Source organism: Promicromonospora sp. NPDC023987 (assembly GCF_040639055.1).
Lineage (GTDB): Bacteria > Actinomycetota > Actinomycetes > Actinomycetales > Cellulomonadaceae > Promicromonospora.
The window spans coordinates 1-56816 of record NZ_JBEZZF010000010.1 but is presented as its reverse complement, the minus strand read 5'-3'; the positions used below and the strand labels follow the sequence as shown (position 1 = coordinate 56816).

Here is a 56816-nt window from a genome sequence, read left to right as displayed (position 1 = left end):
TGCGCCGAGCCGGCGGCCAGACGCGGCACGCGGACCCACACGGTGGAGGTGCCGCCCGGCTGCCAGGTCTCCACCTCGAACGGCAGGGGCGCGCCGTCGGCGGCGAAGAACGACAGCTCGTCCCGCTCGGCGTCGGGCGCTGCCGGGATGCGGAGCTGCACCGGCGTACCGGTGAAGTCGGACCGGGTGTCGTTGCGGACGGTGACCGCCTGGCGGGCGGTCGCGTCCGGGTCGGCCCAGGCGACCGTCTTGCCGTCGGTCGAGACCAGGCCACCCAGCTCGCGCAGGCGACGCTCGGCGGCCTCCAGCCGCGGCATCCCCGTGAGGGCACCGCGCTGCGCCTCGGTGAGCCCGTCCACGACGGCACGCACGGCGGCCACCGCGTCGGCGTCGTCGAGCGTCACGTCGTCGACGGCGGGCAGCTCGTCGATCCGCGCGCCGACCGGGGACAGCTCCCTGTCGATGCCGAAGCCCTCGAACAGGCGCGGCACGCCGCGGTCCCGGATGTCGTAGACGTTCACCGTGAGGCGGTCGGCCGTGACGTCGACTGCCGTGAAATTCTCCGTCGCCTGCTCCCCCGTACGGTCGAACAGCCGCAGGTAGGGCTCGAGGTCGACGCCCTGCGGGTCGGTGGCCTGCGTGTAGTGCTTCGCGCCGGCGGTGTTCGGCAGGAAGAAGATGGTGCCCTCGGGGTCCACGGCGTACTCGATGCGCTTGCCGTTGCGGACCTCGGTGATCTTCGTCGTCTCGACGGGACGCGCCCCGGCGACCCCGTCGGGGTCGGCGGCCAGGACCTTCGACCGGCTCATCACGTGGTCGTGCCCCTGGAACACCAGGTCGATGTTCAGCTCGTCGATCACCGGCACGAGGGTGCGGCGCATGGCCATCACGTCCTCGTCGTCCAGGTGGGTCGCCGTCGTGTACGTGCCCTTGTGCATCGTCAGGATCAGCCACTTGGCGCCGGCGGCGCGGGCGGCCTCGGCGTCGGCCCTGAGCCAGTCGAGCTGCTCCTGGGAGATGCCCTCGGAACCGCCCTCGTTGGTGTTGAGCACCATGAAGTGCGCCTGGTTGTACGTGTACGAGTAGTACACGCCGTCGGACCGGTCCTGCTCCTGCGGGCCCTCCAGCGTGAAGTGGTCGGCGAACGCGTTCGTGTGCCGGTCGTGGTTGCCGGACGCCGGCGCGAGCGTCGTATTCAGGAGGCTCGGGCGGGCGGAGTCGAGCAGGTCCTTCCAGTCCTGCTCCCTGCTGCCGTCCTCGACCAGGTCGCCGTTGTGCATGACGAACTCGGCGTCCGGCACGTGCTCGAGCGCCTTGGCGATCGTCTGCGCGGAGAGCTCTGCCTCAGCCAGGTTCTGCGACTGCGTGTCGGTCAGGTCGACGAACGTGAAGTCCTCGTCGCCGCCCTCGGCCGTGGCGCCGTCAGCGCTGACAAAGGTGCCGGTCGCGCTCCACACCTGCTCGGCCGCGTCCCCGACGCGGTAGTAGTAGGTGGTGCCGGGCCGCAGGTCGCGGGCGATCGCGCGGTAGAACGTCTCGCCGTCCTCGCTGTCCTCGCGCTCCGCCTCGACCTCGACGGTGGCGGAGCCCTCGGGGAACTCGCGGTCGGTGCTCAGCACCACGACGGCACTGCCCGTCTCCAGCGTCGAGTACCAGGTGAACGCGCGCTGGGTGCCCGGGTCGCCGTAGAACGTGGTGGTGATCCGGTTGGGCGCCTCGGCGGCCGAGACGTACTTGGGCACGGGGTGGCCGAGCTCGGCGTCGAACCGCCACTTCTCGACGAAGTCCCAGCCGCGCGCCGTGTAGGTGGCCTGCTGCGCGAGCGCCTCCGGCGTCGTGTCGGTGCCGTGCTGGTTCTTCGTGCCGGGGCCGTCGACGGCCTGGCCGCCGATGGTGATCTCGGTGTTCGCGAGGTTGTCCTGCGCTGTCCAGCCGTCGTAGCCGGTGTAGCCGACGACGCGGCCCGCGAACCCGTCGGCCTTGCCCGAGTAGTCGATCGAGCCGCCCAGCGCGACGTTGCCGGTGAACGAGCTGCCGGAGCTCGGGTTGCCGGGGTAGGCGACGACGTGCGCGGCGTCGATGCCCCGGGTGCCGGCCGCCCCGCCGTCGGCGGCGACCGTGAGGTCCACCTCGACGAGGTTGTTGCGCACGGTCACGGCGTTGTTCGAGTAGGCGACGAGGCCGGCGGGCATCTTGTGGGCGCTCATGGCGCCCTGGACCCAGTTGTCGCTGACGCTGCCGCCGCGCAGCTCGGCGACCAGGCCGGCCACCTTCTCGGCGCTGGTGGCGGTCAGGTCGGCGTCGACGACGGCGTTGCCGGTGAGCGTCGCGTCGGTGGCGACGACGGCGAGACCGGCGACGAACCCGCTGCGGGTGCCACCGTCGGCCGTGACGCCCGCCAGGGTGAGGCCGCGGATCGTGCCGCCGGCGAGCTGCCGGACCAGGCCGAGCCGGTCGGCCTCGCTGCCCGCGCTCTCCTGCGGGCCGTAGACCAGGCTGCTGATCGTGTGCCCCGCGCCGTCCAGGACGCCCTCGAACCGGTTGATGCCACCGAACGGCTCGCGCCCGGCGAAGTCCAGGTCGGCGGTCAGCACGAAGTGCTTGGCGCCGGTGTAGCGCGGGTTGCCGTCGTTGAGCTGGGCGGTGAGCAGCTCCAGGTCCTCGGCCGAGCCGATCTCGTAGGGCTGCTCGGCGGTGCCGTTGCCGAACAGCGCCGCCGTGTACTGCGGCACGGGGTGACCCAGCGCGTCGTCCCAGCGCCAGGCGTTGGTGAGATCCCAGCCCAGCTCGTCGTAGGTCGCCCGCTGCGCGAGCTCCTCCGCCGTGGCGTCCGTGCCGTGCTGGTTCTTGGTGCCCGGTCCGGTGACCGGGTCCCCGCCGATGGTGATGGCGTCGTTGGCCAGGTTGTCCTCGGCCGTCCAGCCGCCGTACTCGGTGTACCCGATGACCCGGCCGACGAACCCGTCGACCTTGCCCGAGTAGTCGATCGAGCCGGACAGCGCGACGTTGCCGGCGAAGGTGCTGCCGTTGGGCGAGCCCGGGTAGCCGGCGATCAGCCCGGCGTTGTTGCCCCGTGTGCCGTTCGCCCCGCCCGGGACCACCATGGTCAGGTCGGCCGCCACCAGGTTGTTGCGCACCTGCGCGTCCTGGTTGACGTAGGCGGCGATACCGCCGGGCATCTCGCCCGCACTCAGGGAGCCGGCCACCCAGCTGTCCGCGATGGTCCCGCCGTGCAGCTGGGCGGTGATGCCACCCACCTTCTCGGCGCTGTTCGCGACGAGCTCTGCGTCGGTCACCGCGAGACCGGTAAGGGTGGCGTTGGTGGCCACGACGGCAACCGCACCGATCCAGCCGCTGGTGCTCGCCCCCGCGTCGGCCCGGACGCCGTCGAGCGTGAGGTTCCGGACCGTGCCGCCGTCCAGCTTGCGGATCAGGCCGAGCCGGTCGGCCTCGCCGCCCGCCGAGGCGTCCCGCACGAGCTCGATGTCGCTGATCGTGTGCCCGGCGCCCTCGAGCGTGCCGGTGAAGGAGTTGATGCCGCCGAACGGGCTCCCGCCGAAGTCGATGTCGGCGGTCAGCCGGTAGGCCGACCCGCCGTACGCCCCCGGGTCGCCGTTGATCGCGCCGGCGACCGTCCGCAGGTCGTCGGCCGAGTCGATCTGGTACGGGTCACGGGGTGCTCCATCCCCCTCGATCCCGGGCAGAGGGTCGGCCGCCTGGGCGGCCGGGAGGCCCGATCCGAGGGCGAGGGCGACGCCGAGCGCCGCGGCGACAGGCGCCAGCAGACGTGGACGTACTGGGACATGTCGAGGCATGTCGCGAGTTCACCTGTCGGCGCTGAATGCACCCCGGCGGGCAAGTGAAGCCACGATGAACAGTCGATCACCTTCCGTCCGCCCCCGCGCGGAACACGCGGGCGTACGTCGTGGTCGCCTCGTCGACCACCGACCGGTCGATCGACGCGACGGCGGTGGTATCGACCAGCAGCGGCTCGCAGTCCGGTCCGCGGCCCGCGATCTCGCCGGTGAGCACCCACGGGTAGCGCTCCGGCGACAGCAGGTGCGCGTACTGCCAGAGCTGCCGCGCGAGCCAGTGCTCGACCTCCCGGTTCCACCACGGCTCCGGCGTCAGCGGGTTCACGCTGAGCCCTGGCAGCAGGCATCCGCTCTCGTGGTCCCGGCTCACGGTGGCGGCGTCGGCCACGGGGCCCGCGCTGAACCGCACGTAGAGCGGCGAGAACGCCTCGACGAGCTGCGCCACCTCGGCGATCGACCGCAGGTGGGGCACGCCGGGCAGCATCCCGGGCTCGGCCATGGCACTGCCTCCTCTCCCAGCTCGTGCGTCAGGCGCCGCCGGCGACGCGGAAGCGCAGCCCGAGGTGGTCCACCGTCGCCGGCACGGGGTCACGGGCCAGGTAGCGCCCGCGGGCGACCCGCAGGTCCCGCGCGACCAGCCGCGTGAGCAGGTGGGACGCCACCAGCAGCACGAGGTTCCGCCCGGGGCAGGCGACGGGCCCGCCGCTGAAGGGGATCAGGCCCCAGTCCGCGCTGTTGCGGCCGTCCAGCCACGCGTCGGGCACGAACGCGTCAGCGTGCCCGAGCCGGGCGGGGTCGCGATGGAAGAAGGAACTCACGACGGCGAACCCCGTATGGGCCGGGAGCGTCCGACCGCCCCAGTCGGTCGGACCGGTCGAGTCGCGCAGCACGGCGAACGTCGTCGGCCACAGGCGCAGGGACTCCAGGACGCACGCCCGCGCGTAGGGCAGGAGCGCAGGGGACGCTGAGGAGCCTGCCGCGGGCCCGGCGGCCGGACCGGCCGGCTCCGCCTCGACGAGCAGCCGCTCCCGCACCGGGGGCCGGGCCGCAGCCATCGCGAGCGCCCGGAGGGTCGCGGCGCCGGCGGCGTCGAACGCGAAGAGCCAGTGGGGCACCTGCCCCACCGCGGTGGCGGGCCCGCACCTGTGGGCGGCGGCGGCGAGGCAGCCCTGCTCGGGGGTCTGGACGTAGGACGCGATGCGGCCCTCCAGCTCCTCACGGAGCCGGGTCCGGCGCGGGCGCAGCCACGCCCAGTTCGCGTCGCGGCGCAGGGCGTCTAGCACCGCGATGAGCTCTCGGTCCCCGCGGGCCTTCGAGCCCAGCACGACCTCCAGCACGATGCCCCACCATGCGTCGGTGAACCCCTGGGCGTCGAACCGTCCGGTCGACGCCAGCAGCTGGGTCAGCTGTGCCGCTCCCCGGTGCACCGCGTCGACGACGGCGGCCCCGTCGTCGTGCACCGGCTGGTCGGTCTGGAGCACGGCCTCGTTGAACGGCCGGCGGTGCCAGCGCTCAGCGGTCGAGGAGATGAGCACGCCCTCGGGCTGGAAGTGCGCGAGGGCGGCGTGCTTCTCCTTGGTGGCGGGCGTGAACGGCTCGGGCGAGCCTTCGAGGAGGCGGCGTACGTCCTCGGGCTCGGTGACGACGACGAGGTGTCGCGACCCGATCCGCACGACGAGCGGTGCGCCTCCGTGCCGCTCCCGCAGGTCCGTCAGCACGGCGCGTGCCGTGCGGTCGGTCTGGTGCCGCTCGGCCCAGGCCGTTGCTCGCGGGCGGCGCACTATCGCGCCCTGGGCGACCAGCGGGGCGAGGACCCGGCCCAGCACGCGGGCGCTCTCGCCGGCGGTCAGGTCGACGGGTGTGGGGCTCATGGCGTCTCCTCACCGGGACTCGGTGCGCGGCCTGCCCGGAGGTCGTCTCACGTCAGGTGGCACGTGCCGGGCTCGTTCGTCGAGCGTCGACGAACGAGCCCGGTCGGCGGCCGCTCAGCGGTTCGGCTCCGCCTCGGAGATGTCCGCGAGCGCGGACGCCGGGTCCCGCGTGACGGCGAGGTCACCGATCGCGACGATGCCGACGACGACGTCGCCGTCCATCACGGGAACGCGCCGGACCGCGGCGTCGCGCATCACCTCGACAGCGGTCTGCACGGGGTCGCCGGGGCCCACGGTGACGAGCTGCTCGCTCGCGACCTGGCCTACGGTCGCGTCGACGCCGAGGCCCTCGGCGAGGCCGCGGATCACGAGGTCCCGGTCGGTGACGATCCCGACGATCTTCGACTCGGACTGGACGACCAGCGCACCCACGTCCTCACTGGCCATCGCCCGGGCGGCGGCCTGGACGGAATCGGATACGTCGACGGCGGTCGGCGCTGGGGTCATGACATCGGCGACGGTTTGCACCATGTCGCTCTCCTCCCTCGGTAGGTCCGACGGCGGGCTGCTTCACCGACACGTCAACCATGCCTCGGTGATCTTCCGCTCGCATGCGTGGGCGTCAGCTCTTGGGGGGCGGCACCGGCTGTGCCGCGAGCGCCGACGCGACGGAGTACAGGTTGTGGGCCATGAGGCGGCCGGTGCTGTGCGACCACTCGTGCCCGTGCTCGGTCTGGGGGTAGTCGGCGCCGGGGCCGGGGCCCTGGTTCCAGTAGGTCCACGCCTGGCCGGGGATCGTGTATCCGATGTCGCCGAGCGCACCGTCGATCTCGGAGATCACGTGGTGCGCACCGTCCTCGTTGCCGGTCACGACCACGCCGGCCACCCGGTTGTAGGCAACCGGGGTGCCGTCCTGGGTCGTCTCGGAGATCATCGCGTCCATGCGTTCGAGCATGCGCTGGGCGATGGAGGAGGGCCGTCCGATCCAGGTCGGGGTGACGACCACGAGGATCTGGGCGTTCAGCAGCTGCTCGTGCACGCCGGGCCAGGCGTCGCCGTCGCCCAGGTCGGTGACGACTCCTGGCGGGACGTCGAGATCGGCGAGCCGGACGTGGTCGACGGTCACGCCACGCTCCCGGAGGGCGTCGGCGACCACCGACGCGAGCGCCTCGGTGTTGGACGGTTCGGGGGACGGCTTGAGCGTGCAGCTGAGGAAAAGGGCCTTCACGGGACACCTCGACAGAGTTGATCGGCAGCCGCTTCTCGACCTTCTCCAACGTAACGCGGCAGCGGTTCGCTTGCCGCCCGACGTCTCGCGTCCTCAGACCTCGCAGGGCGCCTCAGACCCGAAGGGCGCCGGCGCCGCGGGCGAGCTTGACGATGAGAGCGCCCGCCACGAAGTAGTCGTACTCGGACGACTGTCGGGCGGTGCGCACGACCTTACGGAGGCCTTTGATCGACTCGTCGAGCCGGTCGACCGCTTCGGCGGCTTTCTGGGCCCTGTCGGGCTCGTTGGCCGTGTCGCGGGTCACCGCTGTGCGCAGGGCCGCGGCGAAGGCCTGCAGGGTGCCGGCGAACTCAGGTCTCAGCTGCTGCCCGAGCGCTACGTCGTCGCGGCCTTCCCGTTCCCACTCGACGAGCAGGCGCACTATCTCGTCGACCACGTCGGCCGAGGTGCCCAGCGCGCCGGCGCGGCGGGTCTGGGAGTCCACCCAGTGCCGGTTGCCGTTGTACCGCACGCGCACGTTGGCGCGTGAGGCCTCGCGGGTCTGGGCGACGGCGGCCCGCGCGCGCTCGACCGTCGGGACGAGCTGTTGGCGGCGGTCCTCCCACTCTTCGGGTGCCAGTGGACCCTCGTTCTCCAGCCAGCTCGCGAGCGACTCGACCTGGTCGGCGAGCCCGTCGCGCAGGCGGCCGAGCGCGAGCTCCGACGGGGTGAGCGGCAGGGGCGGGAGCAGCACGTTGACACCGATCCCGATCGCGGCCCCCACGACGATCAGCCCGGCGTAGGAGCCGATGTAGTCCGCCCCGTCCCCGCTCCCGAGGATGAGCACGAAGATGGCGGACATGACTGCCCAGTTACCCATCTCGCCGAAGATGCGCCAGCTCACGCACAGGAGCGCGATGCCCACCACCACGGCGAGCTCCAGCGGACCCGGCAGGGGCAGCAGGGCCACGGCACGGGCGATGATCGCGCCGACCAGCACGGCGGCGACCGACTGGAGGGAGTCCCGGACCGAGCGCACCACGGTGCTGGTCGTGGCGAGCACGGCCCCCAGCGGCGCGTAGTACGGGTACTCGGCGAACGGCTCGGGCGCGACGAGCCCCACGAACCAGGCGAGGCTCGCCGCGAACGCGCCCTTGACGGCGAGCGCCCACCGCGGGTGGCTGAGCCAGGCGCGGTGGGCGGCCGCGACGGCGCCGCGCGGCCGGGGCACCGTCAGCGACTGCCGGAACTCGACCACGTCCACGCCTCGCACGACTCAGTCGTTCGGTTGCGCCTCGGAGATGTCCGCCAGGGCCGACATCGGGTCCCGCTCGGCGGCGAGGTCGCCGATCGAGACGATCCCGACCGGTACGTCGTCGTCCATCACGGGGATCCGCCGGACGGCGGCGGCGCGCATCAGCTCGACAGCTACCTCGACCGGGACGCCGGGCCCGACGGAGACCAGCTCCTCGCTCGCCACCTCGCCGACCATCGCCTCGAGCCCGAGCCCCTCGGCCAGGCCGCGGACGACGAGGTCGCGGTCGGTGACGATGCCGACAGTCGTGGCCCCGGCCTGCACGACCAGCGCGCCCACGTCCTGTGCGGCCATCGTCCGGGCGGCGGTCTCGAGCGTCTCGGACATGCCGATGGTGGTCGGCTCGGGGGTCATGACATCTGCGACGGTCTGCTGCGCCATGTCGCGCTCCTTCCCTCGGTGCGACGTCCCTGGCTAGGGGCCGACGGCGGACTGTCTCGCCGGCGTTCCCACCGTGCCGCGCCGGGAGGCCGCTCGCATCCTGTCGGTTCAGGACGTCGTTCCAGGGATCGCAGGTCCCCCGATCCACAGTCCTCTCCCACTCCCGGCAGGAGCCCGGCAGGGTGGACGACGTCGGACCACGCACCGTGGCCGCCGTCGAGCTCAGAAGGGGCTGACCATGCCGTTCGCCAATCTCAAGGTGCCCGCGGACACCCTCACCGCGGAATCGAAGAAGAAGCTGCAGGACGCCGTCACCGACGCCTTCGCGGACGTGTACGGCGAGCGGGCACGCCAGTCCACGCTCGTCATCCTCGAAGAGGTCGCCGACGGCGGTTGGAGCCTTGGCGGCGCGATCCTGAACGCGGAGGTGCTCGGTAGGAGCTGATCGGCGGGGCCGGTCGCCGCTCGGGCGGCCTCAGCGCCGGCCTGCCGCACGCTGCGCGTACCGCTCCAGCCGCGCCTGCGCCTGCGGGTACGGAGTGGCCGTCGGTGTCGCCTCGCCGTCCCGGACGGCGGTCGCGACGGCGACGGCCGCGTCGATCGCAGCACGGTAGGGCAGGGACCCGGTGCTGACCCGCCGGACGCCGAGCTCCCCCAGCCGTTCCAGCGAGAGGCCGGGGACCGCGAGGACGTTGAGCGGTAGCGGCAGTGCGCTCGCGAGCCGGTCGAGCACGGCCGGCTCGGTGGCGCCGGGAACGAAGATGCCGTCGGCGCCGGCGTCGACGTAGGCGCGGGCCCGGTCGAGGGTGGCCTCGACGGTGGCGTCCTGGTTCAGCCAGTAGTTCTCGACGCGTGCGTTGACGAACAGGTCTGGCGCCGCCGCCTTGATCGCGGTCACCTTGGCGGCGTGGGCCGCCGGGTCGATGAGCTCCCCGTACGTCGAGTCCTCGACGTTCACGCCCGCGAGGCCGACGTCGGCCAGGGCCGCGACGAAGCCAGCGACCTCGGCCGGGTCGTCGCTGTAGCCGTCCTCGAGGTCTGCGGTGACGTAGGCGGGCAGCGCGCTCAGGCGGCGGACCAGCTCCTCGGTCGCCTGGCGGCTCGTCCGGCCGGCGTCGGGCGTGCCGACGGCGGCGCTGACGCCGAAGCTCGTGGTGCCGACCGCGGGGAACCCGGCCTCGGCGAACGCCAGGGCGGAGGCGACGTCCCAGGCGTTGGGGAGGAGGAGCGGGTGGGGGCCGGTGTGGAGGTCGGCGAAGGTCATGGGGAACAGGGTGCCAGGACCTTGCCGACGCGGGCGCCTGACGGAGCCGATCTCCGTCACCCTCGGATGCCGGGGTCCGCTCTCCCGAGGTTGTGGAGCAGCTCCTCCCGGCTCTGCCATCCGGAACGGACCCAGGCGGGCTGCCCGGGCGCGTTACGCCAGGACTCGCTCAGCGGGCTGTGGTCCGCGGTGTCGAAACCGAGCTGGTCGTACAGCCGCGTGACGAGGTCGACGGCCTCCGGGTGGTCGCTCGACACCGCCAGCGCCACCCGCTCGGGATGGCCTGCTGGTCGGGCGGCGCCGCGCAGCCGCTCGTGCTGGATGTGGGTGAACGCCTTGGCGACCTTGGACCGTGGGAGCTGCTCCTGGCGCAGCTGGTGCACCGTCTTCTTGCCGGAGTCGACCACCGGGATATGGCCGTCACGCCAGACCATGTAGTTGTTGGTGTCCAGCACCACCTTGCCCGCGAGCTCGTCCACGGGGAGCTCGTGGGCGACCTTGAGAGGGAATGACACGATCGCGAAGTCGCCCGCCGCGGCGGCTTCCGCCGCATGCGCGGCACGTGCCGCCGGGCCGAGGTCGTCGATGAGCCCCCGCAGCGTCTCCGGTCCCCGCGAGTTGGCGATCACGATCCGATAGCCACGCGCGATCGCCGCGCGTGCGATCTCGCCGCCCATGTCGCCGGCCCCGATCAGCCCGATCGTTTCCATGACTTGCTCCTGACGATGCCCGACGAGGCGTGGTCCGCCTCGCTGCTCTCGTCACGAACACTATGAGCGCGGGTTCAGGCCGACCAGAGCCGTCTCGGTCCTGGGGTGTGGCAGGACCCCCTCATGAACTCGGCTCCAAACGCTCCCGAAAGTCACCTCCGTAGCCAGCAGACCAGCCCGTTCGCACATGGGCCCACGTTGCTCTGGTCCGTGCAGGTCTTACGGTGGCCAGGAGACGACAACCTTGGAGGCGGAGACATGACCGACGACCTCGAACCCGGCAAGCAGCCCGGCGCGTCCCCTGAACTGGAGTCCCGGTACCGCGCCTACCTCGCCGCGCTCAACGAGCGCCGGCTCGACGACCTCGTGGAGCACGTGCACGACGAGCTGACCTACAACGGCGAGCCGATGACGCGCCGGCAGTACCAGGAGCTGATCGCCGCCGACCTCGCCGCGGCTCCAGACCTCGTCTACGACGCGCAGATCGTGGTCGCGGCGAATGACGCGGCCGGCGGTCAGGTGGCGTGCCGCCTGACCTTCGACTGCACGCCGCGGGGCGAGCTCCTCGGATTCCGGCCGGACGGCGCGCGGCTGCGGTTCGCCGAGCACGTCTTCTACCGCTACCAGGACGGCCGCATCGCCGCCGTCCGGTCGATGATCGACCGTGCGGCCATCGCGGAGCAGCTCTCCGGCCGGGACGTGAGCGCCCTGCTCGAACCAGGGTGAGACATCTGTGGTGCCGGTCCGCCAGGCAACTGGAGCAATCAGTCGGTCGCCCCTCTCACTTTCCCGAAGTGGACGCCCCCGTCCGTTAGCGTCACCACGAAAGCGCAGACAGCGAGCAGCACAGGAGACGAACGATGCGAGCAGTGACGATCGAGCGATTCGGCGACCCGAGCGGCATGACGGTGACCGACGTCCCGGTGCCGACCCCGGGGCCCGGGCAGGTGGTGATCGAGACCGAGGCGATCGGGGTGGGTGGCGTCGACGCCGTCATCCGTCGCGGGACCCTCGCCGGGTACGGCTTCACCACGGGCCTGATCCCCGGCAGCGAGGTCGCGGGGACGGTGACAGCGGTCGCCGCCGACGTCGACAGGTCGTGGCTGGGCCGACGGGTGTGGGCGTTCACGGGCACCGGCGGTGGCTACGCCGAGCAGGCGCTCGCGCAGGTGTCCGACGTCGACGCCCTACCCGACGAGCTCTCGTCGATCGACGCGGTGACCCTCGGGAGCTCTGGGCCCGTCGCGCACTTCGCGCTCGCCCACGCGCACTTCGCGGCAGGCGAGTCGGTGCTCGTCCGCGGGGCGGCGGGCAGCATCGGCATCCCGGCCGTCGAGCTGGCGGCCCGCGGTGGCGCGAGCGCCGTCGCGGTGACGACGTCGTCGCCCGAGCGCAGCGCGCGGCTCCGTGAGCTCGGGGCGACCCACGTGCTCGACCGCTCCGGCGACGGCGGACCGGACGCGCCGGGGTCCTACGACGTGATCATCGACATCGTCGGCGGACCGGACACCCCGGAGTTCATCGACCGGCTCGCACCGAACGGGCGCCTGGTCGTCGTCGGCGCGATCGCCGGCATGCCGCCCGCGGACTTCGGCAAGCGGCTCATCAGCGCGTTCCAGCAGTCCCGTTCGGTCGCGACGTTCAGCCTCGACACCATCCCCACATCGGACCGCGACGCGGCCAGGGCCGACCAGTTCGCCGCAGCGACACGGGGTGAGCTGCACGCCGTCGTGCACGACGTCCTGCCACTGGACCAGGCCGCCGACGCGCACCGGCAGATGGATGCCGGCACGGTGTTCGGGCGGGTGGTCCTCGTGGCCTGACGGTTGATCGCGTGCCAACCCCCGCACGCGTTCAACAACTCGATCACGGTGATCGCTTACGCCCTGGTTCCGGGCATCGTGTGAGCAGGACTGTGCCCCCACGAGATGTCGGCACGGCCGCTCCGGCGACGAGCTCGTCGTCGCGATCTGGGCCGGTAGGTGATGGTGGTGTTGCGGGGCCTGGTGTGGCACCCGATCGAGTACCGGCTACGTGGGATGCGGCCGTTGCCGGGTGGGCCCATACCGACCGCTGGGGTCCACCCCGGTGGGGTCTCGCGGATCGGTTCGGGTGGTGCGGGTGCTACGGAGACATAGGTGTGCCCGGTAGGGGTGATCGTCTCCACACCGTGCCGGCCGTCGACCTCAGTGGTCTTCTGCCGCCAACCGGGTGCCTGCTTCGCGTGATTGCACCGCGCACACAGGCCCTGACCATTGGCCAGGCTGGTCTCGCCCCCCTCGACGTGCGGCACGACGTGGTCGAGGTGCCGCACGGGCGCATCACACCACGACGACGCACAGATGCCCTGCTCCCGGGCACGCAGCAGCACGGCCAGGCCCTGCGGGTGGAACCGTGACACCGACGTCGTCGCCAGCAAACGCCCGTGCGGGTCGACATAGATCGCACGCAGCCAGGCGGCGTCCGCGTCGATCCCGTGCGCCACGAGATTGCGCGCCACCGGGGCCGGGACCGTGCCCGCACCCCCTGGCATGCCCTCCGGCACCACGGCAGGCTCGTCACCACCGGCGAGCAGCGTCTGGTCCGAGACCAACAGATTGATCGTCACCGGCACGTCATCGGCCGTGCCGGGTTCGCGGCCGGTGACCCGCTCGATCAGGGTGTCGGCCATGATCTGCCCCGCACCGCGCTCATCCCCCGTGGCCTTGGCCGCCTTGGCGTGCGCGGTGAGCTGGGCGTAGGCCTGCACCCCCTGCGCCATCGGGACCAGCGCGGTCAGGTAGACCATCAGATCAGGTGCCGGACGCACCGACACGCGCCGCTCCGTGACGGCCTTCGCGTTCCGCTTCACGCACGCGTGCACGTCGAGCTGTCCGGCGAGCTCCTTGATCCGCGCGACCAGCCGCTTGGTACCCATCCCGGCCAGGACCGCCCGGCTTCTCGGGCCGCAGAGCTGCTCGTCGATCCGAGCCCGATGCTCCGCCGTCAGGTGAGATGTCTCGCGCACCAGGAGCGTCGCGCGCCACTGCGACAGGACACCCGTGCGCAGGGCGTCGAAGGTGTGCGGCATCTGCGTGACCCACGCCCGAGCCGTACCCAGGAACGCCCCGCCCGCGTGCGGGCTGACCTGCATCGCCGCACCGACCTGGTTCGGCACCCCACGGCCTCGCCGCTCGGCCCGGAGGCCCTGCCCGGCCTCCTCGGACCGGGTCGCCACGTCCAACGCCACCGCCAGCCGGCCCTGTGCCGCGGCCACGGTGTTCTTCACCGCCTCGAGCTCACCGAGCAGGTCCACCCACTCGGCCTGCGCCCGCTTCGACACGGACGACGCCGTGTCGGTGCCACCTGGCAGGACCATGCCCGCCAGCAGCTCGCGCAGCGCCCGGACGTCCGCCGCACGCACGACCGCCCCGTCGCCGATGGGCAGCACCGAACCGGGAGGCCGGTCGCCCACCCGAGGTGCACCCATCACTGAAGTCATGCCACCACCTTATGGCACACCTGTTCGCACCGCGCGTCGAACGACCCCGATCTGCCGACAGCAGAAACCAGGCCGGTCGCGACCACCCGCACGAGGGAAGACCGACCACCGGGCGTCACCTCTGAATGGCCCCCTGTGCTCGCAACGCATCCTCCGGCACCACGGCCCGCCGCGCGGCCTCCGCAACGATCACGTCGGCCGTCTCCTCCGGCGTCTGCTCTCCCGAGTCGAGCCACCAGCCAAGGTCACCCAGCTCCCGCTGCTGGTTCCGCGCCAAGGGAGCGAAGTCGTAGTCCACGCGCGTCTCTACGGCGCGGGTCGCGTTCCGGTGCCGCGCCACCTCCAGCGGCGGGCACAGCACCACCAGCATCAGGGGTCGCGCCCGCAAGCGCCGGGCGATGAAGCTCAGCTCCGCGCGTGTCTCGACCACCGAGTCGGCGACCGGCGTGAACCCGGCCTCAGCGAAGTTGTCGGCCACGGAGCACAGGTTCACCATCCGGAGCCGTAGCTGGCGTCGTCCCTCGGGTCCGGGAGCCCAGCGTCCGTCGTCGTCGAGCATGTTCGCCCGGCCGCTGACCAGCATGATCCCGAACACGTCCCCGTCGACCTGCGCTGCTCGTGGCAGCCGCTCGGCCACCAGCCGCGACACAGTGGTCTTCCCCGCCCCGGGCGTCCCGGTGATCAGCAGGCAGCCGGCCAGTGTCTCTCGATCGGTCACCTCGCCACCCTCGCACCGCGCGGCAAGCCTTTATCCGGAGGAGGCCAGCTCCAGCACCCACCGCGCCCGCTCCACCATCGCCACGTCGAGGAACGTCCCGTCCGCCAGCGCCACGGCGCCCACACCGTCGACGGCGGCGGTCCCGACCCGCTCCAGCACGTCTCGCGCCGCGGAGACCTCGTCGGCAGAAGGCAGGTAGGCAGCCCGGATCGTGTCGAGCTGCCCCGGATGGATCGCCGTCCGGCCGCTGAAGCCGAGCCTGCGCCCGGCACGGCACGACGCCGACAGCCCGTCGAGGTCCCGCACGTTGGTGTACGCCGACATGTGCGGCGACGGCAGCCGCGCCGCCCGAGCCGCGACGACGACGCGGCCGCGCGCCCAGGTGAGCCCCTCGTCGCCGTCGACCCGCAGGTCGGAGCGCAGGTCCGCCTCCCCCAGCCCCAGCGACGCGACCTGGGCCGACGCCGTCGCCAGCTCGAACGCCCGCTCCACCCCGAGCGCCGACTCGACCAGCAGGTGCAGCGCCCGCCCGGGCAGCGCGGCAGCGAGCGCCCGCACCTCGTCGACGGACTCGACCTTGGGCACCCGTGCGCCGACGCCCACGGGCAGCGCCGCGACCATCGCGACGTCGTCCGCGTGCCACGACGTGCTCGGGTGGTTGATCCGCACCTGGACCGCACGGCCGGACCCACCGGAGAGCAACCTCGCCACGTTCTCCCGCGCCTCGCTCTTGCGCGACGGCGCGACGGCGTCCTCCAGGTCGGCCAGCACCACGTCGGCCGACGACGCCAGGGCCTTGGTCACCCGGTCGGGCCGGTCGCCCGGCACGTACAGCAGGGTCAGGGGCGTGCGACCGCCCGCAGGCTCAGGAGGACCACTCATACCGCCCCCTCCTCCCGCAGCTCGGCCACCCGCTCGGGAGAGAACCCCAGCTCACCGAGCACGAGATCCGTGTCCGCGCCGTGCGACCGGCCCGTGAACTGGATGACGCCGTCGTTCTCGGAGAGCCGGAACAGCGGCCCCTGCATGAGCATCGGCCCGAGCTCGGGGTCGTCGATCTCGTGGAGGGTGCCCAGCGCCTGGAACTGCGGGTCCTCGACGATGTCGCGCGCGTCGTAGACGGGGGCCACCGCGGCCTGGGCCGCCTCGAACGCCGCGACCACCTCGTCCCGCGTCCGACGCCGGATCCAGCCACCGACCGCCTCGTCGAGCTCGTCCGCGTGCCGCGCCCGGTCGACGCCGCGCGCGAACCACGGCTCGTCGACGAGGTCGGGCCGGCCCACGAGCCGCACCACGCGTTCGGCGATCGACTGGGCCGACGTGGAGACCGCGACCCAGTGCCCGTCGCTCGTGCGGTAGGTGTTGCGGGGCGCGTTGTTGCTGGACCGGTTGCCGGTCCGGGCCTGCACCGTGCCGAGCTGGTCCCAGCGGGTGATCTGCGGCCCGAGCATCGCGAGGATCGGCTCGACGATGGCCGTGTCGACCACCTGGCCGCGGCCGGTGCGCTCGCGCGTGGTCAGCGCCGTCATGATCGCGAACGCGGTGGCGAGCGACGCGACGCCGTCGGCCAGGCCGAAGGGCGGCAGGGTGGGCGGGCCGTCGGGCTCGCCGGTCATCGCCGCGAACCCGCTCATCGCCTCGGCGAGCGTGCCGAAACCCGGGCGGGCGCGGTACGGCCCGACCTGGCCGAACCCCGAGACCCGCGCGAGCACGAGGCGCGGGTTGCGGGCCGACAGGTCGTCGTAGCCGAGGCCCCAGCGTTCGAGCGTGCCGGGCCGGAAGTTCTCGATCACCACGTCCGCCTGCTCGGCGAGCGCCAGGAACACCTCGCGCCCGCCCGGTGTCCCGAGGTTCGCGGTGATCGTGCGCTTGTTGCGCCCCAGCGTCTTCCACCAGAGGTTGACGCCGTCCTTCGCGGCCCCGTGCGTGCGCGACGGGTCGGGCTTGGCCGGGTGCTCCACCTTGATGACGTCGGCCCCGAGGTCGCCCAGGTGCATGGCCGCCATCGGCCCTGCGAACAGGGTCGAGGCGTCCACGACACGGAGGCCGGCCAGGGCACCGTCGGCGGGGTCGCGGGACACGGTCACGCGGTCGCCTCCCCGTGCGTGGCCGACGCCGGCGTGGCCGACGCCGGAGCGAGGTCCCACGCGCACCGGAACCCGACGGTGGCGCTCCGGGCGAGCCCGAGGCCCGGCAGCAGGTACTTGACCGAGTAGTCCGGCGCGTGGCGCCCGCCCTCGATGTACCAGTCCGAGTCCTCGGCGCGGTAGTCGCTGCCGCCCTTGAGCATGACGAACCGGGTGCGACCGTCGCTGTGCTCGCTCTCGGTCCAGCTCCAGACGGCGAGCCCGGGCCGGTCCACCCCGAACAGCGCCGGACGTGCCTCGCCCGCGAGCTGCCACTCGTCCTCGGTGGGCAGCCGGCCGCCGCGCCAGGCGCAGTACGCGCGGGCGTCGTCGAGGTCGACGAAGGTCACCGGGTGCTCCTCGGTACCGGCGGAGGGGTGGCCATCGGCCCAGTGCGCCAGGAACCGGTGCGGCTCCGCGGGTGCGTAGCCGGTGGCGTCGAGGAAATCGGCGAACTGTGCGTTCGTCACCTCGTTCGCCGCGACGGCGACGGGCGCCGCGAGGACGCCGTCGCGCTGCAGCGTGCGCGCGTCGTGCAGGCGCGGCGGGAGCGGCTTCCACTCGTCGACGTACGGCGCGCCCTGGTACATCCCGGTTTCCCGCGCGCGGTGGCGCACGGTCAGCACGTACGCCCCCTGCGGCACGACGACGGGGTCGCTCGTATCGGTTGCGGCCACCCCGGTGACTTGTGCGTCTGACAGGTCCGCGGGGCCGACGCGGCGGGCGAGCCGGTGCGGGAACCGCGGGTCGGGGTCGTGCGGCGCGTCCGTGAGGGTGTCGAGCAGGCCGGGCAGCCACGCGGGCTCCGCGGCGTCCGCCGCCACGTGCAAGAGGGCCGCGATCCCGCGTCCCGGCACGACGGCGTCGGCCGTGCCCGCGTCGGTGAGCGCCACCAGCCGGCCGGCCGCACGCTCCGGGGCGCCGGCGGCCAGCACCCGGCCGGTGTAGTCGGCCTCGCCGCGGTTCACGAGCGTCCAGAGCGTCACGCCGTCGAGCTCCCACCGGGAGGCGTACACCCCGGCGGCCTCCGCCTCGGCGGCGAGCGGGGCCAGCGGCGTCCACTCGCCGTCCAGCAGCAGGTCACCGGCGGCGCGCTGGACGGTCACCAGGCGGCGTACGGTCGCGGCGTCACGCCGGGACCAGCCCACCCACACCCCGAACACGACCTCCCACACCATGACGCCCACACCGTTGAGCCATGCGGACTGCAGCTCCTCGGAGTGGTCGCGGTGCCAGCGCCGCACATGGTGCTGCATGTGGCGACGCTCGTACCAGTGCGCGCGCAGCACACCGGGCACGGGCGAGTCGGCGAAGAACTGCGCCCAGGACGACGAGTGGTCCTCGATGCGTTCGACCGCCAGCTTCGACTCGCCCTCCAGGACGATTCCCGGACGCGCCTCCTCCAGCCGCGCGACCAGCTCCGGCTCGGCCTTCTTCAGGGTGTCGAGGAAGACACCGTCCGCCCCGAGCTCGCGGACCACGGCGGCCAGCTCGGTCACGTCGTCGGCGCCGCGCCGGGTGCCGACGTCCCACGGGTTGTAGTCGACGAACACGTGCAGGTCCGCCTCGTGCAGCGTGTCCACCAGGCCGGACAGGCCGGGCACGTCGCGGTAGAAGTCCCACTGGTTGCGGTCGTCCAGCCCGATCACCGGGTACGCGTGCCACAGCACGACGGCGTCCAGCCCGCCAAAGCGCTCGCCGGCGTCGGCCAGGAACCGCTCGGGCGTGAACCGCCCCTCCTCGAACGAGTAGAGCAGCTCGTCCCACAACCAGACCTGCGCCACCGTGGAGCAGCGCGCGGCCCACGCGGCCTCGGGCCGGGCGTACGCGGCGCCCGTGTAGCTGTGCCGGTCGCGGGCGTCCGCCCGCCAGGCCCGCAGCGTCTCCCGCCAGGCGGGCCGGTCGGCCGGGTCGGCAGGCCCGGAGAAGATCTTCGCCTCGTCGAGGGCCGCGCTCTGCTCGGGAGTCAGCGGCCCGACGGCGACCTCGGTCGGCCGGTCGATCGGCCGCGGGACGAGGGGGTCGAACGTGTACGTCATGGTGCCTCTCTCAGTTCTTCGGCCAGCGCGGCGACGTCGGCGGCCTCCGGCACGGCGTCCTGGGCCCCCGGCCGGGTGACGGCGAGCGCCCCGGCCGCCCCGGCGAGCCGTGCGGCGTCGGCGAGGTCGGCGTCCCGGGCGAGGGCGGCCGCGAGGACTCCGCAGTAGGTGTCGCCGGCTCCCGTGGTGTCGACGGCGGTGACCCGGGCGGCGGGCACGCGCACGGCGGGGACGCCACGTCGGGCGACGAGGCTGCCCTGGCCGCCGAGCGTGACGACCACGGCGCGCACCCGGCGGAGCAGTGCCGCCGCGAGCGCTTCCGGCGCCGTGTCCGCCGGACCGCCGCCGTCGGCGGCCCCGGCGGCGCCGGACGACGAGCCGGCCACCAGGTCGGCGGCCTCGTGCTCGTTGACGACGAGCACGTCGAGCTGTTCCCACAGCTCGTCCGGCAGCTCGCGCGAGGGCGCGGCGTTGAGGACGAACAGCGCCCCGTCGCGGCGCGCGCGGGCGGCCGCGACCACGCTCTCGAGCGGGATCTCGAGCTGCGCGAGCACGACGTCGGCGGCGATGGTCCGGTCCTTCTGCGCCGCGCCGATGTGGACGTGCGAGTTGGCTCCTGGTGCGACGACTATCGCGTTCTCGCCGTCGGGCGACACGGTGATCAGCGCCGTGCCGGTCGGGGTGTCGACGCGCTCGACGATGTCGGTCCGGACGCCCGCACCCTTCAGCGAGACGAGCAGCAGCTCGGCCGACTCGTCCCGGCCGAGCGCGCCGACGAATGTGGTGTCCGCTCCCCCGGCACGTGCCGCGCCGACGGCCTGGTTGGCGCCCTTGCCACCCGGCGAACGGCGCAGGTCGCCACCGAGGATCGTCTCGCCGCCCGAGGGGTGCCGTGGGACGTCGACGACGAGGTCGACGTTCGCCGACCCGACGACGACGACCCGGCCCGCCGCCTGGTTCCGTCCGGCACTCATGCGGTACGCCCGGACTGCCCCGCGAGGGCGACGGTGCGCGCCGCGAGGTCGGTGATGCGCTGTGAGCCGCCCGGGAGCGACGTGGCGATCCGCCCCTGCAGGGGCCGGGTCCACTGCTCGCCGATGCCGGTGACCCCGCGCAGGGCGCCGACCACCCCGCCGACGGTCGCCGCCGCCGAGTCGGTGTCCCAGCCGGCGGTGACGGCGATCGAGACGCTGGGCCCGAACTCGCCGCGCCCGGCGCTGAGCGCGAACGCGATGACCGCCGCGTTGTTCAGCACGTGCACCCAGTGCAGGTGCCCGTACTCGGCGTGCAGCCGGTCGAGACCGGCCCGGACGCCCGCCTCGCTCCCGTCGCAGTCCCCGCCGAGGGTGCGTCCGAGCCGCACGGCGGCGGCCAGCCGGCTCCCCGGCGGCACGACCGAGCCCGCGGCGTCGAGCACGTCCTCCACACCGTCGGCGACCATCGCGGCCGAGGCGAGCCCCGCCGCCCACTGTGCGCCGTAGGTGCCGTTGCGGGTGTGGCTGAGCCGGGCGTCGGTCCAAGCGAGCCGGGCCGCCTCGCGGACGTCGCCCGGTGCCGTCCAGCCGAGCAGGTCGGTGCGGATCAGCGCACCGATCCACTCGCGGAACGGGTTGTCGTGCGTCGCCGTCTCGGGCACCGGCCGCGCGTCCAGGATGTTCCGGTAGGCCGCGCGCTCGGCCGTGAAGGTGCGGCCAGCGGGCAGGTTGTCGAGCCACAGCCGCGCGACGTCGTCGGTGGTGAACCCGCGGCCGTGCCGCTCCAGGAGGGCGAGCGCGAGGATCGGGTAGTTCAGGTCGTCGTCCTCCGGCATGCCGTCGATGTTCTCCTCGAGCGACGTCGGCGCCGACCGGCGGTTCCAGGGCCAGCGCGCCGCGACGTCGTCGGGCAGCCCGGCAGCCGTGAAGTACCGCCGCAAGGGCCACCGGCCGGTCGACCGGAGGATCTCCTCGATGCCCTCCCGGGGGATCTTCTCCACGGGCTTGCCGAGCACGCACCCCGCCGCGCGTCCGGTCCAGGCGCCCTGCACGCGAGCGGCGTACGCGGCGTCGGGCCCGCCGGAGCCGAACGGCCGCCTGGGCAGCACCGGAGCGGGCGGCAGCAGGGCCTCGATCTCGTCCCACTCGTCCGGTTCCTCCGGGGCCGACGGCGCCGGCCGGGCGTCCAGCTCCTCCAGCAGCGACCGCGCCAGGGCGCGGAGCTCTGGCGACGCGGGGACCGGCCCGGCGCCGCTCACCGCCGGCGTCGGGTCGCCGCCTGCCGCGACCCAGCGGTCGCGGACATCGGCCACGTCCTTGCCCTCGGCCGCCGCCTGCACGAGCTCGTGCGCCAGCAGGTCCTCCGGCTGGGCCCAGGTCAGCCTCATGCGGGGTCACCCGCCACCGCGGCACCAGCCACGTCCGGGGCGACGGCGTCGAGCGCCGCCAGGCGGCCCAGGGCCCGCTCCCGGTCGGCGCGCAGGATGTCGGCAGCGGCGGAGGCCATGAGCCGGCCGGTCTCCCGGACGTCCATCTTGCTGGCGGCCTCGATCTCGTCGAGCCACTCCACGGGCACGACGCCGCTCCCGCCGAGCCCCGCGGCGACGGCGCCCGCCATGACCGCGATCGAGTCGGCGTCGCGGCCGTAGTTCACGGCGGCGAGCACCGCGCCGCGGTAGTCGCCGCGGTGCGCGATGAGCAGCCCGAGGGCGACCGGCAGCTCCTCGATCGACTTGGTGCGCGAGGGACGGCGCGCGTCCATCGACATCTGCCGGTACTCGGGGCCCACCGAGTCGTAGGGCGCGACGGTCTCCCGGACGAGACGCGCCAGCTCGCGCTTCTCGTCGTCGGTCCGGGGCGCCGTGGCCCACCCGTCGAGGGCGTCCACCACCGCGCGGAGCGCTGCGGCGGTACCGTCGTGCGCGACGTCGAGCGCCGCCGCGACGACGTCGTCGAGCGTGGCACCCGGGGCGACGGAGGCCGCGACCATCGCCGCGAACACCCCCGCCGCCTCGCGCCCGTAGCTGGACTGGTGGGCACCCGTGAGGTCGATCGCCTCGGCGTAGGCGCCCCGCGGGTCACCCGCGTTCACGAGCCCGACCGGCGCGATGTACATCGCGGCCCCGCAGTTGACGACGTTGCCGACACCGGCCTCACGCGGGTCCACGTGCCCGTAGTGCAACCGCGCCACCAGCCACTTCTCCGCGAGGAACACCCGCTGGAGCAGCAGCGCCGTCGACTCGAGCTCGGGGATCCACCGGGGCTCGCCGATCATCAGCGGCACCAGGTCCTCGGCCATCGCGTACGCGTCGAGGTGCGCGCGCCGCTTGGCGTACACCTCGACGAGCGCCCTCGTCATGAGGGTGTCGTCGGTGATGTGCCCGTCGCCCTTGTGGTACGGCGCGATGGGGCGCGCGTCCTGCCAGTTCGGGTACCAGGGTCCGACGATGCCGCGCACACGGCCCCCGTGCCGCTCCTCGATCTGCTGCGGTGTCCAGCCCTCGGTGGCGCCACCGAGCGCGTCCCCCACAGCGGCACCGGTGATCACGGCCACCGTCCGATCCTCTAACCAGCTCACGGCTACGCTCCTTCGTCGTTACTCGGTACACGTCGTTCTTCGGCACGCCCTACGGCACGGCCTGGTTACTGCGTGATCTCGTCCCAGCCGTTCGTGAGCTGGTCCGCCAGCTCCGCCTCGTCGGTCTCCTGCGCGAGGTAGCGCTGGTAGGCCGGGGTGGCCACCGTGTCCTTCCACTGCGCGTAGGAGTCGACGAAGAGGTACGGCGCGGAGACGAAGTTCTGCCCCGAGGCCAGGATGGTCTCCCACCCGTTCTCGTCGCCGAGCTCCTCCGCCAGGAGCTCCTGCGCCGACGTCGTCGCCGGGATCAGCGCGTCCGCCTCGTTGAGCGCGGCGAGGTGCTCCGTCTGCGTGAAGAACTCGATGAACTCGGCCGACTCCTCGACGTGCTCGGAGTCGATGTTGACCGACAGCGTCTGCGGGTTGGCCGCCTGCTGCGGTCCTTCCGGCCCTGCCAGCGGCGGCAGCGCCATCCAGTCGAGGTCCTTCGGTGCGTCCTTGGCGATGTTCGCGGCCTGGTAGGAGCCCTGCACGGTCATCGCCGTCTGCCCGGCGTAGAAGGAGGCGATGGCCTCGGAACCGGACTGCGTCATGGTCACCGGCAGGATCGACTTGTCCTCGTACGCCATGTCGTGCACCAGCTCCGGCAGGGCCATCTCGCCGTCGTCGACCGTCAGGGTGGCGTCCTCGCCGGTGCCCTCGAAGTACGTGCCGCCGAACCCGGGGGCCAGCGACATGAACGCCGCCGTCGGGCTCGACAGGCCCCAGCCGAGGCCGTAGACCTCCTCGCCGTCCGTGGTGGCCTTGGCGATCTCGCGCAGCTCGTCCCACGTCATGGTGTCGCCGGTCGGGATCTCCACCCCAGCGTCCTCCAGGAGCGTGCGGTTCGCGAACACGATGTACGACTGCAGCTCGGTCGGGTACGCGATGAGCTGGTCGTCGACCGTCACGGAGTCGAGGATGCCCTCGGGGATGTCCGCGCGGCGCTCGTCCGACATGAGGTCGGTGAGGTCGGCGAGGTAGCCGTCGCGCGCGAAGGACACGATGCTCGCGGCCTCGTAGTGAATGATATCGGGCGCGGCTCCGCCGTTGAACTGGGTGATCAGCTTGTCGTAGACGCCGTCCCAGCCGGCCGGGACGATCTCGACCTGGACGTCCGGGTTCTCCTCGTTCCAGTCCGCGACGATCGACTCCGTCTCGGCGATGGCCGCCGGCTGGTCCGACAGGGCCTGGAACTTCAGCGTCACCGGGCCGTCGTCGCCCCCGTCCCCGCTCCCGCAGGACGCGAGCAGCGCGGTGGTGATCGTGAGGCATGCGGCGATGGACACTCCACGAGTCTTCATGGGTCTACCTTTCGTCAGAGATGGTGCTGGGCGGGCGGTCATCCCTTGACCGCCCCGGCCATGAGGCCGCCGGTGAGCTTCTTCTGCATGATCGAGAAGAAGACGATGCTGGGGATCGCGGCGAGCACCGAGCCCGCGGCGAGGGGTCCGAGCGCGACCTTGCCCTCGCCGCCGATGAACGTCGACAGCGTGATGGGCAGGGTGTAGTTCTCGGGCGACTGGAGCAGCACGAGCGCGAAGAAGAACTCGTTCCAGGAGGACACGAAGCTGAACATCGCCGTCGCGACGACGCCGGGGGCCAGCAGCGGGAAGACGATCCGGCGCAGCACGACCAGGCGGTTGCCGCCGTCCATCGCCCCAGCCTCCTCGAGGTCCACGGGGATGGCTGCCACGTAGCCCTGGAGCATCCAGAGCGCGAACGGCATCGTGTAGGTGGTGTGCACCAGGGTGAGGCCGACGAGGCTGTCCGTCAGCCCGATGGTCCGCAGGATGAGGAACAGCGGCAGGATGATGAGGATCACCGGGAACACCTGGCTCACCAGGATCCAGCCGACGCCTGCCACGCGGATCGCGCCCTTGAGCCGTGCCAGCACGTAGGAGGCGGGCAGGGCGATGAGGATGACGAGCGCCGTGGAGGCGAGCGCCACCAGGGCGCTGTTCCCGGCGGAGCTGACGAGGCCCTGGCGGGCCAGCGCCTCGGAGTAGTTCGCCCAGTGCCACTCCTGCGGCAGCAGGTTCACCACGAGCGAGTTGAGCTCGGCGGACGACTTGACCGACGCCGAGATGAGCCACAGCAGCGGGAAGCCGAGGAAGACGATGTAACCGGCCAGCGCCACGTACTGGGCGGGGCGGACCAGCTGCTGGGCAAAGACGCGCATCACTCAGCCCTCCTTTCTTTTCGTCTCGAAGCGGTCGTCGCGGAACTGCGACCGCAGGTAGACCGCCAGGAGCAGGACCACCACGACGACGAGCACGACGCCCATCGCGGCGGCGTACCCGATGTTGCGGTTCTTGAACGCCTCCAGGTAGGTGAACAGCATCGGCAGCATGGTGCGGCCCCCTGGCCCGCCCTCGGTCAGCACGTAGACCAGGGAGAAGGAGTTGAAGTTCCAGATGAAGTTCAGCGACGTGATCGAAGTGATGATCGGCCGCAGGCTCGGCAGCGTCACGGCCGTGAACCGGCGCCACGCCCCGGCGCCGTCGATCGCGGCGGCCTCGTGCAGCTCGGCCGGGATCTGCTGCAGCCCGGCCAGCAGCGTCACGGTGGTCTGCGGCATACCGACCCAGACGCCGACGACGATGACGGCGGGCAGCGCGGTGGAGAAGTCGGCGAGCCAGTTGATGTCGTCCGGCAGGCCCAGCGAGCCGAGGAACGCGTTGAGCGGTCCGGCGTTGGGCGAGTAGATCATCTTCCACATGATCGCCACGACGACGGGCGGCATCGCCCACGGGATGAGGGCGAGCACCCGGGTGAGCGACTGCAGGCGCAGACCGGAGTTGAGCAGCTGCGCCAGACCCAGTGCCGCGATCAGCTGGAGGAGCGTCACGGAGATGGCCCACGTCATGCCGATGCGGAACGAGTCCCAGAAGAACGAGTTGCCCATCAGCCGCGTGAAGTTGTCGATGCCGACGAACTGGTAGTCGGGGCGGCGGACGAGCTCGGCGTCGGTGAACGCCAGGAGCACGCCCATGAGGAGCGGCGCCACGGAAAGCACCAGGATCGGCAGCAGGGACGGCATCACCAGCGCCGCTGCCTCGCGGCGCCGGGCCCGGTCCAGGCCGGTCGGACCGCGGCGGCGTCCTGGTCGGGGCGCCGGCGGCCGGCGTGAGGCGAGGACGGTCATCGTGCGCTCTTCTCCTTCGAAGCGGGCGGGCCGGCGACGTCGGCGGCGCGCGGTGGGGCGGTGGACTCGCGCACGACGAGGTGCGGGCCGATGGCGATCTGCTGGGCGGGCTCGACGACGTCGCCGACCCGGTCCAGCACGAGCTGTGCGGCTGCGCGGCCACGGTCGGCCGACCCGAGCGAGACGCTGGTGAGGCTGGGCTGGAAGACGCGGCCGATCTCGGTGTCGTCCATCCCGGTCACGGCGAGGTCGCGGGGCACGGACAGGCCCAGCTCCCCCGCGGCCCGGATGACGCCGATGGCGAGCAGGTCGTTGGCGGCGACGACGGCGTCGAAGGGGCCGACCTCCGGGTCGCGCGCGAGGAGGCGGCGCGCGGCGGCGAGCCCTGCGGCGACGGTGAAGTCGTCGGCCCGCTCGGTCTCCGTGTGGTCGCCGGCGAACGTGGTCGCGCTGGTCGCGGCGTCGAACCCGCGCTGGCGTGCGGCGCCCGGCGTGGTGTCGAGCGGGCCGTTGACGAACCCGATCCGGCGTCGGCCGATCTCCACGAGGTGGGCGACCGCCTGGCCGAGGCCGGCCGCGGAGTCGGTGGAGACGGAGTCGATGTTCTCGAGCGAGCGGCCGATCACGACGACGGGGACCGGTGCCTGCCGGATGGCTTCCACGAGGGCGTCGTCGGTGCGCAGGGGGCTCACGATCAGCCCGTCGACGAACCCGCTGCCGAGGCTGCGGACCAGGTCCACCGTGGTGCCGACCGTGGGGCCGGTCGACATGACGACCACCCGGTAGCCGTGGGGCGCGAGCACCTCGTGGATGGCGGTGAGCATCTCGACATAGACAGGGTTGCCGATGTCGGCGACGGCGAAGGCGATCTGGAAGGTCCGCTTCATGCGCAGCGACCGGCCGATCACGTCGGGGCTGTAGCCCAGCTCGGCGGCCGCCGTACGGACGCGATCCACCATGGCCTGGCTCGCTCCCGTGCCGTGCAGCGCCCGAGAGGTCGACGCGAGCGAGACCCCGGCGCGCTCCGCCACCTGCATCAGGGTGGCGCGTGATGACGACACTGTCACTCCACTTCGTCGTGAGCTGTTGTTCCGGTGGAACTGGTTCTGTTCTGGAAACGTTTCCAGTTTCTGGATGAGCACTGACTGGAAACGTTTCCGGTGATGGTCGTCAGTGTGGCACCAGCCCGGAGCACCCGTCAAGCAGCCGACGCGCGGAGGCGCCGGCCGAGCTCGAGTGCGGCCCGATGAGTTGTCATGCCGGCGGGATGAGTTCGGTCGGACGGGATGAGATCGGTCGGTTGACTGACCGATCTCATCCCATCCGACCGAAGTCACTCACTCCGGGGTGGCTCGCCGGCCGGCTCCCCCCACCAGGGCCGCCACCGCGACCGCCAGGCACAGCCCGGCGGTCGTGAGCAGGCCCACGGGGAACCCCGCACCGGCCGCGATGAAGCCGACGACGAGCGAGCCGAGGCCCGTGCCGGTGTCGAACCCGATGTTCCAGACCGCGCTCGCGATGCTCCGGTCCCGGTCGGGCACCGCGGCGAACGCCGTGACCAGCGTCAGGTTCTGCAGGCTGCCGTAGGCCACGCCCACGACCGTCATGCCCGCCACCAGCACCGCCGGGCCGGGGCCGGCCTCGGTGAGCGACCAGGCACACAGCGCGAGGCCGGCGGCGCAGAGCACGAGGAGGGGCGGGATGAACCGGCTCGGCCCGAAGCGGTCGGCCGGCCCGCCGACGAGCCAGCGCGACAGCGCAGCCGCAGCGGTGAACCCGAGCAGGCCGAGCACCGCGACCGTCGAGCCGTGCCGGAACTGCGGGGCGAACGTGAGCAGGGCACCTCCGGGCGTGGTCACCGCGAGCAGCACCAGCGAGGGCAGCGCGAGGGCCAGGAGCATCCTGCCGCGTCCGGGCCGGGCCTCGTCACCGGTGTCGAGGCCACCCGAGGCTATGTCGTCGAGGCGTCGGCCCAGGGCTGCGGCGAAGGGCACAGCGAGCGCCGGAGCCGCACCGAGCACGAAGACCACGCGGAAGTCGATCGACTCGGCGATCCAGGCGGCACTCGGCACGAGGAACAGCTGCGGGGCGGCGACGGCGAGCCCGTAGACGCCGATCGCGCGCCCGCGCCGGGTGGCGTCGACCAGCGAGGCGACGGCGCTCGCACCGCACACGGTGAGGATCGCGAACCCCGCGCCGCGGACGGCGGACACGGCCAGGATCCCGGCGAGCTGGTCGGTGAGCATGAGCGCGAACGAGGGCAGGCCGAGCAGGAGCACCCCGGTGATGAGCGTGGCGCGCCACCCCCACCGGCGCAACGACCACGGCACCGTGGTCTGGACGGCGACGGTCGCGAGCATCAGCACGGCGTTGACCAGGCCCGCTCCACCCTCGTCCGCGCCGCCGCGCGTGGCCCAGAGAGGCGCCGTCGGGAGCAGGAGCGCGTAGCCGGCGAAGCCGAACAGCGACATCCAGAACAGCGCCCGCATCCCGGGTACGCGCAGCATGGGCAGGTCGGGGTCCGTCGGCGTCGTGCTCACGTGACCTCACCCTACGGCCGGGCCGCTCAGTCGCTGAGCCGCCGGTAGCGCTGGAGCCGGGCGAAGCCCCGGGCATCCGACCCGGCGGACGGCGCCAGCGCGTGCGCCAGCCGTTCGCGGACGTGCGCGACGTCGAGGTGCATGCCGATCGCCACGAGCTCGCCCGCGCCGTCGCCGTCGACCCGCCGGCTGGCCACGTGCACCGAGCGGCCCACGACGTTCACGACGTAGCCGCGCAGGCTGCGGCCGGTGTCGACGGCGACCCGCCCCTTCATCCGGTACGCGCCCGCCGGCGGCTGCTCGAGCAGGTCGATCAGGCGCCCGGGGCCGACCGGGCCGGTCGCGGTGACCGTGACGGCGTCGGCATGCTCGTGGTCGTGCTCGCGACCGTCGCGGAGCAGTGCGGCGAGCGGGAGCTGGTCGGGCGGGTCCTCGGCGGACGCCGCGTCGTAGACCAGGGCCGGGTCCACACGCCCGTACGAGGTGCGCACCACCTGGGCGGCGGGGTTGCGCTCGTGGACCCTGGCCTCGATGCGCTCGAGCGTCCGCTCTGCCTCGCCGGCGGGCAGGCGGTCGGTCTTGTTGACGACGACGAGCGACGTCACCGCGTACCGCGCGGGCACATCGCCCCCGTCGTCGACGGTGCCGAAGTGCTCGACGGCGTCGACGACGTCGACCACTCCCCCTGGCCGCACCCGCTCGACGCCGCTGAACCGGATCATGCGGGACAGCGTCAGGGGGTCTGCGATGCCGCTGGCCTCGACGAGGACGACGTCCAGGCCCAGCCGGGGGTGGGTGAGCTTCTCGAGGGCGTCGTCGAGCCCGCCGGCGTCGGGCAGGCAGCACAGGCAGCCGCCGGCGATGGACGCCGGCTCGTCGATCTGGCCGGTGACCAGGCCCGCGTCGACGTTGACGTCGCCGAAGTCGTTGACGATCACACCGACCCGCGCGCCCGGCTGCTGCAGCAGGTGGTTCAGCAGCGTGGTCTTGCCGGCGCCGAGATGCCCGGTGAGCGTCACCACGGGCACGCGTCCGGTCGCGTTCATCGCCACGACCGCGCCACCGCCCAGCGGAAGGCGTTCACGAGCCGGTAGGTGCCGTCCGGGCCGCGGAACGGGGCCGCTGCGGCGACCACGACCGGGGCCAGGTCGGCGATCGTCGACGAGTCCTCACCGAAGAGGATCCCGCGCACCAGGTCCGTGTCGTGCCGCGCGGTCCAGGGGACGGGCACGACGCCGCCGTCGAGCACGTCCCAGCCGGCGCCCCGCAGCAGGTCGGTGAGACCGCCCTCGACCCGCAGCGGACCGTCGTCCGGCGGCTCCTCCTCGTCGGCCGCGGCGAGCGCGCTGTTGATCACGTCCAGGTCGTTCCGCCCGCGCTCGGCCCAGCCGGCGAGGCCGATGGTCCCGCCAGGCACCAGGACGCGCGCGGCCTCGGCGAGGGCACGCTCCTGGTCCTCAGTGAGCTGCAAGGCGTTCACGGCGAGCAGCGCGTCGAAGGCGCCGTCGTCGAACGGGAGCTGCTCGAAGTCACCGAGCCGCACGTCCGAGCCGATCGCGCGCGCCCGCGCGAGCTCGGCCATCCGGGACGCCGGGTCGACGCCGGCGGGCCGGGCCCCTCGTTCCTGGAGGTGCTCGAGCAGCTCGCCGGTGCCGCAGCCGACGTCGAGCACCCGGGTGCCGGACCCGATCGCCGCGGTGGTCAGCAGCGGCTCCCACACGGGCCGCGCGAAGCCGCCCCAGTAGCGGCCCCAGTCGTCGGCGACGCTCGACCAGGGATCGTCGCGGTGCGTGCTCGGCATCGCACGACAGTAACCGAACCGCGAGGCGGGTTCAGCGCGGATCAGACGATGCGCGGTGCCTTGGCCAGGTTCGCCTCGAGCTCCTCGGCGTTCTGGCGCACGACGTAGGCCGGCCGGTCCCGCTCGACGCGCCAGGACTCGCTGAGCGGTCCGACGTCGACGGTGTCGAAGCCTGCCTCGTCGTAGAACCGGGTGACGAGGTCGACCGCCTCCGGGTGGTCGCTCGCCGTCGCGAGGGCCCTGCGGTCCTTCGTGCCCGCCGGGCTCCCGTCCGTGGTGATGGTCGGGGCGGTGATGTGGTTGAACGCCTTGACGACCTTGGAGGTGGGCAGGTGCTCCTGCAGCAGGCCGGACGTCGTCGCCTCGCCCCGGTCGAGCGCCTCGATGCGGCCGTCGCGCTCCCAGTAGTAGTTGTTCGCGTCGAGCACGATCTTCCCTGCCAGGGGCTCGACCGGGACGTCGCGGTAGGCCTTGAGCGGCACCGCGACGAGCGCGACGTCGGCCGCGGCCGCCGCCTCCTCGGCCGTCGCCGCCCGGGCCCGCGGGCCCAGCTCCGCGACGAGGTCCGCGAGCGTCTCGGGGCCACGCGAGTTCGCGATCACCACGTCGTTGCCCTGCGCGATGGCGAGGCGCGCGACCTGGCTGCCGATGTTCCCTGATCCGATGATACCGAAGGTGCTCATAGGGTCGGCAACCTCGGCACGGGCCGGTGCATTCCGACCGGCTTCGTACCATGGCGTCCATGGCGAACAGCGAGGCGGGATCCCGCGGGCGGTCGTACCGGAAGGGCCCGGAGCGGCGCGCGCAGATCCTCCTTCGTGCCATGGAGCTGTTCGCCGAGCGCGGCGTGGGCGCCTCGCTGCGCGCGATCGGCGAGGCGATCGGTGTCTCGCACGCCGCGCTGCGCTACTACTTCGCCAACCGCGACGAGCTGCTCGTCGAGGTCTACCGGGCGCACGAGTCCCAGGTTCATGAGGCGCAGGCGCGGGAGCGGTCGGCGGCGGAGGCGGTCTCCGCGGTCGCGGTGATGGAGTGGAGCGCCGAGCGCAACCGCTCGATCCCCGGGCTGGTCGAGCTGTACGCGACGCTCACCACCGACGCCCTGCAGGAGCAGCAGCACCCGGAGACGCGCGAGTTCGTGCAGGCCCGGTACCGGCGCGTGCGGGCGGATCTCGCCGAGCGGGTCCGCACCGGGCAGCGGTCCGGCGCGATAGCCGCCGACGTCGACCCGGAGGACGCCGCGGCCCTGGTCGTGGCGGCGTCGGACGGCCTGCAGCTGCAGTGGCTGCTGGCGCCCGACGCCGTCGACGTCCGCCGCTCGCTGGAGCTGCTGGAACGGCTCCTGCCCGGTGGGGGGACGCCCGGGCCAGGACAGCGCGGCTGACCCGCGGTCACGCCTGGCGGAAGGGGTCCCAGCCGTCCGGCAGGGGCGCCACCGGCCCGACGGCGGAGTCGATCTCGACGGGCTTGCCGCCGTCCGCCGCGTCCCGGACCGCGAGCAGGATGTCCAGGACGTGCGCAGCGACCGCCCCGGACGCGCGCTCGGTGCGGCCGTCGCGGATCGAGCGCACCAGGTCGACCACCCCGGCGCCGCGGCCGAGGTCGGGCCCGGTCGCGGGGAGCGTCGTCGGCTCCTCGGCTCCGTACCGCCACAGGGTGGAGTCCCCGCCGAACTCGTTGGGGTCCGGCAGGCTGATCGTGCCCTCGGTGCCGTTGATCTCCACGAACCCGTCCCGGTGCAGCGCGTGCTGGAACGAGAACGTCGACTGCGCCGAACGCCCGGGGCCGAACTCGATCAGCGCGGCGTGGTGCGTCGGGACCAGCACGTCGAACACCTCGCCGACCCGGGGACCGCTGCCGATGGTCCGGGTCGGGCGGGAGGTGGAGGCGACCGCGTGGACCCGCGTCGCGGACCCGAAGACGTGCACGAGCGTGGTCACGTAGTAGGGGCCCATGTCGAACAGCGGGCCCCCGCCGAGCGCGAACAGGAAGTCAGGGCTGGGGTGCCACGATTCCGGGCCCGGCACGTGGAACATCGTGGTCGCCGTCAGCGGCTCCCCGATGTCGCCGCGCGCGATCGCCCGGAGCGCGGTCTGGATGCCGGCGCCCAGCACCGTGTCCGGGGCGCACGCGACGCGCAGGCCGCGCGCCTCCGCGTCGGCCAGCAGGGCCGACGCCGCGGCCCGGTCGAGGGCGAGGGGCTTCTCGCTCCACACGTGCTTCCCCGCGGCCAGGACGCGGTGCCCGACGTCGGCGTGCACCGCGGGGACCGTGAGGTTCACGACGACGTCGATGTCCGCGCGGGCCAGCAGCTCGTCCACGCCGCCCGACGCCTGGACGCCGTGCGCCTGGGCCTGCGCGGCGGCGCGCGTCTGGTCGAGGTCGGCGACGAAGCGGACCTCGACGTCGGGGAACCGGGTCAGGTTCGCCAGATACTGGGTCGAGATGTTGCCCGCGCCGATGATGCCGACGCCCGCCGCGCGGCTCATCGGTCGTTCTCCGTCAGCCAGGCGAACGACTGCGCGATGCCCGCGAACACGTCACCCGCGTACGCGTCGAACTCGATCACCCGGATCGCCTGCGGGGCGGCGGCCAGGATCGCCCGCACGTCGACCTCGCCCGAGCCCGCCGGCCGCTGCGCGTCGACGTCGCCGTCGAGCGTGCCGTCCTTGACGTGGATGAGGCGCACGCGATCGCCGAGCGCGGCGAGCAGTGCCGGGGTGTCGGCGCCGCCGACGCCGGTCCAGTAGGTGTCGATCTCCAGCACCACGGCGGGGTCCAGGTGCTCGGCGAACAGCTCCAGCGCGTGCCGGCCCTCGATGCGGGTGCTCAGCTCCCATTGGTGGTTGTGGTATCCGAGCTCCAGGCCGCGCTCGGTGGCCAGCGCCGAGAGCCGGTTCAGGCGCTTCGCGAGCTCGGCCACCTGCTCCGCCGTCTGCCAGTGCTCGGCCGGTACGTACGGGTCGATGACGGTGGCCATGCCCAGCGTGACCGCCGCGTCGAAGATCGCCTCAGGGTTGTCCGAGGCGAGCACCGGCGCATGCCCGGACGGCGCCGTCAGGCCGGCCGCGGCGAACGCGCGCCCGTACTCCTCGGCGCGCTCGTGAAAGTCGTACGGCTCGACGTGCTCGAGCCCGATCTCGGCCAGGCGGGCAGCGGTGCCGTCGAGGTCTTCGGCGACGGCAGCCTGGACCGAGTAGAGCTGTACGGATGTTGCCGGCATGGGGAACCCCTTCGTTCGACCTGACGTCTCGTCGGCCGCCCCGTCGCGACCGCATCCGATCGTACTCAGAAATTCTTACAGTGGAAGGTTTTTGGTGATGTCAGTCGGGCGGAAAGTCGATCGTGTCGTTCGCCGGGACATCTGGCACCGCCCCGGTACGGGCGAACTCGGCCCAGACCTGGCGCACGACGCGACCCCGGCGATCCACATCGGCCCAGTCGGCCGACCCGAGCAGCGCCGCGCCTGCCCAGGCGTCGCGCGTACCGAGCAGGAGCGGCAGGTCGGTGAGGTGCGCGGCCCCGTAGCCGTTGTTCTCCGGCCGCCAGGTCATCCGGTACCGATGGGCACGACCGCCCGCGGCCCGGTGCCGAGCGACGAAGTGCTGGGCAGGTGTCTCGTACATGCTGCGGGTCGACGGCGTCACGATCAGCCGCCGTGCGAGCCCACCGACCACGGGCAGCCGGAACAAGCTCCCGAGTGCCGGAACGAGAGCCACGATGACCGCTGTCTCCTCCAGCGTGGAGCCGATCAGGACATCGACACGCGGAGCTGCCTCTCGCCACGCCCGGTCCATGTCGGCGGCGTCCGGCACGGGCGCGAACCCGGCCTGCACCCCGAACGGCATTCGGCTCGCCGCCCCGAACCCTCGTGCGGCTCGCTCCGCGGCCGGCTGCAGCGCGAGGATCTCGCCGACCGGGACGCCCCGCGACAGCACCCCGACCGCCTCCAGCATCGCCGCTGTCATCGCTGCCCGGTTCATGGTGACGCCCAGCGGAGCGCTCTGCAGGACGGCCCGCCGGAACAGGCCCTCGGCACCGTCGCTGATCATGAGGTGCGCGATGGCGTCCGCGCCCGAGGACTGACCGAACACGGTGACCAGATCGGGGTCGCCACCAAAGGCAGCGATGTTGTCACGAACCCAGCGCAGCGCCACGAGCTGGTCGAGCAGGCCGAGGTTCGCCTGCACGTCGGCTCCGTCGCCGAGGAAGCCGAGCATCCCGAGCCGATAGGTGACGGCAACGACCACCACCCGCTGTTCGGCCACCAGAGCGCGCGGGTCGTAGTGGACGAGGTCCCCGGCGCCGGCGACGTTGCCACCGCCATGGATCCAGACCAGCACCGGCAGGCGCTCGCCATCGCCGAGGTCGGCCGGAGCGGTGACCGACAACCGCTGACAGCTCTCCTCCGTGCCGAGATCGTCGCCGCCGATCAGCCGGTCGAACAGCTTGGGCGGCAGCTGTGGCGCGGCAGGAGCGCGCCAGAGCGCGTCGATCGGCTCTCCGGACCGCGTGACCTGGACAGGAGGGGCGAACCGTGCCGCCTCTGCGTACGGAATGCCGAGCGCCCGCACCACCTCGCCGTCGGCCCGGCCCACGACGACTCCCGCCTCGAGCCTGAACCGTCGCACCGTCGTGCCAGCATCCGGACCGCCATCACCCGCCGTCATGCGGCCAGGATAGGTGGAGGACCTCCAGGCCCTCCGGCGGTCCGTCCTGAGAATGACTTCGGGTACCGATCCGAGCGCGAATCGGTACCCGAGGTCGTTCTCGAGGCGGACTGTCGCGGAGTCCCGACTCAGTCAGCGGCGACAGCCGAGCCCGCGGGTACGGGGGCGTCGGTCAGGAGCTCCAGCAGGTGCGGGGACGGGGAGTCCTGGCGGTCCGAGGCCGTCACCACCGAGACCACCCAGTCACCGGCGCCGTCCGGCGCGACGGGCACCGCCACGAGCCGGGCGGCCTGCGGCTTGGCCGCGACGTGCCGCGGCACGAGTGCGACGCCGAGCCGGCGGTCGACCAGGTCGAGCAGCGTGTGCACGTCGTTGACGGTGAACCGTACGCGGCGGTGCACGCCGTGCGCGCCGAAGGCGTCGTCGTTCATCCGGCGGATCGCCCAGGACGGGTGGAAGTCGATGAAGCTCTCCCCGCCGAGCTCGTCCCGGTCCACGGCCAGGCGCAGGGCGAGCGGGTGCTCCGGCGGGCACAGGAGCACCACCGGCTCCTGCCCCAGGACGATGCGCGGCAGCACGCCGACGTGGTGAGTGGTGGCGACGAACGCGGCGTCGAGGACGCCGTCGCGCAACCCTGCCAGCAGCTCGTGCGAGCCGGCCTGCGTGAACGCGATCTCCACCAGCGGGTAGCGGCGGTGGAACCGTTCGAGCAGGGAGCCGACGTCGACGAAGCCGAGGCACTGCTCCGACCCGACCCGCAGCGTTCCCGCGAGCTCGCGGGAGACCTGGACCACCGCGTCGCGCGCCTCCGTCGCCGAGGCGAGCATGCTGCGGGCGAAGGGCAGCAGCGCGAGGCCGGCCTCGGTCGGCTGGACCTTGCGCGTGGTCCGGGTGAACAGCTTGGTGCCCAGCTCGACCTCGAGGTTGCGGATCGCCGCGGACAGCCCGGACTGGGAGACGCCGGTGATCTCGGCGGCCCGGGTGAACTGCCGCTCGTCCGCGAGGGCGACGAGGTACTCCATCTGACGCAGTTCCATTGATCAGTACCAGTTCTAGGAATGATTTTTCGCAGTTGTTGGACTTCTAGGTTATCGGTTCCTAGTCTCGGTTCGAACCCGTCGCGACACGAGGAGTTACTCATGCAGCACCGCACCATCGGCGGCCGGGCCGTCTCCGCGATCGGCCTCGGCGGCATGCCGATGTCCATCGAGGGACGCCCCGAGACCGAGCGCTCGATCGCCACGATCCACGCGGCCCTCGACGCCGGCGTCACCCTCATCGACACCGCGGACGCCTACCACCAGCACGCGGACGAGGTGGGCCACAACGAGGAGCTCATCGCCTCGGCCCTGCACTCCTACGGTGGTGACACCTCCGGCGTCCTCGTCGCCACCAAGGGTGGGCACCTGCGTCCGGGTGACGGCTCCTGGACCAAGGACGGGCGGCCCGAGTACCTGAAGGAGGCCGCGAAGGCGTCGGCCAAGCGGCTCGGCGTCGAGGCCATCGGCCTGTACCAGTTCCACCGGCCCGACCCGAACGTCCCCTACGGCGACTCGGTGGGTGCGATCCGGGACCTGCTCGACGAGGGCGTCATCGAGATGGCCGGCATCTCGAACGCGAGCCCCGACCAGATCCGCGAGGCCAACGACATCCTGGGCGGGCGCCTCGTCTCGGTCCAGAACCAGTTCTCGCCGCGGTTCCGCTCGTCGCTGCCCGAGCTCGAGCTGTGCGCTGAGCTGGGCATCGCGTTCCTCCCCTGGAGCCCGCTCGGTGGCATCGCCCTGGCGCGCTCGGGTGAGCTCGGCGCGGAGTACGCGGCGTTCCTCGAGGTAGCGAAGGCGCACGGGGTCTCGCCGTTCCGCGTGACGCTCGCATGGGAGCTCGCGCTCGCTCCTGTCGTCGTGCCGATCCCCGGGGCGTCGCGACCGGAGAGCGTCCACGACTCCGCGCAGGCGGCGACCCTGACGCTCACCGACGACGAGGTGGCGCGGCTCAGCGCGGCCGGCGTCTGAACCGCGGACATCCCGACGAGAACGCGAAGACCCGCGCAGGACCACCAGAAAAGGACCTCATGAAGACCTTCACCCTCCCCGGGACAGAGCTCACCGCCCCGAACGTCGTCCTGGGCCTGATGCGCATCCAGGAGAAGACGGACGAGGAGGTGCGCACCCTCGTGCGGACCGCCACCGACTCGGGCATCTCGTTCTTCGACCACGCCGACGTCTACGGCTCGGGCCCGCACGGCTGCGAGAAGCGGTTCGCCGAGGCCATGCGGCTGACGTCGTCCGAGCGCGAGCAGCTCGTGCTCCAGACCAAGGCCGGCATCGTGCGCGACGGGCCGTACTTCGACTTCTCGTACGAGCACATCGTCGAGTCCGTCGACGGCTCGCTCGCCGCGCTCGACACCGACTACATCGACATCCTGCTGCTCCACCGCCCGGACGCCCTCGTGGAGCCGGACGAGGTGGCGCGCGCGTTCGACGACCTGTCGGCGTCGGGCAAGGTGCGCTCCTTCGGCGTCTCCAACCACACGCCGGGCCAGATCGAGCTGCTGCGCCGGTCGGTGTCGCAGCCGATCGTCGCCAACCAGCTCCAGCTGTCCGTGACCCACGCCCCGCTCGTGGCCCAGGGTGTGGCCGCGAACATGCAGGCGCTGGACCAGTCGGTCAGCCGCGACTCCGGCACGCTCGACTACTGCCGCCTGAACGACATCACCGTGCAGGCGTGGTCGCCGTTCCAGGCCGGGTTCTTCAGCGGCGTGTTCCTCGGCTCGCCGGAGTACCCGGAGCTGAACGCCGTCATCGACCGGCTCGCAGCGCAGTACGACGTGCCGGCCATCGCGATCGCCACCGCCTGGATCACGCGCCACCCCGCGCGGATGCAGGTGGTGCTCGGCACCACGAACCCCGAGCGGGTGGCGGGCGCGGCCCTCGGTTCCGACGTGCCGCTGACGCGCGCCGAGTGGTACGAGATGTTCCGCGCGGCGGGCTACACCGTCCCGTAACACTGAAGTCGGCGGCGCGCGCCGTCGAGGCGGCGCCGGGGTGAGTACAGGTGCGCGTGGTGAGTGGGGGCCGGAATTTCAAACCCCGGCCCCCACGAGACATCTGCCAGGGTGTTCCACGTGAACACTCCCGAGCCGGACCCGCGCGCGGCACAAGCAGCACCCCCGCCACCTGCGCCGCTCAGCCGCACCAGCGTCCTTACCCTGGTCGCAGCCCTGCTGCTGGCGGTGTCCGGGCTGTTCGCCGTTCCCGGAGCTCTCTTCTCCGCGGCGTACTACACCAACACCTGGGCGGTGGTGGCGTTCGTCGCTCCGATGCTGACGGTGAGCATGCTCGTGCTCGCGGCCGCGGCGGTGGCTCGAGGCTCGCGCATGTTCCTGCTGCTGGTGAGCGTCGGTACCGTGCTGTATCTCGTGGGTCTGGTCTGGCTGGGCCTGCCGGCGAGCGGCGGCCTGCCCACCACCGACGGTTCCGGTCGCCTCTGGTCCGGACCGGCCCAGCTCGGCCTGGCCCTGGTCACGCTCGCCCTTGCCTGGTGGATCACCTCGCGCACGGAACGCCGGCCGTGGGCGCCGCTCGTCCTGGTTGCGCTCGCCCCAGTCCTGGGACGGATCTCTGGAACAGGCCCTTACTGGGATGTGGCGTGGCTGCCGGTCCTCTTCGTCGCCCTGGGTATACCCGCCGTGCTCACGATCCTCGCGGCGGGCCTCGTCTGCCTGCCCGACCGTGGGCCGCAGATCGCCGGGGCCGCGCTCATCGTTCTCGCCGGCCTGGCTGTGCACGGCTCCTCCCTCGTGCTGGGCCGGCAGCCACTCCCGTACCAGCTCGTCGTGATGGGGCTGGCGCTCGTGTGCGCGGTCGCTGGCATCCTCGCCCGGCCACGGCCGGTGGCGGACGGCGCCGAGCCGCATCCCGGGCCCGAGAACACCGGCCCGCTCGACGAGGCAGCACCCGACGAGGCAGCACCCGGGGCCTCGGCTGCGGCGACCGACGCGGAGGTCATCACGATGTCGGACACGGCGGTCGTCGTCGGGCCGTCGTCGCACATCGGAGCTGACGAGGAGCGCGGAGCCGGCCGGTCCCACGTGCCCGGCCGAACCAGGACGTTGACCCTCACCGCCCTGATGGTGCTGGTACTGACCGTCGCCCTGAACGTGCCGCGCATGTTCGCGCACGGCCCCGGGATTCAGCCCAGCGGCGGCGGCATGGTGTCGCTGACCGGGCTGCTGGTCGACGTGTCCTTGCCGACGGCCTTCGTGCTCGCGGCCGGCGCGGCGACTCTCGCGGTGCGCAGCGTGCTGCTCGCGGCAACCGTCCTTGCGGGGGTCCTGTGCCTTGCCCTGCTGGTGAGCCGGGCAGCAGCAGGTGACACGGTCGCCCTGAGCGAAGGACTGCCTTTCGTCGCGCTCGGCCTGTCGGTCGCGCTCGCGTGGACCGGGGTGCTACGGCCGGGGGTCGGCAGCATTGCGTGGCGCTGGCTGGCGGTGGTGCCGTTGGTGCTCGCGGCCCCAGCAATACGGCTGCTCACCAGCCCCGGCGTCACGGTGTACGCCTCGAACCCGGCGTTCGTGCCCCAGCTCGTGCTGCCGATCCTGGTATCCGGTCTCGGGCCCCTGCTGGCGGCGGCCCTCCTCAGCTACCCGCACCGCCGCACCCGGATCGCCGCGGCAGCACTGCTGGGCGCGGTCGCCATCGCCGCCGTCGTCGGTACGGTCGAGAACGCCGCCGTCGGAATGCGCCTCCTGACAGCCCTGAGCCTGCTCCAGGTAGTCGGCTACGCCGTGACCTGCGTCCTCGTCGTGCGCATGACCCTTGCACCCAGAGCGGGCAGGTAGCCGCAAGGAGCACGCCCGACGAGGACGCAGGTCACGGCGCCACGTTGTGGTTCGACGCGAACAGGTTGCCGGGGTCGTACGTCCGCTTCACCTCGCGCAGCCGGGCGAGTGTCGCCTCGGGGTAGGCGTCGCGCACGTCCTGCTCCGTGGCTGTGCCCATGAAGTTGACGTAGCCCCTGCCGCCGACGCCGAGCTCGCCCGCCGCCGACTCCACCCACTCGCGCAGGGCGGGCGCGGCGTCCGGGTTCGGCACCAGTCCCTGCACGGTGACCATCCAGGCGGCGTCCCGGTGCGCGAAGGCCGTAGCGGACGCGTCGGTGCGGGCGATCGCGCCGCCCATGGGCCGGAGGTTCACCACGGCCACTCCGTGCGTCGCGCCGGACACCGCCTCGATCGCGGCAGCGGACCACGCATCGGAGGGTGCCCAGACGCCGTCGCCGAGGAACCCGGTCCGCGCGGCGGCCGTACCCCCACCGGCCGGCCCGCCAGGACCCGCGAACATCTCGGGATACGCGATCTCGCGCACGCTGTCGTGCACCGCGCCGGGCGCTCGCAGCCGCGCGAGCGACGCCTCCGCCTCCGCCGCCGGGCCCGCGAAGCACACCAGCGCCATGACGAGCGCCTTGCCGTGCAGCTCCGCCGGGATCATCGGCATCGGCGGGGCGATCATCACGTTGACCATGGCCGAGAGCTCGGCCGGCGCCTCGGCGAGCGCCGTCAGGATCGAGGTGAGGGTGCCCGGTTCCGCGGCCCACGCGAGCATGCCGCCCGTGACCACTGGCAGCTCGCGCAGCCGCAGGTCGAGCCGCGTCACGACACCGAGGTTCCCGCCGCCGCCCCGCAGCGCCCAGTACAGGTCGGGATGCTCGTCGGGGTTGGCCTCCACCACCGTCCCGTCGGCGAGGACCACCTCGGCGCCCAGCAGGCTGTCGAGGGTGAGGCCGTCGAGCCGGCTGAGGTAGCCGATACCGCCGCCGAGCGCGAGGCCCGCGATGCCGACGCTCCCGGTGTCGCCGAATCCGGTGGCCAGGCCGTGCTCGCCAGCGGCAGTGACGTAGGCGCCGGCGAGGACGCCGCCCTGCGCGTGCCCGACGCCGGCGGCCGCGTCGATCTCGATGCCGTCCATGAGGCGCAGGTCCAGGACGAGCCCGCCGTCGGCCAGACCGTGCCGGACGTAGCTGTGCCCGCCGCTGCGGACCGCGAGGGGCAGACCCGCCTCGCGTGCGACGGCGAGCACGGCGGCCACCTCGGCGGTGTCCCGTACCCGCGCGATCGCGACCGGGGTGCGTTCAGGGCCGCCCATGAACACCGCCGCCGTCTCGGCGAACGCCGCGGCGGAGGGGGTGAGCAGACGGTCGCCGAGCGCGGCCGCGAGCGGGGCCAGGGTGTCGTCGAGCACTTCGTGGGTAGCCATCTCAAGCCTCCAGGTCGATATCGGAACCTCCGACGTCGATATCGGAACCTCCGGCGCCAACGTTAGGCATCTAAGGATTAGCCGTCAATGCATTTCGGCGGCCACCGAACTACTCTGCGACCATGCGACCAAGTGGGCAGTCCAGCACCGAACCCGGCGGCACGGACCGCGGGACGGGACCGGCCAGGTCCGGGCCGGTCCCGGTCGCGGTCTCGATGTGGCAGTCCGTGCAGCGCGTCATGCGCGCGTTCGACGCCCTGCTCGCCCAGCATGGTGGCAGCTGGCAGGTCTGGCACATCCTGCTCGCCCTGCACCAGGGCACGCCGGCCACCCAGCGCGAGCTGGCCCGCGCCGTCGGCATCCGGGAGGCCACGCTGACCCACCACCTGCGCGGCATGGAGGACCGGGGCCTGGTGGTGCGCACGCGCGAGGCCTCGAACCGCCGGGTCCAGCGCATCGAGGTCACCGCGGCGGGCGGGGCGCTCTTCGATGACCTCAGGTCCGCCGCGATCGGGTTCGACAGCACGCTGCGGGCCTCGATCGGCGACGGCCCCGACGTCGACACGTTTCTCGCGACGCTCGGCCGGCTGGCCGACTCGGTGCCCGCCGGCGGGCGCGACATCGTCCCGGAGGGCTGGCCGGGCGGCACCCCTGGCAACGCCCCGACCGGTTCGTCCGCACGGGAATAGGCGCTGCCCCGGGCAACTTTGTAAGTGTCGTGCAGCACACCCGAAGGATCCTGACATGACCGCGCAGCCCGCCGACGCCGCCGTCGACGTGCGGCTCGGCCTGCGCGGCGACCGCGGCCCGGTCCTCGGCGCGCTGATGCTCTCCACGGCGCTCGTCGCCCTCGACGTCACGATCCTCGCCACGGCGTCGACCACCGTCGCGCGAGAGCTCGGTGCGTTCGAGCAGGTCCCGTGGCTGTTCTCCGCGTACACGCTGGCCCAGGCGGTCACGGTCCCCCTGTACGGGCGGCTGGCCGACGTGTTCGGGCGCAAGCGCGTGATGATGGTGGGGATCGGACTCTTCCTGCTCGGCTCGGTGCTGTGCGCCGTCGCCTGGAGCATGCCGGCGCTCATCTGGTTCCGGGTGCTGCAGGGCCTGGGCGCCGGCGCGATCATGCCGATGTCCATGACCATCGCCAGCGACATCTACACCATCGCGGAGCGCGCCAAGATCCAGGGGTACCTCGCGAGCGTGTGGGCCGTGTCGTCCGTGCTCGGCCCGACCCTCGGCGGCGTGTTCAGCGAGTTCGTGAGCTGGCGCTGGATCTTCTGGGTCAACGTGCCGGTCGCCGCCGTCGCCGCCGTCGTGCTCTGGCGCCGGTTCCACGAGAAACGGCGCGAGGGTATGCGCGAGCCGGTCGACTACCGCGGCGCCGTCCTGCTGACCGGTGGAAGCACGCTCCTGGTGCTGGGCCTGCTCGAGGGCGGCACCGCCTGGGGCTGGTCGTCGCCGCAGTCGATCGGGATCTTCGTCGCCTCAGCGGTGCTGCTCGCGGCGTTCACCGTGTCGGCCCGCAGGAGCGCGCACCCGATCTTCGACCTGCGGCTCCTGCGCCGCCGCGTGGTCGGGGCGTCGACGGCGGCGTCGCTCATGATCGGCGTCATCACGCTGGGCCTGACCACCTACGTGCCCATCTACGCGCAGGGCGTGCTCAGCACCGGGGCGCTCGTGGCCGGGTTCGCGCTGGCCTCCCTCATGGTCGGCTGGCCGCTGGCGTCGACCCTGTCGGGCCGGGTCTACCTGTCGATCGGCTTTCGCTGGACCGGCACCATCGGGGCGGGGACCGTCCTGGCCGGTTCGCTCCTCACGCTCGGCCTGGGCACCGGCTCCCAGTTCTGGCACGTCTCCGCCGCGGTGTTCGTGATCGGGCTGGGCATGGGCATGGTCTCCGTGCCGACGCTGCTGGCCGCGCAGCACAGCGTGGGCTGGAGCGAGCGCGGGGCGGTGACCGCCACCAACATGTTCGCCCGGTCGATCGGGCAGGCCGTCGGCGTGGCCGCGCTCGGCGCCGTGGTGAACGCCGCGACCACGGTGGGCCCGAACGGCGTCCCCGAGGGTCCGGGCCTGGCCCAGGCCATGCACCTGGTGTTCTGGTCCGTCGCCGCGTGCGCCGCCCTGCTGACCGTGACCGCGCTGCTGCTCCCCCGCGACCACCCGAAGGACACGGCCGGCGCAGCGGCTTGACTTCAGGTTGACCTGAAGTCAGATCCTGAGGCAGTACCGCACGACGCCCCAGGAACCGGAGCCCCGCGATGTCCGCACCAGACCCCTCGACCAGCCCCTACGACGCCGTGGTGATCGGCGGTGGCCCGGCCGGGCTGCAGGCGGCTCTCACGCTCGGCCGCATGCACCGGCGTGTCCTCCTGCTCGACTCCGGCGAGTACCGCAACGCGCGCGCCGAGCACCTGCAGAACTTCGTGACGCGGGACGGCACACCGCCGGCCGAGTTCCGCGCCGCGGCCCGCGCCGAGCTGACCGCCTACTCGACGGTGACGGTGCGCGAGGCGGCCGCGACCGCCGTCGTGCCGGACGGCGACGGGTTCCGGGTCGAGCTCGGCGCCGAGCCGGGCGCCGACGGCCCCGAGTCGCTCGCGACCCGCACGGTGCTGCTCGCGACGGGTCTGCGGGACACCCTTCCCGCGATCCCCGGCCTCGACGGGCTGTTCGGTACCGTCGCCGCCGTCTGCCCGTACTGCCACGGGCACGAGCTGAGCGGCAAGCACGTCGCGGTGCTCGGCAACGGACCGCACGTGGCCCGGGTCGCGTTCCTGCTGGAGCGCATCGCGAGCCGCCTCACCGTCCTGGCCGACGGCGGGGACCTCGAACCGGGCATCCGCGCCCAGCTCGACGACGCGGGCGTCGCCGTCCGGCCGGAACCCGTCAAGGAGCTGAACCGCAGCGCCACCGGTGCCACCGTGTCGTTCGCCGAGGGACCCTCCGCTGAGGTGGGCGGCGTCTTCGTGGCGTCCGAGTTCGCCCAGCGTGCTCCGTTCGCGGCGCAGCTCGGTCTGCGGATGCAGGAGTCGGGCGCCGTCGAGGTCGACCCGATGGGCCGGACGAGCGTGCCAGGGGTGTTCGCGGCGGGCGACATGGCGCACACGTCAGCGACGCCGATGCCGCTGGCGTCGGTGCTGGTTGCCGCCGCATCGGGGCTCCTGGCCGCGACGACGGCCGACGGCGAGCTGCTGGCCAGGGCCCACCCGGCCCCGTAGCAGCCGCTGGCCGGCTGGCCGACCGGGTGGTCGGTAGAACGTCAGGTGATCGGTAACCCGGGTTGCCGATCACCTGACGTTTTGCCGACCACCCGTTCCGGTGGCGCGGCCCGGCGTTCCGGTGGCGCGGGCGGGCGCACGGCTAGGCGCTTGCGCTCTCGCGGAGGGTCCGGCGTTCGGCCTCGACCGTCAGGAGCTCGGCGAACGCCGTCTGGTAGGCCTCGGTGTCCGGGTCCAGCCGGCGCAGGCGGCTCTTGGCGTCGGCCACCCGACGACCCAGCACGTGGTCGGCGACGTTCCGCACCACACCCTCGACCACCGCACCGATCGCGGACTCGCGGTCCTCCGGGAGGTCCGCCACGGCGAGCTGCGTGACCAGGCTCGCCACGGCTCCGGGCGCCTGTTCGAGCACGGCCGCGACCCACAGCGCCGTGGAGATCTCACGCCCGGCCGCGACGCCCCCGGCCGCCCGGATCGCGGTGTGCACCGCCTGCCACGCGGGCACGACGAACGCCTCCTCGCCCAGGTCGTCGAACGACGCCGGTACGTGCTGCGGGTACTGGAGCACCGCGACGAGGGCAAGCCACTCGGCGCGCGCCACGGGGTCGCGCAGGTCGGGCGCCGAGACCTGCGGCACGGCACCCGACGGCGGCCCGTCCCCCTCCGGCCCGTTCCCGGTCGACGACGCCGCGGCGCCGGGCTGGCGGTCGCCGCCGGCCCGGTCGGGTGCGCGACGCAGGGACGGTGTCGACGCCGCACGGCCGACCTCCCGGCGCACCTCGTCGATCTCCGTGCCGATCCATCCCGCCACCTCGCGCATGTAGCCGTCGCGCTGGCTGCGGTCCCGGATCCCCACGATCTCCGGGGCCGCGGCCCGCACGGCGGACACCCGGCCCTCGACGGTGTTCAGGTCGAACTGCTTGATCTTGGCCTGGATGACGAAGGCGAACAGCGGCTTGCGGCCGTCGACCAGCGCCCGCACGGCCTCGGGGCCGTTCGCCATGCGCAGGTCGCACGGGTCCATGCCGCCGTCCGCGACGGCCACGTAGGTCTGCGCGAAGAACCGCTGGTCCTCGCCGTACGCACGCTCGGCGGCCTTCTGCCCGGCCGCGTCCCCGTCGAACGTGAAGATGATCTCGCCGCCCACGGTCCCGCCCGACGTCAGCTGCAGGCCACCGCCGGCGGTCGTGTCGCCGAGCAGCCGGCGCACCACCTTGGCGTGGTCGGCGCCGAAGGCCGTGCCGCACGTGGCCACCGCCGTCGTGACGCCGGACAGGTGCGCGGCCATGACGTCCGTGTACCCCTCGACCACCACCACGCGCTTGCCCTTGGCGATCTCCCGCTTGGCGAGGTCGATCCCGTACAGCACGTGCGACTTCTTGTAGAGGCTGGTCTCGGGGGTGTTGAGGTACTTGGGGCCCTGGTCGTCCTCGAACAGGCGGCGCGCGCCGAAGCCGATCACGGCCCCCGTCACGTCCCGGATGGGCCAGATGACCCGGCCGCGGAACCGGTCGTAGATGCCGCGCTGGCCCTGCGACATCAGGCCGCTGGCGACGAGCTCCGGCTGGGTGAAGCCCCGGCCCTGGAGGTGGCGCTGCAGCGCGTCCCAGCCCTTGGGCGCGAACCCGACGCCGAAGTGCTCGGCGTCGGACCGGTCGAAGCTGCGCTCGGCGAGGAACGTGCGCGCCGCGGCGGCCCCCGGGCCCATGAGCTGCTCCGCGAAGAACTCCGCGGCCACGCGGTTGGCCTCCAGCAGGCGCTGCCGCTTGCCCGGCTCCTCGCGGGGCCGGGCGTTGCCGCCCTCCTCGTAGCGCAGCTGCACGCCCGTCTTGCCCGCGAGGTACTCGATGGCCTCGGTGAAGCTCAGCCCGTCCATCTTCATGATGAACTCGATGACATCGCCGCCCTCGCCACAGCCGAAGCAGTGGTAGCGGCCGACGCTCGGCCGCACGTTGAAGCTGGGGCTGCGCTCGTCGTGGAAGGGGCACAGACCCACCAGCGCACCCACTCCGGCGGGCTTGAGGGTCACGTGCGCCGAGACGATCTCGTCGATCCGCGCGCGTTCGCGGACCTGGTCCACATCCTCACGTCTGATCAGCCCGGCCACGCCTGGAAGTCTATGCTCGCGCACCGGACCTCGGCGCCGCCGTCCACAGCCGCACGCCGTCAGGGTTCAGCGCTGCGCCGCCGCGCAGCTCCTGGCGTACTCACCAGGGGCCACGCCAACGGCCCGGACGAAGTCCCCGGTGAAGTGACCGGCGACGCCGGAGGCCGTCCAGGCGGCGAGCGACGCCAGGATGTCATCCCGCGACTGATCAACGGATGACCATGTAGCTGCTGCCAGATCAGGCCCGATCCTGGCAGCAGGTACATGGTCATCCGCAGAACTCTCCGGGAACGAACGCGTGCTTTGCCGGGCTCGTGCGGTTCGGTACGCTTTGCCCCGACCCGAGGAGGAAAGTCAGGAACATGGGAATCCGGTATCGCAAGAGGCTGTCGCTCGGCCCGCTCAAGTTCAACATCACCCAGAAGGGGTTGTCGTCCATGAGCTTCAAGATCGGTCCCTGGACCTGGAACTCCCGGACCAAGAAGCACTCGATCAACCTTCCCGGCGGCCTGAGCTGGTACAGCAACAACAAGTAGGTCCGCCGCGGCGGAGGCAGTGGCCGGGCCCTGCCTCCGCCGACCACACCGGGCTGCGGAAGCGGCAGCGGCAGCGCGGCGGGATTCCGGGGATGTCGGCCAGCGTGACTAGAGTGGACGCGTGGAGCAAGCCCTCGGGAAGAGCATCCCGCCGTCGTACAGCGCGCAGGACGTCGAGCGCTGGGTGTCCGAACCGCCCAAGTCCCAGGCCCGTACCCCGTTCGAACGCGACAGGGGCCGCGTGGTGCACTCCTCCGCGCTGCGGCGCCTCGGCGCCAAGACGCAGGTGCTCGGCGCGGGGCACGACGACTTCGTGCGCACCCGGCTGACGCACTCCCTCGAGGTGGCGCAGGTCGGCCGCGGCATGGGCCGCTCCCTGGGCTGCGACCCCGACGTCGTCGACACCGCGTGCCTCACCCACGACCTCGGCCATCCGCCCTTCGGGCACAACGGCGAGACGGCGCTCGCCGAGATCGCCGAGCCGATCGGCGGCTTCGAGGGCAACGCGCAGACCCTGCGCCTGCTGACCCGGCTCGAGCCCAAGGTGCTCGCCGACGACGACACCCCCGCCGGCCTCAACCTCACCCGCGCGAGCCTCGACGCGAGCGTCAAGTACCCGTGGGCCTACGGCGCCGGCCCCGCGCGGCCGGACGGCACGGCGAGCCGCAAGTTCGGCGTGTACGCCGACGACCTCCCCGTGTTCACGTGGCTCCGCCAGGACGCGCCCGACGGCGTGAAGTGCCTCGAGGCTCAGGTCATGGACCTCGCCGACGACATCAGCTACTCGGTGCACGACGTCGAGGACGGCGTGGTGGCCGGACGCATCGACCTGGACCTCATGGCGGACGCCGCGGAGCGGGCGCGCGTGGCCGAGTACGTGCGGGCCTGGTACGGCGACTGGTACACCGAGGACGCCATCGACGCGGCCATCGGGCGGCTGCAGGACTACCTGCGCGGCGTCGGGCACCTCGTGCGGGCGTTCGACGGGTCGCGCAGGTCCCTTGCCTCGCTCAAGGACATGACGAGCCAGCTCATCGGCCGGTTCATCGGCTCCGCGATCACCGCGACGCGGGCCGAGTTCGGCGAGGGCCCCCTCACCCGTTATGCCGCCCGGCTCGTGGTGCCGGCCGAGACGGAGCACGAGATCCTCGCGCTCAAGGGCATCGCCGTCACCTACGTCATGGCACCGCGCGGCCAGGAGCCCCGCTACCTGCGGGAGCGGGAGATCCTGGCCGAGCTGGTCGGCGTGCTCGCCGACCGCGCCCCGGACGAGCTGGAGACGCCGTTCGCCGCGGACTGGCGAGCGGCGCCCGACGACGCGGGCCGCCTGCGCGTCGTGGTCGACCAGGTCGCGTCGCTGACCGACCTGTCGGCCCAGGCGCTCCACGCCCGGCTGGTCACACCCGGGTCCTGAACCTCTCGGCCGATAGGCTCTGCGAGGCCGGACGCTGGGAACAACGTGAATCAAATTTGACGCGTCGTCGCTCATGACAGAGAATGACTCATATCTGATTCACCACAAATCCCCGAGAGGATGAATCGCATATGATTCAGCGATGGTTCCGCGTCCGCGGCCTCGCCGCTCTCGGCGCCGCCGCGAAGGGGGCCCGGGAGTCCGCCGGTCTCAGCCAGTCCGAGCTAGCCGATCTCATCAGCTCCTCGCGGCCGACGCTCTCACGACTTGAGCGTGGAGTGCCCGTCACCACCGCCGTGCTGACGAAGACGTTGGCCAGTGCCGGTTACGAGATCTATGTCATCCCGCGCGACGCACAGGTCAGTGTGGCCTTCGATGACGCCCACTGAGAACACACTTGCAGTCTGGCTGCACGGGATCCACGTCGCCGAGCTGACCCGACTCCGCAACGGCCGGCTCCGCCTCATGTGGACGCCCGAGGCGATCGCACATTGGGGCGAAGGCGCGTGTCCGTTGTCGCTCTCGTTGCCGACCACAGTGCGTCGCGTCCAGGGTGCGCACCTGGAACGCTATTTCGAGGGCCTCCTGCCGGAATCGCCACTTCGCGGACAGCTTGAACGGGAGAACGGTGTGGCCCCCGACGACGTGTTCGGCCTGCTCCGTGCGCTGGGGGCGGAGTGCGCCGGCGCAGTCCAGGTTCTTCCGTCCGGCACAGCGCCGCCGTCGGGAACGCTCCGCCTTCTCTCCGACGCAGAGGTCGGCAGCGTCGTCTCCGACCTCCCGACGTTGCCGGTCGCGGACGACCTTCCCATGACCGCTTCACTGGGCGGGATCCAGGCGAAGGTCTTGCTCACGGCGACGCCGGACGGCTGGGCATGGCCGCTCGGTGGAGCAGCGTCGACGCACATCGTGAAGCCCGAGCCGATCTCCGACGCGGTGATTCCCGACCTCGTCCGGCTCGAGGACTGGACGATGCGCCTTGCCCGCGCGGCGGGCGTATCGGCCGCGACGACCGAGATCCAAGAGTTCGACGGCCGGACAGCAATCGTCGTCGAACGTTACGACCGTGTCGACGGCGTGCGTATCCATCAGGAGGATCTGGCGCAGGGCCTGGGGCTCGCAACGCGAGACAAGTACGAACAAGAACGTAGCCCTGGCCACCTTGCGGCCCTCGCGAACCAGGCCACCGAGCACGCTGCCGACCCAGAAACATTCCTCGATGCACTGCTCGAACAGGTGACGTTCAACGTCATCGTCGGCAATGGTGACTCGCACGCGAAGAACTACTCCTACATCATCGACGCGCAGGCCCGGCTGCATCCCGCACCGATGTACGACGCGGCCGCAGTCCATCTGGTCGTTCCACGGTATGACCGCTCCGGTCTCGCGGTGAACGGCAAGACGCGGCTGCGGTACATCAAACCGGGCGACCTCGCGGCGGAGTCAGCGACGTGGGGCCGACCGATCGAGCAGTCCAGGGCGCTGGTGGACGACGTCGTGGAGCGAGTACGTCGAGCTGCGAAGGACATTGATGACGATCCGTGCAAGGTACGGGAGAAGGTGCTCGACCGGGTAGCCGATCTCGTTCGGGACTGAAGGCCGAACTCACCTGAGCCGTCCGTCGGTCGGGCTTGCCGAGAAGCGGGTCTCGGCAAGCCCGACCAGCGGGCGCCCGGCTGGTCAGCCCTTGACCGAGCCCGCCGTCAGGCCGCCCACTATGTACTTCTGCAGGAAGAGGAACAGCGCCAGCACCGGCAGCGCCGAGACGACGGCGCCCGCCGTGAACAGCCCCCAGTTCGCCTCCTGCAGCGACGACACCCAGCCGTAGAGGCCGACGGCGAGCGTCCAGCTCTCCTCCGACTGCAGCAGCACGCGCGCGATGATGAACTCGCCGAACGTGCTGATGAAGCTGAGCAGCCCCACCACGGCGAGGATCGGCGCGGTCAGGCGCAGCACGATGGTCCAGTAGATCTGCGCGTGCGAGGCGCCGTCGATCTTCGCGGCCTCGTCGATCTCGCGCGGCACCGTGTTGAAGAACCCGTACATGAGGAACGTGTTCACCCCGAGCGCGCCGCCCAGGTACACGCAGATCAGTGCCAGCTTCGAGTCGAGCCCGAGCACCGGTACGACGTTGCCGAGCGAGATGAGCAGCAGGAAGATCGCCACGAACGCGAGCATCTGCGGGAACATCTGGATGATCAGCAGGGCGGTGAGCCCCACCCGGCGTCCGCTGAACCGGAACCGGGAGAAGGCGTAGGCCGCCGCGGCGCCCATGAGCACGGTCCCGGCCCCCGTCGCGACCGCCACCACCAGGGTGTTGGCCATCCAGGTCCAGAACTCCGTGCCGCCGAGGGCCACGTAGTTGGCGCTCGACACCGACGCGAACAGGTCGTTGGAGCCGGTGAGCGTGCCGCCGTCGGCCAGCGAGGCCGACACGACGTAGACCAGCGGGAAGCCCGCGTAGACGACGGCGAGGACGCCGACCAGGTGCCGCCAGCCGAGGTCGGAGAACCAGCGGGCAGCCGACGGACGCCGGGACGGCGCGGGCCGCCGGGGCGGGGCCGCCGGGCGGGCCGCTGGGATCGTCGTGCTCATCAGGCGATCTCCTCGAGCGATCGGGTGCGCCGGAAGGCGAGGGCGGAGATGGTCGCGACCACCACGAAGATGACTATCGACAGGGCGCTGGCCAGGCCGTAGTCCTTGGACGCGGTGCCGTCGAGCCCGGAGACCGAGTAGACCATCGAGATGAGGATGTCGGTGTGTCCGAGCGGCACCGAGGCGTCGCCGAACCGCGGGCCGCCCCCGGTGAGCATGTAGATCAGCGTGAAGTTGTTGAAGTTGAAGGCGAAGCTGGAGATGAGCAGCGGGGCCGTCGCGACGAGCAGCAGCGGCAGGGTGATGGACCGCCAGGTGCGCCACCGGCCCGCGCCGTCGATCTTCGCGGCCTCCAGCACGTCACCCGGCAGGGACTGCAGCGCGCCGGTACAGATGAGGAACATGTACGGGAACCCCAGCCACAGGTTCACGCCGAGCACCGCCAGCTTGGCGAGCACCGGGTCGGTGAGCCACGGGATCTGGGCCCCGCCGAGCAGCACCTCGTTGACGAATCCGTAGGACCGGTTCAGCATGCCCGACCACAGCAGGGCCGCGAGGAACCCGGGGATCGCGTACGGCAGGATCACCAGCGTCCGGTAGATCCGCCGCCCACGGAGGCGCGCGTCGTTGAACGCGATCGCCAGGAACAGGCCGAGCAGGAACGTCGAGGCCACCGAGAGCACCGCGAACGCGAACGTCCACAGCAGGATCTTGCCGAACGGGCCCGCGTACCGGTCGTCGCCGAACGCCGTGACGAAGTTGTCCAGGCCCACGAGCACGCGCCAGCCCACCGGCAGGGTCGTGCCGTCCGCGGCCTCGAACTGGCCGTCGTCGTTCGGCGTGTAGGTGACGCCGGTCGTGGTGTCCGTCATGGTGTCGGACGGCACGTCGTACGTCAGCGTGGACGTGAAGACGTACCCCGTGCGGGCGTCCTGGGTGCGGATCGAGCCGTCGTTCGGGTCCTCCGAGACGGGCACGCGCAGGTCGGTGACCTCCTGCTGCCGCTCCAGGACCTCGGCGTACTCCAGCACCTCGTACCCGGGAAGGGCGGTGACCCGACCGGCATCCACGGCGGCGCCGTCGACGGCGGTGAGCGGCTCGTCGGCCGTACCCGCCCGCACCTCGCCGTCGGGCGAGACGACGGCGAAGCCGAGCGTCTCACCAGCCGTCACCACCGTGAGGGGGGACGACGGCGAGCCCTCCACCCGACGCTCGTTCTGCACCAGGAGGGCCTCGATCGCCTGCTCCTTGGTCGAGTTGTGCCCGTCGCCGTAGTTGGTGAACGCGACGTAGCCCGTGTAGGCGACCACGTACACCTGGTAGACGAGCAGGAACGCGAGCCCCGGCAGGATGTACTTCAGCGGGAGCGCGCGCTTGCTGAAGTAGGCCCAGTTGGCCACGAGCAGCAGCGCCACCATCGCGGCGAGGATGCCCCACGACTCGGCGCCCCACGCGGCGAGTACCGCGTACACGCCGAGGGCGTCGACCAGCGCGATCAGGACCAGCTTGACGAGAAACCCGGGGCTCCAGCCGGTCCGGCCGGAGCCCCGGGTCGCAGGCGAGGACATCAACCGATCTCGCCCTGGATGTCGGCGACCATCTTGTCCCAGGCCTTGGCGGGGTCGGACTTGCCGGAGACGATCGCGGCCTCGGTCACGCCCCAGTAGGCCCACACGGCGCCCATCTCGGGCAGCGACGGCATCGGGACGGCGTCGGCGCCCACCTGGCGGAAGCCCGCGGTGATCGGGTCCTCCGAGGCGGTGTCGGCGGCCTCGAGCTGGGCCGGCGGCCGGTCCCCCGCCTCGTAGAGTGCGAGCTGCGCCTCGGTGGTGGCCATGTGGTTGACCAGGAAGTCGTTGGCGAGCAGAGCGTTCTCGCTCTGGGCGCTCACGTAGAAGCCGGCCACGCTCACGAAGGGGTGCGCGGGCTCGCCGCCGGCGCTCGGGATCGGGTCGATCGCCAGGTCGAGGTCCTGGAACTGCTCCAGCATCCAGGGGCCGCCCACGATGTACGGGGACTCGCCCTTGGCGAAGGCTGCCACCGCGATGTCGTACGTGACGTCGGTGCTCAGGGTGCCTGCCTCGCCCTGCTCGGCCAGCCACTGCGCGAACTCCGTGCCGCCCTCGCCGCCGAGCGCGAGCTCCGACGCGTAGGAGCCGTCCTCGTTCTGCTCGAACACCGGGGCGCCGAACGACATCTGCAGCGGGTAGAACGTGTAGGGGTCGCCCTCGGTGGAGGTCTGGATCAGCAGCGGGTACTTCGTGCCGGCGTCCCTGCCGGCCGCGATCGCGTCGTCCCAGGTGGCGGGCGCCTCGGGGGCGAGCTCGGTGTTGCGGATGAGCGCGATGTTCTCCACCGCGTACGGCAGGCCGTAGACCTGGTCGTCCTGCGTGAAGGCCGCCACGGAGACGGGCTCGAACGCGTCTGCCGTGTCGCCGAGCTCGATAGGGGCCACGACGCCGTTGGTCGTCAGCTCGCCGAGCCAGTCGTGCGCGCCGACCGTGATGTCCGGGCCCTTGCCCGTCGGCACCTGCGCCAGGAAGTCGGGGCGGATGTCCTCGAAGTTCTTGAGCACCACCTCCACCTCGGCGCCCGTCGACTCCTCGAAGCCGGCAGCCGCGCCCTCGACGGCGGCCTGGCGGGTCTCGTCGACCCAGACGGTCAGGGTGGCGCCCGTCCCGTCGGGCGCGGCCGAGGTCTCCTCGCCGGCTGGTTCCTCCGCGCCGCCCGAGCAGGCGGCCAGCGCCAGCGTCGCGGTCAGCGCAGCGGCGGTCAGGATGCTCCGTCGCATCGTCACTCCCGGTGTTCGCGGCCCGAGGCGGGCCTGGTTCGTTGCCCGAACCGTACGGCCCGATCCGGTAATGTTGCAAGCCGTTGCGATAAGATTGCAGAATCGCTTGCAGCCGGTCATGGACACCGGCGGCGACAACGTGGTGCCGACATCCGGGCATCAGCGGGGACGAGGAAGTCACATGTCACTTAGGCTGCCAGGCGTGCGCACCCGACTCACCGACCTCGCCGAGCAGGCAGGGGTCTCCACCGCGACCGTGTCGCGCGTGCTCAACGGCAAGCCCGGCGTCGCCGGCGAGACGCGGCAGGCCGTGCTCGCCGCCCTGGACGTGCTCGGGTACGAGCGCCCCTCGGCGCTGCGCGCGCGGCCCGCCGGGCTCATCGGCCTGGTCGTCCCGGAGCTGTCCAACCCAGTCTTTCCTGCCTTTGCGCAAGCGATCGAGTCACAGCTCGCGTCGCGCGGCTACACGCCGCTGCTGTGCACCCAGTCGCCGGGCGGCACCACAGAGGACGAGTACGTCGAGACCCTCATCGACCACGCGGTGGACGGCATCGTGTTCGTCTCGGGCAAGCACGCCGACACGCGGGCGTCGACCGAGCGCTACCAGCGGCTGCGCGGGCGCGGGCTGCCGATCGTGCTGATCAACGGGTATGCCGACGGCATCGACGCGCCGTTCGTCTCCCCCGACGACGCCGCCAGCATCGAGCTGTCCGTACGCCACCTGGTGGCGCTGGGCCACCGTCGCATCGGCATGGCGATCGGCCCCGACCGCTTCGTCCCGGCCAAGCGCAAGATCGAGGCGTTCGCGGCCCAGCTCGTGCGGCACGGCCTCGCGGCCACCGAGCAGGAGGCGCGCGAGCACGTGGCCCTCACCCTCTACACGCTGGAGGGCGGCCAGGCGGCGGCCGGAGAGCTGTTCGACTCCGGCCACACCGCCGTCGTCTGCGGCTCCGACCTGATGGCGCTCGGCGCGGTGCGCGCCGCACACTCGCGTGGCCTGTCCGTGCCGGACGACGTGAGCGTCGTGGGGTACGACGACTCCCCCCTGGTCGCGTTCACCGACCCGCCGCTGACCACGGTGCGCCAGCCGGTCGCCGACATGGCGCACGCCGCCGTCAGCGCGCTGCTCACCGAGATCCACGGTGAGCGGGCGCCCCGCTCGGAGCTGCTGTTCACCCCCGAGCTGGTCGTCCGGGGCTCGACGGGCGCCGCCCCCGCCGCTCCGCGGAGCTAGTTCTCTCCCGTACGCTTGCAGCAAGCGTTACAGCCGACATACCCCCCACCACGAGGACGCGACACGTGACACGTACTGCCCCGCTCACCACCGACGACCTCAGCGCCGGAACCCTCGTCCACACCCCCGCCGGGAACGGCGAGTGGTGGCGCGACGCTGTGATCTACCAGGTCTACCCGCGCTCGTTCGCGGACGGCAACGGCGACGGGATCGGCGACCTGCCGGGCGTCACCGCCAAGCTGGACCACCTGAAGCAGCTGGGGGTCGACGCCGTCTGGCTGAGCCCGTTCTACCGTTCCCCCCAGAAGGACGCGGGTTACGACGTCGCCGACTACCGCGACATCGACCCGCTGTTCGGTACCCTCGCCGACTTCGACGAGATGCTCGACGGCGCCCACGAACGCGGCCTCAAGATCATCGTCGATCTCGTGCCCAACCACTCCTCCGACAAGCACGTCTGGTTCCAGGAGGCGCTGGCGGCGGCCCCCGGGTCGGCCGCCCGAGAGCGGTACATGTTCCGCGACGGTCGCGGCCCGGCCGGCGACGAGCAGCCGAACAACTGGCAGTCCATCTTCGGCGGGCCGGCCTGGACGCGGCTGGCGCCCCGGGAGAACGACGGCCCCCTCGGGCCGCAGTGGTACCTGCACCTGTTCGACACCTCGCAGCCCGACCTGAACTGGGAGAACCCGGAGGTCCGCGAGGAGTTCGAGGCGGTGCTGCGGTTCTGGCTCGACCGGGGCGTCGACGGGTTCCGCGTCGACGTCGCGCACGGCATGGTCAAGGCGCCCGGTCTGCCCGACTGGGAGGGCCAGGTGTCGATGGTCGAGGGCACCGTCGCGGAGGGCGACGCGCCGGCCACCGACCCGGGCGCACCCGAGGACGGCTCCACGGGCGCCGGGCACAACGGCCCGATGTTCGACCAGGACGGCGTGCACGAGATCTACCGCTCCTGGCACCGGGTGCTCGAGGAGTACCCGGGCGACCGCTGCCTGGTGGCCGAGGCCTGGGTGGAGCCGCTGAGCCGGCTGGCCCGCTACGTGCGTCCCGACGAGATGCACCAGGCGTTCAACTTCTCGTTCCTCACGGCCCCGTGGGACGCCGCGCGGCTGCGCACCGTCGTCGACGTGTCGTACAACACGATGGACGCGGTCGGCGCCCCGACCACCTGGGTGCTGTCCAACCACGACGTCGTTCGGCACGCCTCGCGCTTCGGCCTGGCCGAGATCGGGGGCCGCCAGCTCAACGGCATCGCGGCGACCGACCCGCAGCCCGACCCCGAGCTCGGCCTGCGCCGGGCCCGCGCCGCGACCCTGCTGATGCTCGGCCTGCCGGGTTCGGCCTACCTGTACCAGGGCGAGGAGCTCGGGCTGCCGGACCACACCGCGCTGCCCGCCGAGGTGCGCCAGGACCCGTCGTTCTTCCGGACCGACGGCGCGGAGCCCGGTCGCGACGGCTGCCGCGTGCCGCTGCCGTGGATCGGCGGTGCGCCGGGCAACGGGTTCGGCTCCACCGGCAAGACGTGGCTGCCGCAGCCGGACGTCTACGCCGACCTCGCGGCCGACCAGCAGTACGGCGTCGAGGGCTCGACGTACGAGATGTACCGGACGGCGCTCGAGCTGCGCCGGTCCGAGAAGATCGGCGGCAGCTCGCTCTCGTGGGTCGACGCCCTGGTCGGTTCTCCCGACGTCGTCGCCTTCCGCGTGGCCGGCGTCGTCGTGGTCGCCAACCTGGGCGCCGAGCCGCTCGTGCTGCCCGCCGACGCACAGGTGCTCGTGGCCTCGGGCGACCTCGCCACGTCGTCGGACGCCGTCGCCGTCCCCTCGGACACGGCGGTCTGGTTCCGCGCCTGAGCTCCGGTGGTCGAGCCTCCGGTGGTCGAGCTTGTCGAGACCGGCGACGAAGAACTGCGTGGCGGCGAAGCAGAGCACGAGCATGATGTGACCGGCGACCATGTTGGCCACGAGTCGCACCATTAGCGAACCCGGTC

50 protein-coding genes and 1 pseudogene (1 of these 51 running past the window's edge) are annotated in these 56816 nt (G+C 72.4%); 16 read left to right on the top strand and 35 right to left on the bottom strand.

The annotated features are described in order from the left end of the window. The 7 genes from AB0F40_RS07200 to AB0F40_RS07170 form a co-directional block, all read right to left on the bottom strand. A protein-coding gene (locus AB0F40_RS07200) for a DUF2341 domain-containing protein (protein ID WP_357465440.1) crosses the window boundary here: on the bottom strand, window positions 1–3815 show its 5' portion. It extends 3019 nt beyond the left edge of the window; 3815 of the gene's 6834 nt are visible here — the first part of the coding sequence; it begins with the start codon at window positions 3813–3815; its stop codon lies off the left edge, out of view. Between the two features lie 67 nt (window positions 3816–3882). Continuing rightward, window positions 3883–4314, bottom strand: a complete 432-nt coding sequence (locus tag AB0F40_RS07195) for a DUF6098 family protein (protein ID WP_357465439.1) — start codon at window positions 4312–4314, stop codon at window positions 3883–3885. A 28-nt stretch (window positions 4315–4342) separates the two neighbouring features. Next, on the bottom strand, window positions 4343–5686 hold the full coding sequence (locus tag AB0F40_RS07190) for a cytochrome P450 (RefSeq protein ID WP_357465438.1): 1344 nt from the start codon (window positions 5684–5686) through the stop codon (window positions 4343–4345). A 114-nt stretch (window positions 5687–5800) separates the two neighbouring features. Continuing rightward, complete coding sequence (locus tag AB0F40_RS07185; protein ID WP_357465437.1) at window positions 5801–6217, bottom strand: CBS domain-containing protein; 417 nt, start codon at window positions 6215–6217, stop codon at window positions 5801–5803. Window positions 6218–6308: 91 nt separating this feature from the next. After that, a complete protein-coding gene (locus AB0F40_RS07180) occupies window positions 6309–6914 on the bottom strand; it encodes an NAD(P)H-dependent oxidoreductase (protein ID WP_357465436.1) in 606 nt (201 codons plus the stop codon). 112 nt (window positions 6915–7026) lie between these two features. Beyond that, window positions 7027–8166: an FUSC family protein gene (locus tag AB0F40_RS07175; RefSeq protein WP_357465435.1), complete on the bottom strand. Its 1140-nt coding sequence runs from the start codon at window positions 8164–8166 to the stop codon at window positions 7027–7029. 3 nt (window positions 8167–8169) lie between these two features. Further along, entirely contained in the window at window positions 8170–8589 is a 420-nt protein-coding gene (locus tag AB0F40_RS07170; protein WP_357465434.1) for a CBS domain-containing protein, read from the bottom strand. Between the two features lie 238 nt (window positions 8590–8827). Here AB0F40_RS07170 and AB0F40_RS07165 point away from each other — a divergent pair, with 238 nt between their 5' ends. Further along, a complete protein-coding gene (locus AB0F40_RS07165) occupies window positions 8828–9034 on the top strand; it encodes a tautomerase family protein (RefSeq protein WP_357465433.1) in 207 nt (68 codons plus the stop codon). Between the two features lie 30 nt (window positions 9035–9064). On the opposite strand, the gene AB0F40_RS07160 is transcribed toward AB0F40_RS07165, so the two are convergent. Next, complete coding sequence (locus AB0F40_RS07160) at window positions 9065–9853, bottom strand: isocitrate lyase/phosphoenolpyruvate mutase family protein (protein WP_357465432.1); 789 nt, start codon at window positions 9851–9853, stop codon at window positions 9065–9067. A 56-nt stretch (window positions 9854–9909) separates the two neighbouring features. Continuing rightward, the gene (locus AB0F40_RS07155; RefSeq protein ID WP_357465431.1) at window positions 9910–10563 is read right to left on the bottom strand and encodes an NAD(P)-binding domain-containing protein; all 654 of its coding nucleotides are present in this window, start codon (window positions 10561–10563) and stop codon (window positions 9910–9912) included. 258 nt (window positions 10564–10821) lie between these two features. Here AB0F40_RS07155 and AB0F40_RS07150 point away from each other — a divergent pair, with 258 nt between their 5' ends. Beyond that, entirely contained in the window at window positions 10822–11289 is a 468-nt protein-coding gene (locus tag AB0F40_RS07150; RefSeq protein WP_357465430.1) for an ester cyclase, read from the top strand. Between the two features lie 134 nt (window positions 11290–11423). Then, window positions 11424–12386 (top strand): zinc-binding dehydrogenase, encoded by a 963-nt coding sequence (locus AB0F40_RS07145; protein ID WP_357465429.1) that lies wholly within the window; start codon window positions 11424–11426, stop codon window positions 12384–12386. Between the two features lie 56 nt (window positions 12387–12442). Here AB0F40_RS07145 and AB0F40_RS07140 read toward each other — a convergent pair whose 3' ends face one another. The 16 genes from AB0F40_RS07140 to AB0F40_RS07065 all read right to left on the bottom strand — a co-directional run bounded on the left by AB0F40_RS07140 (window position 12443) and on the right by AB0F40_RS07065 (window position 30690). Next, window positions 12443–13921 (bottom strand): DUF222 domain-containing protein, encoded by a 1479-nt coding sequence (locus AB0F40_RS07140; RefSeq protein ID WP_357465496.1) that lies wholly within the window; start codon window positions 13919–13921, stop codon window positions 12443–12445. 238 nt (window positions 13922–14159) lie between these two features. Further along, complete coding sequence (locus AB0F40_RS07135; protein ID WP_357465428.1) at window positions 14160–14762, bottom strand: AAA family ATPase; 603 nt, start codon at window positions 14760–14762, stop codon at window positions 14160–14162. Between the two features lie 30 nt (window positions 14763–14792). Continuing rightward, window positions 14793–15644 (bottom strand): CoA ester lyase, encoded by an 852-nt coding sequence (locus AB0F40_RS07130; RefSeq protein WP_357465427.1) that lies wholly within the window; start codon window positions 15642–15644, stop codon window positions 14793–14795. Continuing rightward, the gene (locus AB0F40_RS07125) at window positions 15641–16849 is read right to left on the bottom strand and encodes a CoA transferase (RefSeq protein WP_357465426.1); all 1209 of its coding nucleotides are present in this window, start codon (window positions 16847–16849) and stop codon (window positions 15641–15643) included. The genes AB0F40_RS07130 and AB0F40_RS07125 overlap by 4 nt, the downstream gene beginning before the upstream one ends. Further along, complete coding sequence (locus AB0F40_RS07120) at window positions 16846–18927, bottom strand: SUMF1/EgtB/PvdO family nonheme iron enzyme (RefSeq protein ID WP_357465425.1); 2082 nt, start codon at window positions 18925–18927, stop codon at window positions 16846–16848. The genes AB0F40_RS07125 and AB0F40_RS07120 overlap by 4 nt, the downstream gene beginning before the upstream one ends. Continuing rightward, window positions 18924–19901, bottom strand: coding sequence for a ribokinase (locus tag AB0F40_RS07115; RefSeq protein ID WP_357465424.1), 978 nt, complete (start codon window positions 19899–19901; stop codon window positions 18924–18926). The genes AB0F40_RS07120 and AB0F40_RS07115 overlap by 4 nt, the downstream gene beginning before the upstream one ends. Beyond that, entirely contained in the window at window positions 19898–21289 is a 1392-nt protein-coding gene (locus tag AB0F40_RS07110) for an ADP-ribosylglycohydrolase family protein (protein ID WP_357465423.1), read from the bottom strand. The genes AB0F40_RS07115 and AB0F40_RS07110 overlap by 4 nt, the downstream gene beginning before the upstream one ends. Then, window positions 21286–22479, bottom strand: coding sequence for an ADP-ribosylglycohydrolase family protein (locus AB0F40_RS07105; protein WP_357465422.1), 1194 nt, complete (start codon window positions 22477–22479; stop codon window positions 21286–21288). Before AB0F40_RS07105 ends, AB0F40_RS07110 begins: the two co-directional genes overlap by 4 nt. 65 nt (window positions 22480–22544) lie before the next feature. Then, on the bottom strand, window positions 22545–23822 hold the full coding sequence (locus tag AB0F40_RS07100) for a sugar ABC transporter substrate-binding protein (protein WP_357465421.1): 1278 nt from the start codon (window positions 23820–23822) through the stop codon (window positions 22545–22547). Between the two features lie 38 nt (window positions 23823–23860). Further along, window positions 23861–24700, bottom strand: a complete 840-nt coding sequence (locus AB0F40_RS07095; protein ID WP_357465495.1) for a carbohydrate ABC transporter permease — start codon at window positions 24698–24700, stop codon at window positions 23861–23863. A gap of 3 nt (window positions 24701–24703) precedes the next feature. Further along, a complete protein-coding gene (locus AB0F40_RS07090; RefSeq protein ID WP_357465420.1) occupies window positions 24704–25666 on the bottom strand; it encodes a sugar ABC transporter permease in 963 nt (320 codons plus the stop codon). Further along, window positions 25663–26727 (bottom strand): LacI family DNA-binding transcriptional regulator, encoded by a 1065-nt coding sequence (locus AB0F40_RS07085; RefSeq protein ID WP_357465419.1) that lies wholly within the window; start codon window positions 26725–26727, stop codon window positions 25663–25665. Before AB0F40_RS07085 ends, AB0F40_RS07090 begins: the two co-directional genes overlap by 4 nt. 276 nt (window positions 26728–27003) lie before the next feature. After that, window positions 27004–28206 carry an MFS transporter gene (locus AB0F40_RS07080; protein WP_357465418.1) on the bottom strand — a complete coding sequence of 401 codons (1203 nt, stop codon included), beginning with the start codon at window positions 28204–28206 and terminating at the stop codon, window positions 27004–27006. A gap of 26 nt (window positions 28207–28232) precedes the next feature. After that, window positions 28233–29252: a GTP-binding protein gene (locus AB0F40_RS07075; RefSeq protein ID WP_357465417.1), complete on the bottom strand. Its 1020-nt coding sequence runs from the start codon at window positions 29250–29252 to the stop codon at window positions 28233–28235. Then, window positions 29249–30007: a class I SAM-dependent methyltransferase gene (locus AB0F40_RS07070; RefSeq protein WP_357465416.1), complete on the bottom strand. Its 759-nt coding sequence runs from the start codon at window positions 30005–30007 to the stop codon at window positions 29249–29251. Before AB0F40_RS07070 ends, AB0F40_RS07075 begins: the two co-directional genes overlap by 4 nt. 41 nt (window positions 30008–30048) lie before the next feature. Then, window positions 30049–30690: an NAD(P)-binding domain-containing protein gene (locus AB0F40_RS07065; protein WP_357465415.1), complete on the bottom strand. Its 642-nt coding sequence runs from the start codon at window positions 30688–30690 to the stop codon at window positions 30049–30051. 59 nt (window positions 30691–30749) lie between these two features. Between AB0F40_RS07065 and AB0F40_RS07060 the strand changes: the two genes are divergently transcribed. After that, window positions 30750–31391 carry a TetR/AcrR family transcriptional regulator gene (locus AB0F40_RS07060; protein WP_357465414.1) on the top strand — a complete coding sequence of 214 codons (642 nt, stop codon included), beginning with the start codon at window positions 30750–30752 and terminating at the stop codon, window positions 31389–31391. Window positions 31392–31398: 7 nt separating this feature from the next. Here the strand turns inward: AB0F40_RS07060 and AB0F40_RS07055 are convergent, their stop codons facing one another. The 4 genes from AB0F40_RS07055 to AB0F40_RS07040 form a co-directional block, all read right to left on the bottom strand. After that, a complete protein-coding gene (locus AB0F40_RS07055; RefSeq protein ID WP_357465413.1) occupies window positions 31399–32496 on the bottom strand; it encodes a Gfo/Idh/MocA family oxidoreductase in 1098 nt (365 codons plus the stop codon). Beyond that, on the bottom strand, window positions 32493–33230 hold the full coding sequence (locus tag AB0F40_RS07050) for a sugar phosphate isomerase/epimerase (RefSeq protein WP_357465412.1): 738 nt from the start codon (window positions 33228–33230) through the stop codon (window positions 32493–32495). The genes AB0F40_RS07055 and AB0F40_RS07050 overlap by 4 nt, the downstream gene beginning before the upstream one ends. 100 nt (window positions 33231–33330) lie before the next feature. Further along, a complete protein-coding gene (locus AB0F40_RS07045; protein ID WP_357465411.1) occupies window positions 33331–34677 on the bottom strand; it encodes a carboxylesterase family protein in 1347 nt (448 codons plus the stop codon). 128 nt (window positions 34678–34805) lie between these two features. Beyond that, a complete protein-coding gene (locus AB0F40_RS07040) occupies window positions 34806–35714 on the bottom strand; it encodes a LysR family transcriptional regulator (protein WP_357465410.1) in 909 nt (302 codons plus the stop codon). Window positions 35715–35816: 102 nt separating this feature from the next. Here AB0F40_RS07040 and AB0F40_RS07035 point away from each other — a divergent pair, with 102 nt between their 5' ends. The 3 genes from AB0F40_RS07035 to AB0F40_RS07025 all read left to right on the top strand — a co-directional run bounded on the left by AB0F40_RS07035 (window position 35817) and on the right by AB0F40_RS07025 (window position 39517). After that, a complete protein-coding gene (locus AB0F40_RS07035; protein ID WP_357465409.1) occupies window positions 35817–36689 on the top strand; it encodes an aldo/keto reductase in 873 nt (290 codons plus the stop codon). A 59-nt stretch (window positions 36690–36748) separates the two neighbouring features. Beyond that, window positions 36749–37681, top strand: coding sequence for an aldo/keto reductase (locus AB0F40_RS07030; protein WP_357465408.1), 933 nt, complete (start codon window positions 36749–36751; stop codon window positions 37679–37681). Between the two features lie 120 nt (window positions 37682–37801). Continuing rightward, a complete protein-coding gene (locus tag AB0F40_RS07025) occupies window positions 37802–39517 on the top strand; it encodes a hypothetical protein (protein ID WP_357465407.1) in 1716 nt (571 codons plus the stop codon). 31 nt (window positions 39518–39548) lie between these two features. On the opposite strand, the gene AB0F40_RS07020 is transcribed toward AB0F40_RS07025, so the two are convergent. Further along, window positions 39549–40931 carry an FAD-binding oxidoreductase gene (locus AB0F40_RS07020; protein WP_357465406.1) on the bottom strand — a complete coding sequence of 461 codons (1383 nt, stop codon included), beginning with the start codon at window positions 40929–40931 and terminating at the stop codon, window positions 39549–39551. Window positions 40932–41053: 122 nt separating this feature from the next. Between AB0F40_RS07020 and AB0F40_RS07015 the strand changes: the two genes are divergently transcribed. The 3 genes from AB0F40_RS07015 to AB0F40_RS07005 all read left to right on the top strand — a co-directional run bounded on the left by AB0F40_RS07015 (window position 41054) and on the right by AB0F40_RS07005 (window position 44152). Beyond that, window positions 41054–41620, top strand: coding sequence for a MarR family winged helix-turn-helix transcriptional regulator (locus AB0F40_RS07015; protein ID WP_357465405.1), 567 nt, complete (start codon window positions 41054–41056; stop codon window positions 41618–41620). A 55-nt stretch (window positions 41621–41675) separates the two neighbouring features. After that, window positions 41676–43124, top strand: coding sequence for an MDR family MFS transporter (locus AB0F40_RS07010; RefSeq protein WP_357465404.1), 1449 nt, complete (start codon window positions 41676–41678; stop codon window positions 43122–43124). Window positions 43125–43192: 68 nt separating this feature from the next. Next, a complete protein-coding gene (locus AB0F40_RS07005; protein ID WP_357465403.1) occupies window positions 43193–44152 on the top strand; it encodes an NAD(P)/FAD-dependent oxidoreductase in 960 nt (319 codons plus the stop codon). A 142-nt stretch (window positions 44153–44294) separates the two neighbouring features. On the opposite strand, the gene dnaG is transcribed toward AB0F40_RS07005, so the two are convergent. Continuing rightward, window positions 44295–46259 (bottom strand): DNA primase, encoded by a 1965-nt coding sequence (gene dnaG, locus AB0F40_RS07000; protein ID WP_357465402.1) that lies wholly within the window; start codon window positions 46257–46259, stop codon window positions 44295–44297. 362 nt (window positions 46260–46621) lie between these two features. On the opposite strand from dnaG, the gene AB0F40_RS06995 reads away from it, so the two are divergent. From AB0F40_RS06995 to AB0F40_RS06980, 4 genes are all read left to right on the top strand, one after another. Next, on the top strand, window positions 46622–46795 hold the full coding sequence (locus tag AB0F40_RS06995) for a DUF4236 domain-containing protein (protein WP_171104560.1): 174 nt from the start codon (window positions 46622–46624) through the stop codon (window positions 46793–46795). A gap of 121 nt (window positions 46796–46916) precedes the next feature. Then, entirely contained in the window at window positions 46917–48209 is a 1293-nt protein-coding gene (locus AB0F40_RS06990; protein WP_357465401.1) for a deoxyguanosinetriphosphate triphosphohydrolase, read from the top strand. A 131-nt stretch (window positions 48210–48340) separates the two neighbouring features. Further along, window positions 48341–48598: a helix-turn-helix transcriptional regulator gene (locus AB0F40_RS06985; protein ID WP_357465400.1), complete on the top strand. Its 258-nt coding sequence runs from the start codon at window positions 48341–48343 to the stop codon at window positions 48596–48598. After that, a complete protein-coding gene (locus tag AB0F40_RS06980; protein ID WP_357465399.1) occupies window positions 48546–49805 on the top strand; it encodes a HipA domain-containing protein in 1260 nt (419 codons plus the stop codon). Before AB0F40_RS06985 ends, AB0F40_RS06980 begins: the two co-directional genes overlap by 53 nt. A gap of 84 nt (window positions 49806–49889) precedes the next feature. Here AB0F40_RS06980 and AB0F40_RS06975 read toward each other — a convergent pair whose 3' ends face one another. From AB0F40_RS06975 to AB0F40_RS06965, 3 genes are read right to left on the bottom strand one after another with little or no spacing between them, the layout of a single operon-like run. Further along, window positions 49890–50804 carry a sugar ABC transporter permease gene (locus tag AB0F40_RS06975; RefSeq protein WP_357465398.1) on the bottom strand — a complete coding sequence of 305 codons (915 nt, stop codon included), beginning with the start codon at window positions 50802–50804 and terminating at the stop codon, window positions 49890–49892. Next, window positions 50804–52372, bottom strand: coding sequence for an ABC transporter permease subunit (locus tag AB0F40_RS06970; RefSeq protein ID WP_357465397.1), 1569 nt, complete (start codon window positions 52370–52372; stop codon window positions 50804–50806). Before AB0F40_RS06970 ends, AB0F40_RS06975 begins: the two co-directional genes overlap by 1 nt. After that, the gene (locus AB0F40_RS06965; RefSeq protein ID WP_357465396.1) at window positions 52372–53595 is read right to left on the bottom strand and encodes a maltose ABC transporter substrate-binding protein; all 1224 of its coding nucleotides are present in this window, start codon (window positions 53593–53595) and stop codon (window positions 52372–52374) included. Before AB0F40_RS06965 ends, AB0F40_RS06970 begins: the two co-directional genes overlap by 1 nt. A gap of 181 nt (window positions 53596–53776) precedes the next feature. On the opposite strand from AB0F40_RS06965, the gene AB0F40_RS06960 reads away from it, so the two are divergent. Continuing rightward, a complete protein-coding gene (locus tag AB0F40_RS06960) occupies window positions 53777–54829 on the top strand; it encodes a LacI family DNA-binding transcriptional regulator (protein ID WP_357465395.1) in 1053 nt (350 codons plus the stop codon). Between the two features lie 65 nt (window positions 54830–54894). Beyond that, window positions 54895–56679 carry a glycoside hydrolase family 13 protein gene (locus AB0F40_RS06955; protein WP_357465394.1) on the top strand — a complete coding sequence of 595 codons (1785 nt, stop codon included), beginning with the start codon at window positions 54895–54897 and terminating at the stop codon, window positions 56677–56679. A gap of 45 nt (window positions 56680–56724) precedes the next feature. On the opposite strand, the pseudogene AB0F40_RS06950 reads toward AB0F40_RS06955, so the two are convergent. Then, a pseudogene (locus AB0F40_RS06950) lies at window positions 56725–56816 on the bottom strand (F0F1 ATP synthase subunit A); the annotation flags it as partial.

Coding starts and splice junctions, on each gene's coding strand:
- AB0F40_RS07145 (WP_357465429.1), top strand. CDS start 11,424: ATGCGAGCAGTGACGATCGAGCGATTCGGCGACCCGAGCGGCATGACG.
- AB0F40_RS07095 (WP_357465495.1), bottom strand. CDS start 24,700: ATGCGCGTCTTTGCCCAGCAGCTGGTCCGCCCCGCCCAGTACGTGGCG.
- AB0F40_RS07155 (WP_357465431.1), bottom strand. CDS start 10,563: ATGGAAACGATCGGGCTGATCGGGGCCGGCGACATGGGCGGCGAGATC.
- AB0F40_RS07050 (WP_357465412.1), bottom strand. CDS start 33,230: ATGCCGGCAACATCCGTACAGCTCTACTCGGTCCAGGCTGCCGTCGCC.
- AB0F40_RS07120 (WP_357465425.1), bottom strand. CDS start 18,927: ATGACGTACACGTTCGACCCCCTCGTCCCGCGGCCGATCGACCGGCCG.
- AB0F40_RS07140 (WP_357465496.1), bottom strand. CDS start 13,921: ATGGTCCTGCCAGGTGGCACCGACACGGCGTCGTCCGTGTCGAAGCGG.
- AB0F40_RS07035 (WP_357465409.1), top strand. CDS start 35,817: ATGCAGCACCGCACCATCGGCGGCCGGGCCGTCTCCGCGATCGGCCTC.
- AB0F40_RS07090 (WP_357465420.1), bottom strand. CDS start 25,666: ATGACCGTCCTCGCCTCACGCCGGCCGCCGGCGCCCCGACCAGGACGC.
- AB0F40_RS07075 (WP_357465417.1), bottom strand. CDS start 29,252: ATGAACGCGACCGGACGCGTGCCCGTGGTGACGCTCACCGGGCATCTC.
- AB0F40_RS07010 (WP_357465404.1), top strand. CDS start 41,676: ATGACCGCGCAGCCCGCCGACGCCGCCGTCGACGTGCGGCTCGGCCTG.
- AB0F40_RS07110 (WP_357465423.1), bottom strand. CDS start 21,289: ATGAGGCTGACCTGGGCCCAGCCGGAGGACCTGCTGGCGCACGAGCTC.
- AB0F40_RS06970 (WP_357465397.1), bottom strand. CDS start 52,372: ATGTCCTCGCCTGCGACCCGGGGCTCCGGCCGGACCGGCTGGAGCCCC.
- AB0F40_RS07130 (WP_357465427.1), bottom strand. CDS start 15,644: ATGAGTGGTCCTCCTGAGCCTGCGGGCGGTCGCACGCCCCTGACCCTG.
- AB0F40_RS07020 (WP_357465406.1), bottom strand. CDS start 40,931: ATGGCTACCCACGAAGTGCTCGACGACACCCTGGCCCCGCTCGCGGCC.
- AB0F40_RS06985 (WP_357465400.1), top strand. CDS start 48,341: ATGATTCAGCGATGGTTCCGCGTCCGCGGCCTCGCCGCTCTCGGCGCC.
- AB0F40_RS07150 (WP_357465430.1), top strand. CDS start 10,822: ATGACCGACGACCTCGAACCCGGCAAGCAGCCCGGCGCGTCCCCTGAA.
- AB0F40_RS07030 (WP_357465408.1), top strand. CDS start 36,749: ATGAAGACCTTCACCCTCCCCGGGACAGAGCTCACCGCCCCGAACGTC.
- AB0F40_RS07055 (WP_357465413.1), bottom strand. CDS start 32,496: ATGAGCCGCGCGGCGGGCGTCGGCATCATCGGCGCGGGCAACATCTCG.
- AB0F40_RS06975 (WP_357465398.1), bottom strand. CDS start 50,804: ATGAGCACGACGATCCCAGCGGCCCGCCCGGCGGCCCCGCCCCGGCGG.
- AB0F40_RS06965 (WP_357465396.1), bottom strand. CDS start 53,595: ATGCGACGGAGCATCCTGACCGCCGCTGCGCTGACCGCGACGCTGGCG.
- AB0F40_RS07195 (WP_357465439.1), bottom strand. CDS start 4,314: ATGGCCGAGCCCGGGATGCTGCCCGGCGTGCCCCACCTGCGGTCGATC.
- AB0F40_RS07060 (WP_357465414.1), top strand. CDS start 30,750: ATGGCGAACAGCGAGGCGGGATCCCGCGGGCGGTCGTACCGGAAGGGC.
- AB0F40_RS07190 (WP_357465438.1), bottom strand. CDS start 5,686: ATGAGCCCCACACCCGTCGACCTGACCGCCGGCGAGAGCGCCCGCGTG.
- AB0F40_RS06995 (WP_171104560.1), top strand. CDS start 46,622: ATGGGAATCCGGTATCGCAAGAGGCTGTCGCTCGGCCCGCTCAAGTTC.
- AB0F40_RS07115 (WP_357465424.1), bottom strand. CDS start 19,901: ATGAGTGCCGGACGGAACCAGGCGGCGGGCCGGGTCGTCGTCGTCGGG.
- AB0F40_RS07160 (WP_357465432.1), bottom strand. CDS start 9,853: ATGACCTTCGCCGACCTCCACACCGGCCCCCACCCGCTCCTCCTCCCC.
- AB0F40_RS06960 (WP_357465395.1), top strand. CDS start 53,777: ATGTCACTTAGGCTGCCAGGCGTGCGCACCCGACTCACCGACCTCGCC.
- AB0F40_RS07045 (WP_357465411.1), bottom strand. CDS start 34,677: ATGACGGCGGGTGATGGCGGTCCGGATGCTGGCACGACGGTGCGACGG.
- AB0F40_RS07100 (WP_357465421.1), bottom strand. CDS start 23,822: ATGAAGACTCGTGGAGTGTCCATCGCCGCATGCCTCACGATCACCACC.
- AB0F40_RS07165 (WP_357465433.1), top strand. CDS start 8,828: ATGCCGTTCGCCAATCTCAAGGTGCCCGCGGACACCCTCACCGCGGAA.
- AB0F40_RS07040 (WP_357465410.1), bottom strand. CDS start 35,714: ATGGAACTGCGTCAGATGGAGTACCTCGTCGCCCTCGCGGACGAGCGG.
- AB0F40_RS07070 (WP_357465416.1), bottom strand. CDS start 30,007: ATGCCGAGCACGCACCGCGACGATCCCTGGTCGAGCGTCGCCGACGAC.
- AB0F40_RS07170 (WP_357465434.1), bottom strand. CDS start 8,589: ATGGCGCAGCAGACCGTCGCAGATGTCATGACCCCCGAGCCGACCACC.
- AB0F40_RS07185 (WP_357465437.1), bottom strand. CDS start 6,217: ATGGTGCAAACCGTCGCCGATGTCATGACCCCAGCGCCGACCGCCGTC.
- AB0F40_RS07065 (WP_357465415.1), bottom strand. CDS start 30,690: ATGAGCACCTTCGGTATCATCGGATCAGGGAACATCGGCAGCCAGGTC.
- AB0F40_RS07005 (WP_357465403.1), top strand. CDS start 43,193: ATGTCCGCACCAGACCCCTCGACCAGCCCCTACGACGCCGTGGTGATC.
- AB0F40_RS06980 (WP_357465399.1), top strand. CDS start 48,546: ATGTCATCCCGCGCGACGCACAGGTCAGTGTGGCCTTCGATGACGCCC.
- AB0F40_RS07015 (WP_357465405.1), top strand. CDS start 41,054: ATGCGACCAAGTGGGCAGTCCAGCACCGAACCCGGCGGCACGGACCGC.